Origin of the sequence: Actinopolymorpha sp. B17G11, from assembly GCF_040196095.1 — a bacterium.
In the GTDB taxonomy this organism is placed as follows: Bacteria; Actinomycetota; Actinomycetes; order Propionibacteriales; family Actinopolymorphaceae; genus Thermasporomyces.
Map to the genome: position 1 here is coordinate 1 of NZ_JBEFTW010000006.1, position 56977 is coordinate 56977.

Annotated in this window: 52 protein-coding genes (1 of these 52 cut by a window edge); 25 read left to right on the forward strand and 27 right to left on the reverse strand. The window is 69.2% G+C overall.

Annotated features, from left to right (window positions below; all coding sequences use genetic code 11):
- The 5 genes from ABN028_RS08450 to aspS all read right to left on the reverse strand — a co-directional run.
- On the reverse strand, positions 1-768 hold a 768-nt coding region (locus tag ABN028_RS08450; RefSeq protein ID WP_349696207.1), incomplete at its 3' end, for a 3-phosphoshikimate 1-carboxyvinyltransferase.
- Positions 769-848: 80 nt separating this feature from the next.
- Complete coding sequence (locus tag ABN028_RS08455) at positions 849-2258, reverse strand: MFS transporter (protein ID WP_349696208.1); 1410 nt, start codon at positions 2256-2258, stop codon at positions 849-851.
- A 93-nt stretch (positions 2259-2351) separates the two neighbouring features.
- Positions 2352-2918, reverse strand: coding sequence for an ArsR/SmtB family transcription factor (locus ABN028_RS08460; RefSeq protein ID WP_349331739.1), 567 nt, complete (start codon positions 2916-2918; stop codon positions 2352-2354).
- Between the two features lie 73 nt (positions 2919-2991).
- On the reverse strand, positions 2992-3837 hold the full coding sequence (locus tag ABN028_RS08465) for a DoxX family protein (RefSeq protein WP_349696209.1): 846 nt from the start codon (positions 3835-3837) through the stop codon (positions 2992-2994).
- Positions 3838-4108: 271 nt separating this feature from the next.
- Entirely contained in the window at positions 4109-5467 is a 1359-nt protein-coding gene (gene aspS / locus ABN028_RS08470; RefSeq protein ID WP_349696210.1) for an aspartate--tRNA(Asn) ligase, read from the reverse strand.
- Positions 5468-5897: 430 nt separating this feature from the next.
- Here aspS and ABN028_RS08475 point away from each other — a divergent pair, with 430 nt between their 5' ends.
- The 5 genes from ABN028_RS08475 (at position 5898) to rsrA (ending at position 8734) form a co-directional block, all read left to right on the forward strand.
- Positions 5898-6089, forward strand: a complete 192-nt coding sequence (locus tag ABN028_RS08475) for a hypothetical protein (protein WP_349696211.1) — start codon at positions 5898-5900, stop codon at positions 6087-6089.
- Positions 6061-6834 carry an SOS response-associated peptidase gene (locus ABN028_RS08480; RefSeq protein ID WP_349696212.1) on the forward strand — a complete coding sequence of 258 codons (774 nt, stop codon included), beginning with the start codon at positions 6061-6063 and terminating at the stop codon, positions 6832-6834. Before ABN028_RS08475 ends, ABN028_RS08480 begins: the two co-directional genes overlap by 29 nt.
- A 133-nt stretch (positions 6835-6967) precedes the next feature.
- Positions 6968-7603, forward strand: coding sequence for an alpha/beta hydrolase family protein (locus tag ABN028_RS08485; protein ID WP_349331744.1), 636 nt, complete (start codon positions 6968-6970; stop codon positions 7601-7603).
- A gap of 244 nt (positions 7604-7847) precedes the next feature.
- The gene (locus tag ABN028_RS08490) at positions 7848-8462 is read left to right on the forward strand and encodes a sigma-70 family RNA polymerase sigma factor (RefSeq protein ID WP_349694228.1); all 615 of its coding nucleotides are present in this window, start codon (positions 7848-7850) and stop codon (positions 8460-8462) included.
- Positions 8459-8734, forward strand: a complete 276-nt coding sequence (gene rsrA, locus ABN028_RS08495) for a mycothiol system anti-sigma-R factor (protein ID WP_349331746.1) — start codon at positions 8459-8461, stop codon at positions 8732-8734. Before ABN028_RS08490 ends, rsrA begins: the two co-directional genes overlap by 4 nt.
- A gap of 193 nt (positions 8735-8927) precedes the next feature.
- Here rsrA and ABN028_RS35305 read toward each other — a convergent pair whose 3' ends face one another.
- Positions 8928-9002 carry a 50S ribosomal protein bL37 gene (locus ABN028_RS35305; RefSeq protein ID WP_502877657.1) on the reverse strand — a complete coding sequence of 25 codons (75 nt, stop codon included), beginning with the start codon at positions 9000-9002 and terminating at the stop codon, positions 8928-8930.
- 928 nt (positions 9003-9930) lie between these two features.
- Here ABN028_RS35305 and ABN028_RS08500 point away from each other — a divergent pair.
- Genes ABN028_RS08500 through ABN028_RS08510 form a run of 3 tightly spaced genes read left to right on the forward strand, consistent with a single transcriptional unit; the run spans position 9931 to position 12944 of the window.
- Positions 9931-11265 carry an HD-GYP domain-containing protein gene (locus ABN028_RS08500; protein ID WP_349696213.1) on the forward strand — a complete coding sequence of 445 codons (1335 nt, stop codon included), beginning with the start codon at positions 9931-9933 and terminating at the stop codon, positions 11263-11265.
- Entirely contained in the window at positions 11262-12563 is a 1302-nt protein-coding gene (locus ABN028_RS08505) for an HD-GYP domain-containing protein (RefSeq protein ID WP_349696214.1), read from the forward strand. Before ABN028_RS08500 ends, ABN028_RS08505 begins: the two co-directional genes overlap by 4 nt.
- Before the next feature lie 24 nt (positions 12564-12587).
- A complete protein-coding gene (locus tag ABN028_RS08510; RefSeq protein ID WP_349696215.1) occupies positions 12588-12944 on the forward strand; it encodes a biotin/lipoyl-binding carrier protein in 357 nt (118 codons plus the stop codon).
- Between the two features lie 10 nt (positions 12945-12954).
- Here the strand turns inward: ABN028_RS08510 and ABN028_RS08515 are convergent, their stop codons facing one another.
- From ABN028_RS08515 to ABN028_RS08535, 5 genes are all read right to left on the reverse strand, one after another.
- A complete protein-coding gene (locus ABN028_RS08515; protein WP_349696216.1) occupies positions 12955-14052 on the reverse strand; it encodes a GNAT family N-acetyltransferase in 1098 nt (365 codons plus the stop codon).
- Between the two features lie 319 nt (positions 14053-14371).
- On the reverse strand, positions 14372-16099 hold the full coding sequence (locus ABN028_RS08520; RefSeq protein WP_349696217.1) for an acetolactate synthase: 1728 nt from the start codon (positions 16097-16099) through the stop codon (positions 14372-14374).
- A gap of 9 nt (positions 16100-16108) precedes the next feature.
- A complete protein-coding gene (gene mctP / locus ABN028_RS08525; protein WP_349331752.1) occupies positions 16109-17758 on the reverse strand; it encodes a monocarboxylate uptake permease MctP in 1650 nt (549 codons plus the stop codon).
- Positions 17758-18036 carry a DUF3311 domain-containing protein gene (locus ABN028_RS08530; RefSeq protein WP_349331753.1) on the reverse strand — a complete coding sequence of 93 codons (279 nt, stop codon included), beginning with the start codon at positions 18034-18036 and terminating at the stop codon, positions 17758-17760. Before ABN028_RS08530 ends, mctP begins: the two co-directional genes overlap by 1 nt.
- Before the next feature lie 104 nt (positions 18037-18140).
- Positions 18141-19049, reverse strand: coding sequence for a DUF2785 domain-containing protein (locus tag ABN028_RS08535; RefSeq protein ID WP_349331754.1), 909 nt, complete (start codon positions 19047-19049; stop codon positions 18141-18143).
- A gap of 161 nt (positions 19050-19210) precedes the next feature.
- On the opposite strand from ABN028_RS08535, the gene ABN028_RS08540 reads away from it, so the two are divergent.
- Positions 19211-20680, forward strand: a complete 1470-nt coding sequence (locus ABN028_RS08540) for a sensor histidine kinase (RefSeq protein WP_349331755.1) — start codon at positions 19211-19213, stop codon at positions 20678-20680.
- Between the two features lie 167 nt (positions 20681-20847).
- Here the strand turns inward: ABN028_RS08540 and ABN028_RS08545 are convergent, their stop codons facing one another.
- Entirely contained in the window at positions 20848-21099 is a 252-nt protein-coding gene (locus tag ABN028_RS08545; RefSeq protein WP_349331758.1) for a WhiB family transcriptional regulator, read from the reverse strand.
- Positions 21100-21532: 433 nt separating this feature from the next.
- Here ABN028_RS08545 and ABN028_RS08550 point away from each other — a divergent pair, with 433 nt between their 5' ends.
- Positions 21533-22018, forward strand: a complete 486-nt coding sequence (locus ABN028_RS08550; RefSeq protein ID WP_349696218.1) for a hypothetical protein — start codon at positions 21533-21535, stop codon at positions 22016-22018.
- A gap of 88 nt (positions 22019-22106) precedes the next feature.
- Here the strand turns inward: ABN028_RS08550 and ABN028_RS08555 are convergent, their stop codons facing one another.
- From ABN028_RS08555 to sodN, 3 genes are all read right to left on the reverse strand, one after another.
- A complete protein-coding gene (locus ABN028_RS08555; protein ID WP_349332015.1) occupies positions 22107-22985 on the reverse strand; it encodes an RNA polymerase sigma factor SigF in 879 nt (292 codons plus the stop codon).
- Positions 22982-23533 (reverse strand): ATP-binding protein, encoded by a 552-nt coding sequence (locus ABN028_RS08560; protein ID WP_349332016.1) that lies wholly within the window; start codon positions 23531-23533, stop codon positions 22982-22984. Before ABN028_RS08560 ends, ABN028_RS08555 begins: the two co-directional genes overlap by 4 nt.
- Positions 23534-23775: 242 nt before the next feature.
- Positions 23776-24180 (reverse strand): superoxide dismutase, Ni, encoded by a 405-nt coding sequence (gene sodN, locus ABN028_RS08565; RefSeq protein WP_349332017.1) that lies wholly within the window; start codon positions 24178-24180, stop codon positions 23776-23778.
- Positions 24181-24211: 31 nt separating this feature from the next.
- Between sodN and ABN028_RS08570 the strand changes: the two genes are divergently transcribed.
- Complete coding sequence (locus tag ABN028_RS08570; RefSeq protein ID WP_349696219.1) at positions 24212-24652, forward strand: S24 family peptidase; 441 nt, start codon at positions 24212-24214, stop codon at positions 24650-24652.
- On the opposite strand, the gene ABN028_RS08575 is transcribed toward ABN028_RS08570, so the two are convergent.
- The 3 genes from ABN028_RS08575 to ABN028_RS08585 all read right to left on the reverse strand — a co-directional run bounded on the left by ABN028_RS08575 (position 24594) and on the right by ABN028_RS08585 (position 27329).
- On the reverse strand, positions 24594-25406 hold the full coding sequence (locus ABN028_RS08575; protein ID WP_502879173.1) for an amino acid ABC transporter ATP-binding protein: 813 nt from the start codon (positions 25404-25406) through the stop codon (positions 24594-24596). The two genes, ABN028_RS08570 and ABN028_RS08575, sit on opposite strands and share 59 nt — an antisense overlap.
- 67 nt (positions 25407-25473) lie before the next feature.
- Entirely contained in the window at positions 25474-26421 is a 948-nt protein-coding gene (locus ABN028_RS08580; protein ID WP_349696220.1) for an amino acid ABC transporter permease, read from the reverse strand.
- Entirely contained in the window at positions 26418-27329 is a 912-nt protein-coding gene (locus ABN028_RS08585; RefSeq protein ID WP_349332020.1) for an ABC transporter substrate-binding protein, read from the reverse strand. The genes ABN028_RS08580 and ABN028_RS08585 overlap by 4 nt, the downstream gene beginning before the upstream one ends.
- Before the next feature lie 344 nt (positions 27330-27673).
- On the opposite strand from ABN028_RS08585, the gene ABN028_RS08590 reads away from it, so the two are divergent.
- The 5 genes from ABN028_RS08590 to ABN028_RS08610 all read left to right on the forward strand — a co-directional run bounded on the left by ABN028_RS08590 (position 27674) and on the right by ABN028_RS08610 (position 33221).
- On the forward strand, positions 27674-28972 hold the full coding sequence (locus tag ABN028_RS08590; protein WP_349332021.1) for an NAD(P)-dependent malic enzyme: 1299 nt from the start codon (positions 27674-27676) through the stop codon (positions 28970-28972).
- A 154-nt stretch (positions 28973-29126) separates the two neighbouring features.
- A complete protein-coding gene (locus ABN028_RS08595; RefSeq protein ID WP_349332022.1) occupies positions 29127-30095 on the forward strand; it encodes a zinc-binding dehydrogenase in 969 nt (322 codons plus the stop codon).
- Between the two features lie 217 nt (positions 30096-30312).
- Complete coding sequence (locus ABN028_RS08600) at positions 30313-30441, forward strand: hypothetical protein (protein WP_349332023.1); 129 nt, start codon at positions 30313-30315, stop codon at positions 30439-30441.
- Positions 30442-32430, forward strand: a complete 1989-nt coding sequence (locus ABN028_RS08605; RefSeq protein ID WP_349696221.1) for an ABC transporter ATP-binding protein — start codon at positions 30442-30444, stop codon at positions 32428-32430. It abuts the gene before it with no gap.
- Positions 32427-33221 (forward strand): serine/threonine-protein kinase, encoded by a 795-nt coding sequence (locus ABN028_RS08610; RefSeq protein ID WP_349332025.1) that lies wholly within the window; start codon positions 32427-32429, stop codon positions 33219-33221. The genes ABN028_RS08605 and ABN028_RS08610 overlap by 4 nt, the downstream gene beginning before the upstream one ends.
- Here ABN028_RS08610 and ABN028_RS08615 read toward each other — a convergent pair.
- Complete coding sequence (locus tag ABN028_RS08615) at positions 33109-34488, reverse strand: sensor histidine kinase (protein ID WP_349696222.1); 1380 nt, start codon at positions 34486-34488, stop codon at positions 33109-33111. The two genes, ABN028_RS08610 and ABN028_RS08615, sit on opposite strands and share 113 nt — an antisense overlap.
- Positions 34485-35213, reverse strand: coding sequence for a response regulator transcription factor (locus tag ABN028_RS08620; protein WP_349696223.1), 729 nt, complete (start codon positions 35211-35213; stop codon positions 34485-34487). The genes ABN028_RS08615 and ABN028_RS08620 overlap by 4 nt, the downstream gene beginning before the upstream one ends.
- Before the next feature lie 63 nt (positions 35214-35276).
- Between ABN028_RS08620 and ABN028_RS08625 the strand changes: the two genes are divergently transcribed.
- Entirely contained in the window at positions 35277-35786 is a 510-nt protein-coding gene (locus ABN028_RS08625; protein WP_349696224.1) for a hypothetical protein, read from the forward strand.
- 38 nt (positions 35787-35824) lie between these two features.
- Here ABN028_RS08625 and ABN028_RS08630 read toward each other — a convergent pair whose 3' ends face one another.
- The 5 genes from ABN028_RS08630 to ABN028_RS08650 form a co-directional block, all read right to left on the reverse strand.
- Entirely contained in the window at positions 35825-36724 is a 900-nt protein-coding gene (locus ABN028_RS08630) for a nucleotidyl transferase AbiEii/AbiGii toxin family protein (protein WP_349696225.1), read from the reverse strand.
- A gap of 2 nt (positions 36725-36726) precedes the next feature.
- Complete coding sequence (locus ABN028_RS08635) at positions 36727-37323, reverse strand: type IV toxin-antitoxin system AbiEi family antitoxin domain-containing protein (RefSeq protein WP_349696226.1); 597 nt, start codon at positions 37321-37323, stop codon at positions 36727-36729.
- A 112-nt stretch (positions 37324-37435) separates the two neighbouring features.
- The gene (locus tag ABN028_RS08640) at positions 37436-37615 is read right to left on the reverse strand and encodes a DUF6104 family protein (RefSeq protein ID WP_349332031.1); all 180 of its coding nucleotides are present in this window, start codon (positions 37613-37615) and stop codon (positions 37436-37438) included.
- Positions 37616-37651: 36 nt separating this feature from the next.
- Complete coding sequence (locus ABN028_RS08645; protein ID WP_502879172.1) at positions 37652-41449, reverse strand: multifunctional oxoglutarate decarboxylase/oxoglutarate dehydrogenase thiamine pyrophosphate-binding subunit/dihydrolipoyllysine-residue succinyltransferase subunit; 3798 nt, start codon at positions 41447-41449, stop codon at positions 37652-37654.
- Positions 41450-41632: 183 nt separating this feature from the next.
- Positions 41633-42715 carry a hypothetical protein gene (locus ABN028_RS08650; RefSeq protein ID WP_349332032.1) on the reverse strand — a complete coding sequence of 361 codons (1083 nt, stop codon included), beginning with the start codon at positions 42713-42715 and terminating at the stop codon, positions 41633-41635.
- Between the two features lie 317 nt (positions 42716-43032).
- Between ABN028_RS08650 and ABN028_RS08655 the strand changes: the two genes are divergently transcribed.
- The gene (locus ABN028_RS08655; protein WP_349696227.1) at positions 43033-44673 is read left to right on the forward strand and encodes a SagB family peptide dehydrogenase; all 1641 of its coding nucleotides are present in this window, start codon (positions 43033-43035) and stop codon (positions 44671-44673) included.
- 566 nt (positions 44674-45239) lie between these two features.
- Positions 45240-47981, forward strand: coding sequence for a winged helix-turn-helix domain-containing protein (locus ABN028_RS08660; protein WP_349696228.1), 2742 nt, complete (start codon positions 45240-45242; stop codon positions 47979-47981).
- A gap of 86 nt (positions 47982-48067) precedes the next feature.
- Here the strand turns inward: ABN028_RS08660 and ABN028_RS08665 are convergent, their stop codons facing one another.
- On the reverse strand, positions 48068-48643 hold the full coding sequence (locus ABN028_RS08665; RefSeq protein ID WP_349696229.1) for a DUF7144 family membrane protein: 576 nt from the start codon (positions 48641-48643) through the stop codon (positions 48068-48070).
- 420 nt (positions 48644-49063) lie between these two features.
- Here ABN028_RS08665 and dnaK point away from each other — a divergent pair, with 420 nt between their 5' ends.
- From dnaK to ABN028_RS08695, 6 genes are all read left to right on the forward strand, one after another.
- Positions 49064-50962: a molecular chaperone DnaK gene (gene dnaK / locus ABN028_RS08670; protein WP_349332036.1), complete on the forward strand. Its 1899-nt coding sequence runs from the start codon at positions 49064-49066 to the stop codon at positions 50960-50962.
- Positions 50963-50967: 5 nt separating this feature from the next.
- Complete coding sequence (locus ABN028_RS08675; protein WP_349332037.1) at positions 50968-51531, forward strand: nucleotide exchange factor GrpE; 564 nt, start codon at positions 50968-50970, stop codon at positions 51529-51531.
- A gap of 25 nt (positions 51532-51556) precedes the next feature.
- A complete protein-coding gene (locus ABN028_RS08680) occupies positions 51557-52597 on the forward strand; it encodes a DnaJ C-terminal domain-containing protein (protein ID WP_349696230.1) in 1041 nt (346 codons plus the stop codon).
- On the forward strand, positions 52594-52962 hold the full coding sequence (locus tag ABN028_RS08685; RefSeq protein WP_349332039.1) for a chaperone modulator CbpM: 369 nt from the start codon (positions 52594-52596) through the stop codon (positions 52960-52962). Before ABN028_RS08680 ends, ABN028_RS08685 begins: the two co-directional genes overlap by 4 nt.
- Entirely contained in the window at positions 52944-55583 is a 2640-nt protein-coding gene (gene clpB / locus ABN028_RS08690) for an ATP-dependent chaperone ClpB (protein WP_349696231.1), read from the forward strand. The genes ABN028_RS08685 and clpB overlap by 19 nt, the downstream gene beginning before the upstream one ends.
- A gap of 266 nt (positions 55584-55849) precedes the next feature.
- Positions 55850-56671, forward strand: a complete 822-nt coding sequence (locus tag ABN028_RS08695) for a class I SAM-dependent methyltransferase (protein WP_349696232.1) — start codon at positions 55850-55852, stop codon at positions 56669-56671.
- A 130-nt stretch (positions 56672-56801) separates the two neighbouring features.
- Here the strand turns inward: ABN028_RS08695 and ABN028_RS08700 are convergent, their stop codons facing one another.
- Positions 56802-56977 carry the end of a M23 family metallopeptidase gene (locus tag ABN028_RS08700; RefSeq protein WP_349696233.1) on the reverse strand. The gene runs 199 nt beyond the window's last position, so 176 of the gene's 375 nt are visible here — the last part of the coding sequence; its start codon lies off the right edge, out of view — the gene reads right to left on this strand; the stop codon is at positions 56802-56804.

The window sequence follows — 56977 nt, forward strand, 5'->3', positions numbered from 1 at the left end:
GACCAGTGCGGCCGCCAGGAACGGCGCGGCGTTGGACAGGTCGGGTTCGATCTCGACGTCGATCGCCTTGATCGGCCCGGGCGAGACGCGCCAGGTGTTGGCTTCAGTGTCGTCGACCTCGACGCCGCGTTCGCGGAGCATCGCGACGGTCATCTCGATGTGGGGCATCGACGGCACCGGCTTGCCGACGTGGTGCAGGCTCACGCCGTCGTCGTAGCGGGCCGCGGCGAGCAGCAGGGCCGACACGAACTGGCTCGAGGACGACGCGTCGATCTCCACGGCGCCGCCCGGGAGCCGGCCGCGTCCCCGCACGGTGAACGGCAGGGCGTTGCGGCCGCCGTCCTCGATCGTGCCGCCGAGCGTGCGGAGGGCCTGCAGGATCGGGCCCATCGGGCGTTCGCGGGCGTAGGGGTCGCCGTCGAAGTCGACGTCACCATCGGCGAGAACCGCCACGGGAGGTACGAACCGCATGACGTTGCCGGCCAGGCCACAGTCGACGCTCGCGGGACCATGCAGCGGGCGGGGTGTGACCGACCAGTCGTCGGCACCGGTGTCGTCCACGCCGGTTCCGAGGGCCCGCAGTGCGCCGGCCATCAGGATGCTGTCGCGGGCCCGCAGGGGACGGCGTACGACCGACGGCCCGCCCGCCAGCGCGGCGAGGACCAGGGCACGGTTGGTGATCGACTTGGACCCGGGTACGCGAAGATCCGCGTCCACCGCGGCGGCGGCCACGGGTGCGGCCCAGAGGTCAGTGGTTTGCCTACCCATCGTTCGACGAGCGTAGCCGAAGGGCCCACTCGCCCGCGCCGCGATAAGGCGCCCACCGCGCGGTCCTTTCCCGGCCGTGGTCACCTGGCGCCCTGGCCGGCTGGCGAGCGGATCTCGTCGAGCGGTCGCATGTGGCGGATGCCCTTGCTGACGCTGGCGATGATGGCCGCGACGGCGAGGACGCCGGCGAACACCACGAACGCCCACCGCCCGCCCGCCTGCGTGACGAGGACGCCTCCCGCTAATGGAGCGAGCGGGTTGAGGGCCTGCGCCAGTACGCCGAGCACGCTGTCAACCCGGCCCTGCATCGCGTCCGGGGTAATCGCAATCTGGTAGCCGAACAGCGCGGCGTTGAGCGACGGCGCCAGCAGGAGCCCGCAGGCCAGCGGGAGAGCGACCGCATAGGTGCCCGGCATCGCGGCGGCGGCCGCGACGAGGCCCACGATGATCCAGAGGAAGGCGATGATCAGTACCGGTGTTTTCACCCGCGGCTGGAGCCACGGTGCGATCAGGGCACCGAGCAGGCCGCCGACGAGGATCGCGGACTGGACCGCCCCGATCCCGGCGGCAGGGGTTCCCCGCTGTTGCAGGACGACCACGAGAACGAACATCACCCCGGTGAACGCCGCGTTCACGAGCGGGGCGGAGCAGAGCGTCGCCCGCAGGAACGGCTCCCTGACCACGAACCGCAGTCCGGTCCAGATGGCGGGCAGCAGCCGCTCGTGGTGGCCGGTTCGTTCGTCCTGGAGGGGGCGCTTGATCGTGAGGACGGAGACGAGCGAGATGACGTACGACACGGCGTCGGCCAGGAACGGTGCGAATCGCGTGACCGCGAACAGCGCTCCACCGAGCGGCGGCCCGGCGAGCTCCGCTGCGTACGTCCGCGCCTCGATCCGTGCTGAGGCGCGGGGCAACTGCACGGTCGGGACGATGTGCCGGAGCGCCGCAGTCTGGGAAGGGCCGAAGAGTACGCCGGCCGCGCTGGACACCACGCCCACGACGATGATGAGCGGCACCGATGCCCAACCGGTGAGGATCGCGACGACCAGGATTGCGGCGGCGAGTGCGCGGACCGTCTCGCACATGATCATCAGCTTCCGGCGGTTCCACCGGTCGACGAGTGCTCCGGCGGGGATGCCGAAGACCGCCTGGGCGAGGAGCGTCGCCGAGCCGACGAGTCCCGCCTGGACCGGAGACCCGGTGAGGGCGAGGACGAGAAGCGGGTAAGCCAGCGCGGCCATGTTGGTGCCGAGGTCGGAGAACGCCTGACCGATCCAGAGCCGCCGGAAGTCCCGGTTGCGATGCAACGGGACCAGCGCCGCCGAGGCCAGCGCCGCCTGGTCCGAGGGTATTGCGCCCGGCGGTTGCTCGTCCGGTGCCGGCGGATCCTGTGCCGGCGGAACCTGTGCCGGCGGAACCGGAGGCCTCGGGCTCGTGGGTGGGGGTGTCGGAGGTGGGGGTGGGGACTGCTCGGTCGCCTCGCCAGCCATGTCCACGCTCCTCGTCGTCCCGGCCCGGGTGATGTGAAGGTAATGCTTCATATCTGGCCTGACAAGACCGGCTCGCGGATCCGGATGGCCGGCTCAGTCCACGATGGGTACGACCAGGAAGCCGGCGCGGACGCGACGAGTTCCCTTGCGGCGCCGCCGCCCCTTGCGGCGAAACGGCTCGGCGGCGGCCATGAGCGCATCGATCAGCTGCTTGGTCTCGGCAGCCGTGAGGTACTCGGTTCCGGTGTTGAGAACGCCTTTCTCGCGCCACTCCGCCGGGAGATCGGGTTCGGCCGAGACGTACGACTCCAGCTCCCGCTGCTGCGTCTCCACGATCGCGGCGGTGAGCACACTGGCGGCGGCATGCTGCGCCCGGGTCGTCAGCGCGGCGAAGCTGACGCCGCGACCCGCGGCACGCCAGGGGCGTTCGCGGGCGTCGGCCGCGGACTCGTCGCGTTCGATGATGCCGAGCTTCTCCATGGCGCGCATGTGGTAGCTCATCGCGCTCGGCGTCAGGCCGGTGAGCTCGGCGAGTTCGGTCGAGGTTGCCACCCGCCCGCCGTACAACTCGTCGATCACCGTGATGCGAGCCGGGTGGGCGAGCGCACGCATCGCCCGGGGATCCTTCAGCGTGATCTGCTTGCGCGAACGTCGAGCCATGGCCCGCAGACTAGAGCGAGCGGCGCCGGCGTATCGCTTCGGCTCGACGTCCTGTCGGGGTTGGCCCTTCGGCTCACGCCTTGGCGGACGTCACGAGTCTCCTGGCCATTCCGTCCTTGCCGTGCTTTGCGTCCCTGCCGTGCGTACCGAACTTCGTCGGCTTGGCCGCCCGGCCACGCTTGCCGAGCAACCCGTCCTTGCCGAGTACACCGTTCTTGCCGAACATCCCGCGCTTGCCGTGCCGACCGGACTTGCCGCCGTGAGGAACCGTTCCGGACTTGGCGGTGTGGAGCGCCTTGGCAGCGGTCGCTCCCGCGCTCGCCACAGCGCTCTTGCCGGACTTGAACGGCATCGCGGTCTTCGCCGCCAGGTGTGCCTGATGCTCCGCGACCTTCGCCGCCAGATGAGCCTCCCGCCGCGCCGCCTTGCTCAGGCGTTTGGAGGCCTTCTTCGCGTCCCGCGCGCTGTAGCGTGCCCGCCACCACAGTCCCGGCTTGCCCTCGGTGTCGACGGCGGCCAGCAGCAGCCCGCCCATCATCGCCAGGTTCTTCAGGAAGTGGATCTGCTGGTTGGCACGCTGCGCGGGATCGTCTTCCTCCCAGTACGGATGGCCGGCCATGGTGGTCGGCACCATCGACGCGGCCAGCAGGCACGCGCCTGCCCGGCGGCCCTGCCCGGTCGCCAGGGCAAGCCCGCCGACGAGGTGGACGATCCCGTTCAGGCGTACCAACGTGCGTGGGTTCTCCGGCACCCGGCGCGCCACCTGATCGGGAGCCATCCTCTTCACGGTGGGCACGATCTGGTCGGCGAACGGCTTCGCCCTCGGTACCAGTGCGTCCGGGTTCTTGATCGCGCGGACCCCCTGGACGACGAAGATCGCGGCGAGCATCGGCCGTGCGAGCATTCTGACGAGCGTCATGTGAGCGCTCATACCCGCGTCCGGGCGTGTCACGCGCACGGTCGGCCGCGGCCCGGACATCCCCGCCGACCAGGTTCGGACGCCCGGCGACCCTGTGGGACAGATCGACCCCCCGCGCGCGCTCCGCAAATGACCACGCTGAGCACGGTCGTGGCATGTCAACCAGGCGTCGACGCATGGTTGACCACCACTGGCGTACCCAGCGTGGTCATTTGCAGACCGCAGCTCGGCGGCAGGCGCTTCTCACGGGGCCTGACTCACGGGGCCTGACTCACGGGACAAGTCGGTGCAGGTCACGCGGGAAGAGCGTCACCTGTCGGATGTTGTCCGCGCCGACCAGTCGAGCCACGAACCGCTCGAGCCCGAACGCGAACCCGCCGTGCGGCGGGATGCCGTACCGGAACGGTTCGATGTACGACGCGTACGACTCGACCGGCAGCCCGCGCTCCCGCAGCACCGCCACGTAGTCGTCGTACCGGTGCAGCCGCTGCCCGCCACTGACCAGCTCCATGCCCCGGAAGATCAGGTCGAAGGAGTTGGACCAGTACGCATCGTCGGTCGGATAGGTCTGCGGGTGGGTGTAGAACGCCCGCTTGCCGGTCGGGTAGCCGACGACGAAAACGAAGTCGCTCCCGTGCTCGCGCAGCGCCCACTCGCCGACCGCCCGTTCGTGGGCCGGTGCGAGATCCTGCTCGTCGTCGGGTGCGCCGACCAGCTTCAAGGCGTCCGCGAAGTGCAGGACCGGGATCTCTTCGGGCACCCCCGGCAGGCTGACGCCCAACCGCTCGACCGCGGGCTGTGCGTGCTCGGCGACCGCCGCCACCATGCCCGCGACCGCGGCGTGCGTGGCGGCCATGACCTCCCGGTGGTCCGCGACGAACCCGAGTTCGGCGTCCAGGGAGACGTACTCCGCCAGGTGCCGGACAGTGTCGTGCGGCTCGGCCCGGAACACCGGGCCGACCTCGAAGACCCGCTCGAACACACCGACCAGCGTCTGCTTGTAGAACTGCGGCGACTGCGCGAGGTACGCCCGCCGGCCGAAGTAGTCGAGCGCGAACACGTTCGCCCCGCTCTCGGTCGCGGCCCCGACGATCTTCGGCGTCTGGATCTCCGTGAACGACAGCCCGCGGAGCGCCTCGCGGAACCCTGAGACCGCCGCCGCGGCGATCTCGAACGGTGCCCGGAGCGTCGGGTGCCGCAACGTGACGGCCGCGTGGTCGAGCAGGGTGGGCAGGGCGGCGTTGACGGTCGGCCGCCACAACTCGACGGGGGGCGTCTCCGCCGGTTCGGAAAGGAGCGTGAGGGCCGGATCACAGACCTCGACTCCTCCGGGCGCTTGCGGGTTGGCCACGGCCTTCCCGGTCACCTCGACGACAGTCTCTTCGCCGATCTCCTCGACCTGAGCCACGGTCTGCGGGTCGCGTACGACGACCTGGGCAAGACCGGAGCGGTCACGGATGACGACGAACGTGACGGACGCGAGGCGCCGGCGGCGGTGGACCCACCCTTGGAGGCGTACGTTCTCACCGGCTCTGGACGGGAGCTCGGCGGCGAGCGTACGCGTGTCTGACCGCAGGCTCGACTGGCCCTGTGGGCTCGGCCGGCTGGACGGTTCGACGAACTGCTGCATGGTGGTCACCTCCCACGGGTGCCTGGGTGCGTCCCCTGGGGTGTGGGCGAGGGGGACTCGCGGTGCCACCACACCTTCGCCACGACACGGGTGCCGTGGCCTCGTTCGGGCCCGATGACGGGGGCCGGCCGGCGGAGCTTCCTGGGCTCCCGCGTGAGACCTTCGGTGCGTACGCGTACCGCATGCGCACGTCGTCGGCTCGGCGGTCGCCGTTTCTCTCCGCGGCTCGGGAGGGTCTTCGCGTCGGGGTCCGAGGCCGCCTTCTCAGCTACCGGTCGGCTCTCTGTGCTGCGGGCGTCCCGCGCTACTTGTCTCCGTCGTCGCCGTTTGTGCAGCACCCACCCTACGCGCCCGCAACGCCTCCCCGTCGCCCTGCAGCCCTCCGGGCCTTCCTGTGATCATGATCGTGATCCTGAAGGTTTCGCGGCGTATGGACGACTTCGCCTTCATGATCGTGGAACTCCGGGACGTCACCGCCGTCGTCGCCGGCGGACCGTCCTGGTGGGGCGACGCGAGCGGGTGGGGCGACGCCAGCGGGTGGGGCGACGCGAGCGGGTGGCGACGCGAGCGGGTGGCAAGGGAGGATGGTCGGTATGTGCGGGAGATATTCGCTGAGCCGTGATCCGGAGGACCTGGCGCGCGAGTTCGAGGTCGCGCGGGTCGATGTCCGCGAGAAGCTCCAACCTGACTACAACGTCGCACCGACCAAACAGGTCCCCGCGGTACTCGACCGGGTTCCCCGCGACGAACCCGACGCAGCCCCCGAACGCCGGCTGACGTTCGTCAAATGGGGCCTCATCCCCTCGTGGGCGAAGGACGCCAAGATCGGCAACCGCCTCATCAACGCACGCATGGAGACGGCCCACGAAAAACCCGCCTACCGCCGTGCCTTCGCGTCCCGGCGTTGCCTGCTGCCGGCCGACGGCTACTACGAGTGGTACGGCGAGAAGAAGGGCAGGAAGCAGCCGTTCTTCATCCACAGGGGCGACGACGGCGTACTCGCGATGGCAGGTCTCTACGAGATCTGGCGGGACCCGACCAAGGACGAGGACGATCCCGACCGGCTGGTGTGGACCTGCACTGTGCTCACCACGTCGGCTGAGGACAATCTCGGCCGGATCCATGACCGGATGCCGCTCCTGGTGGAGCCCGGGCAGTACTCCACCTGGCTCGACCCGCGGGTCAAGGACCCCGAGCAGCTCCGCTCGGTGCTCGTGCCCGCCGCCCCGGGACGTCTGGACGCCTATCCGGTCTCCACCGCGGTCAACAACGTCCGGAACAACGGACCCGACCTGGTGAAGCCGATCGACGCCGAGAACGCCGAGAACGCCGAGAACGCCGAGAACGGGACGGGCGAGCTGTTCTAGCGCCGTGTCACCCCGCGGGCCGGATTTTGCATACCGGCGCGTGGGCGTACAACCCCGGGCTTCCCTCGCATCCCGCACACATGTTTGGTGGCCGGCACGACAAACTCGGCTGGGATTTGGGACGATCATGCACATGATCTGGACCAAGCGGCTGGTGGAGACCGGCGAAGGGCCGGCGCGGCTGATCTACAACCGCGCTCGGCGTACGTCGGCGACGCTCGTCCTCGGTCACGGCGCTGGGGGAGGGCCCGACGCGTGGGACCTCGAAGTGCTCGCCGCCGCGCTCCCGGCGTACGACATCTCCGTGATCCGCGTCGAGCAGCCGTGGCGGCTGGCCGGCAAGCGGGTGGCGCCCAACCCTGACACCCTCGACAGGGCCTGGACGGGCGCTCTGAACGCCCTGCGCACCCGCACACCGCTGGTTGTCGGTGGACGCAGTGCCGGGGCGCGGGTGGCCTGTCGTACGGCGCACCGGCTGGGTGCCCTGGGATGCGTCGCTCTGGCGTTTCCGCTGCATCCGCCAGGCCGTCCGGAGAAGTCGCGGGTCGACGAACTCCTGGGTGCGGGGGTGCCCACTCTGGTCGTCCAGGGTGAGCGGGATGCGTTCGGTCGTCCCGAAGAGCTACCAGAGAACCTCGATGTCGCGATCATCCCCGGAGCCGACCACGAGTTCCGGATCGCGAGGTCGGCACCCATCAGCCAGGAGGAGGGCCTCACCATCATCGCGGAGTCGGTGGCGGAGTGGATCGCGCGGACGGTGGGCCCGTGACCCGCACTGCCACGAACCCTCGGTCCGTGCGCCCTGTCCACACCACGCGCGCGAACCGGATGACGTCGGGGAATCACGCCGAAGGTTCGCGTGTTGTGCGTATGCGAACCGTCCTGAGGCGCGAAGGAGACCCCCTGTGGTTGCTGCCTGCCCGGCCCGCCCGGCCTCGACAAAGGTCACCTCGGAGTGGCTTGAGTGGACGCCGGATAAAGCTGGCGACCCGGTAGAGCTATCCTCGCGGGCGATGAGAGCTGTGGCCAAGACGGAGACACCGGAGGAGCGGAGCGCCCGTTTCGAGCGGGATGCCCTGCCGTTCCTCGACCAGTTGTACAACGCCGCGCTCCGGATGACCCGAAACCCGGCAGATGCCGACGATCTGGTCCAGGAGACCTTCGCGAAGGCGTACTCCTCGTTCCACCAGTTCACCGAGGGTACGAATCTCAAGGCATGGCTCTACCGGATCCTCACCAACACCTTCATCAACAGCTACCGAAAGCGGCAGCGTGAACCCCAGCGGGCTGGGACCGAGGAGATCGAGGACTGGCAGCTCGCCCGGGCGGAGTCGCACACCTCCGCCGGGCTGAAGTCCGCCGAGGCGGAAGCGCTGGAGCACCTGCCGGACTCCGACATCAAGGAAGCGCTGCAGCAGGTGCCGGACGATTTCCGGATGGCGGTCTACCTCGCCGACGTCGAGGGGTTCTCCTACAAGGAGATTGCCGACATCATGGCGACTCCGATCGGTACGGTGATGTCACGGTTGCATCGAGGTCGGCGCCAGCTGCGGGTGCTGCTCGATGACTACGCGCGCGAGCGCGGGCTCGTCCCGACGGTCGACGGGAAGGGTGGCGAAGGGGCATGAGCTGCGGCAAGCCGCACGACGTCGACTGCGCGGAGATCCTCGAGCGGGTATTCCTGTTCATCGATCGCGAGATGGACGATGCCGACTGCGCGAAGATCCAGCACCATCTCGATGAGTGCTCACCGTGCCTGCAGAAGTACGACCTCGAAGAGCTGGTGAAGTCTCTGGTCGCCCGCTCGTGTGGATGTGACAAGCCGCCGGATGACCTGCGCACGAAGGTGGTCACGCGGATCCGCGAGATCCGGATCGAGATCGCCCAGTCTGACGCCTGACGCTCGACCGCCGTCGCTGGCAGACGACTGTGTTCGACGCGAACCCTCGGCTGACCTCGCTGGCAGAACCCCGTCCGACGCCCGACCGTGAGTGCGCACCACCAGCTGACGCGCCTCGCATGCGCCGGTGGGTTGCGCCCTTCACCTGCCGGGCGTCGCCTGGGTCCTCAGGTGTTCCGCAGGTGTGTAGTCCTCAGGCGTTGGGACGCTTGCCGTGGTTGGCTGCCTTCTTGCGACGCGCGCGGCGGCGTCTTCCGTTCTTCCCCATCACTGGATCCTCTCGGGTCGATGGCTCCTGCGCTGTCCCATGGCTCGATGTCATCGGTCGTCCGACACCACGACGCGACGGCCACTTCCGGCCGACTCGGCTGCTGTACGGACGTCCGCGATGCGCGGCATGGCACGGTCTCGTCGCCGCATGGGTACGCGGTGCGAGCCGCAGGAAATTTTCGCATGGAGGGATTTGGCCTTCACACTGGCGTCAGCGAAGGCCGAGGCGCGGTGCATGCCGGAAAAAAGCGATAACTCTACGTATACATTTCTCGGCGAACTTTGGGGTGATGCCCGGTCCGTCCGCACTTGCCTTATACGGAGAGTAACCGAAAGTCCAGGTATGCGGCCGCCCTTGGGGAGGCGGGCGTGCAGAATTAGGCATGCTACAGGGGCGCGTGTCGCATCCGCAGCAAGTTGGGACCTGTTCCTGGCTACACGCTCCGTAAGAATGCCGGTGGCGATCTGTCGGTCTTTCGATCTGATCACTTCGATCGTCTGTCACCGAACGTGGGGCCGGTGGTAGGTGCCGTGAACGTTCACGCGTGAAGCCCACTCCAGATGGTGCTTACAGATAGTGATCGTTACCGTCTGGAGTCAGCCTCGTGGGCCGGGCTTGACCTTGCCGAGTCTTGGTCGTTGACTCTTCTTCACAACGTTTCGCTGTTACGGGGACAGCAGAAACGGCGCCCTAGACCGTGGTGTGCTGTAAGCGGTACGTGTTCACTTCTCTGCCTTGAGCTTGGCCCACTCCGCATTTTCGCGATGCCGAGATGGGTCTATGCGATATATCCGTGGGAGGAGGATCCAAACATGCAGCTCTTCTCTTTCAGCAACGTGCGCGGCGGCATTGAGTGGGACTGAGGTTGCGGCATTTGTCCCGCAATCCGCGCCCGTTGGGCTGAGTTAAGGCGGGTGTTCAGCTGATGCCGAGACGTGCGACACGCATTTACGTCGGCGCGCTCGGCGTCATTGCGGCAGCCGTTTCGACACTCTCGATACTGAAGATCGACCGCCCCGTCGACGTGCTGCTCTTCGCGTTTCTCGTCTACGTCATGGAGATGCTGAAACGTCGCCTGGGCAGTGGTCTGCGGGTCTCGATGACATCGGTGGTCGCGGTCGCGACCTACCCGGTCATCGGTCCGTGGGGCGGTCCCGTTCTCCTCGTCGGACTACTACCGAATCGGTCCAAGGCCAAGCCGATCAACCGAGTTCTCAACGTTTCGCAAGGCGTCATCTGCACAGTCGTGGGCGGCCTCGTCTATCTAGGCCTGGGAGGGCCGGTCGGATCACTGTCCGCGGATGACTTTCCAAGCGTCCTGGTACCTGTGACAGCGGCGAATCTCACGTGGCACCTGGTCAACTTCGTCCTGGTGACCGGCGTGCTTCGGCTCGAGACCGGCATGCGCTTCCTAGGGGCGCTGCGGTCGGTGTTGCCGGAGGTTCTCGGCGCATTCCTGGGCTATTCCTATCTCGGTTTCCTGCTGGCCATCCTGTGGCTCGGCCAGTTGGGTGCGTTCGCCGCAGTCCTGTTGCTGCCGCCACTGCTCGTGGCCAACTGGGCCTTCGCGCAGTACGGCGAGGAGCAGGAAGCCCACCAGGCGACGCTGCAGGCTCTCGCGCAGGCGATCGAAACGAAGGACCTCTACACACGGGGCCACGGTGAACGGGTGGCGAGAGCCGCCCGCATGCTCGGCGCCGAGATGGCGTGGGACGGCGACCGGCTGGAGGCGCTGGCCGAGGCCGGACTCCTGCACGACGTCGGCAAGATCGGGGTCCCGACCCGGGTGCTCCAGAAGGACGGCCGCCTCACCGAGGACGAGTACGACGCCATCAAGCTCCACCCGCTGCATGGTGTCGAGGTCGTCGGCGACATCGCGTTCCTGGAGGACGCGCGTGCCGGCATCATGCACCACCACGAGCGGTACGACGGTGGCGGCTACCCGTCCGGGCTCGCGGGGGAGGACATCCCGGTCTTCGCGCGGATCCTGTCCATCGCGGATGCGTTCGACTGCATGACGAGTGTGCGTTCCTACCGCCCCGCGCGGCCGGTGGCGGAGGCGATCGAGGAACTTGTCCGCTGCCGCGGAAAGCAGTTCGATCCCGAACTCGTGGAACTGTTCGTCGCCGCCATCGGCCGTGACGGATGGCAGCCGGCACAGGTCGAGGAGGTGCCGGCGGACGCCAGGGCTCCGCGGTACGACCACGACGACCCGACCCGCCCGCCGGAGATCGAGCCGTCGCCGGAGGCCCGCTCGTGAGCGGCACTGCGCAGGTGAGGAACCGGTCGAACCCACTGATGGACGGTTCGGCGGCGGTCGTGGCGTTCGCCGGTGTCGTGGTGATCGTCGCGGTCGCTGGTACCGCTGCCGCCGGCGTCTCCGCGCCCAGGGTGGCGGCGACGTTCGGAGTCCTGATCGCAGTCGGGGAGATGGTGCGCCTCCGCCTGCCCGACGATCGTGTGCAGGCACCGATCGGCCTCGCGGCGGCCCTTGGCTACGCACTGCTGACCTACCTGCCAGGCGAGGGCCAGGTCACTCATTCGATCCTGCAGACCATCGCGGTCACCTCCGGCGGGATGCTCGCCGGCGCCCTTCCCCACGCGCTCGCCGGTCGGGCGTCTGAGTTGGAGGGCATCGCGCGGCGCATCCTTGTCGTCTCCGGTGTCGCGGTGGTCTTCCGGCCGTTGGCCCGCGATGACGCGTTGCACGCCTGGCTCGAGGATCATCCACATGCCCTCGTCGTCCTGACCATCCTGGCCGCGACCGTCGCATGGGGCCTCGAGGCGCTGCTCGCCGCGGGCATCCAGGCGAGTCGGCAGGTGGGACCGTTCCGCGCTCTCCTGCGTAACGAGTTGGTGGCATTCCTCGGCATCGGTGCCGCGATCGCCTCGACCGGCATCCTCATCCCCTTGGCGATGTGGGAGGTGGGTCTCTGGGCCCTGCCACTGGTGATCATCCCGCTGCTGCTCGCCCAGCTCGCGTACCGACGGTACGCCGGGATCCGCCATACGCAGGACCAGACGATCCGGGCGTTGTCCCGGGCGACCGAGGTGGGCGGCTACACCGAGACCGGACACGCGCGTCGCGTCACCGAGCTGTCACTGGCGATCGGGCGCGACCTCGGCCTGCCGGAGAACCGACTTCGGCTCCTTCAGTACGCCGCGCTCATGCACGATGTCGGCCAGTTGTCGTTGGCTGATCCGATTCCCGGGGGTGCAACGGTTCTCGTGACACCGGGTGAGCGTCGCAAGATCGCGGGCCTGGCAGCGGGGGTCGTACGCCAGGCGAGCCTGCGCGAAGAGGTCGCGGAGATCGTGGAGGCCCAGGCCGAGCCGTACCGGCGGCCCCATGTGCGTGACGACACGGAAATTCCGCGGGAGAGCCGGATCATCAAGGTGGTCAATGCGTACGACGACCTGGTGGGGACGGCCACGAGTGAGGACGCCCGGCTGGAGGCGCTCGAGAGTCTCAGGTTGGGAATGGCCTACGAGTACGACCCGAAGGTCGTGGCGGCGCTCGCGCGGGTCCTTGGCCGGGCAGGTGCGATCCCGCGCTGATCCCCGTTCGTTCCGCTTGGTCAGATGAGGGCAATCGTCGGGGTGTCGCCGTGGAGCGGTGGCGCGGTGCGCGGGCCGGGTGTAGCGCTGGCCGAACGTCTCCGTGGCGTGCCGAGGGCGCCGCGGCGTGATTGGATGGCGAGCGAGGCGATGGAAGGAGTGGTCGTGGCCGAGCAGGTCCGCGCTGACATGGTGGCGAACGTGTTCGAGATCGGCGTACGGCCGGGGGACTCCGTTCAAGCCGGGCAGGTACTCCTGGTGCTCGAGTCGATGAAGATGGAGATCCCGGTCGTCGCCGAGGAACCCGGTGTCGTCCGGGAGATCACGGTGAAGACCGGCGAGGTCGTCCAGGAGGGCGACGTGCTCGTCATCCTCGACTGATCCACCTGCGTCAGATTTCCCGGGCGAACGCCAGCAGCGAGACGCCAGGCGCGGGCGTCCAGTCGCGGCGAGGGTCACGGGCGAAGCCGAGTCGTTCGTAGAGCCGGTGGGCCGCGTGCATCGCGGTCGACGAGGAGAGCGCGATCCCGCGCTTCCCGTCCGACCGCGCCCTGCTCAGGCAGGTGCGGACCAACGCCTCTCCGATGCCGCGGCCATGAGTTTGGGGTGACACCGCGAGCATCCGGAACTCGCCCTCGTCGTCGCGGCCGATCTCACGGTAGGTCGAACCGGGCGGGCAGTAGGTCACGGTCCCGAGCAGCGCACCCGCCCGATCGACCGCGACCAGGAGTTCCGCTTCCGCCGCGCGGCGTTTGGCGTCCCCGAGCTGGTGGACGTAGGAATGGTCGGCGGGGAGCAGCCCGGCGCCGACGTAGGCCGCGACGGTGAGGTCGCCCGCCGAGGTGTGTTCGCCGGACTGGGCGACGCGGATCCGCGGCCAGGGTTCGAGTGGGCGCCGATAGGCCCTGAGCGTTCCGCCCGAGTGGGCCGGGGTGTCGTGTTCGGGCGTACGCACGAAGCCCGACGTGGTGTAGAGGCGGTGGGCGGCGGTCATGGCGTCGGTGGTGTGGAGTCCGAGCGCGGTGGCTCCGGCGAGGCGGGCGCGGGCGACACACTCGGCGATCAGCGCGGTGCCGACCCGACGACGTCGTGCGGTCGGGTCGACGCTGAGCATGCGTAGGGTCGCCTCGCCGTCGGAAAGGGCGCCGTTCCATTCGGCGCCGGGCAGGGCGAGCGTGGCCGTGCCGAGGAGCCGGCCGGTTCCTGATGGCCGCCGCCCTGCGGCCGGATCGCCGGGGTCGGTCGGTTCGCCGGGGTCGGTCGGATCGCCGCGTGCGGCGGGATCTCTGGGGTCGGTCGGATCGCCGGGGTCGGTCCGATCGACGGCGACGAGGACCTCGGTCCCAGCGTCCCGGGCGCGTGCGGCGGTGTCGTCAAGCCGGGGAAGGTAGGCAGCACCCACCAGCCCCTCGCCTCCGTAGGTGTCCCGGAGAAGCCGGGTGATGCTGTCGTACTCCTCCGGGCGGGCGTCTCGGATCAATGGGCTCACCGGTCCTTGATAACGCTTCTGACCCGGTGACCAGGGCCCGACGCGGGAAGTTTGCCGAAGCCCGTACGCTGCCCGTCGCCCAAATAGATGACGCACGCGTGATCATCGCCACCGATGCACGGTGACCTCGGCGTGCAGCGCGGGGACTGGCGTGCATCGTCGCGTGCATCCTCGGCAGCGTCAGCAACCTCGGCAGCCTCGGCAGCCTCGGCAGCCTCGGCAGCCTCGGCAGCCTCGGCAGCCTCGGCAGCCTCGGCAGCCTCGGCAGCCTCGGCAACGTCGGCAACCGCCGTGGGGCGCCGGCGGGGATGGGGAGACCTCACACGCCGAAGGTCGAACGCGGGTAGGGGACCTCCGGGTCGGTGAGGACGTTGACGAGGTACGGAACACCGGCGTCGAATGCCCGGCGCAAGGCCGGGCCGAGGTGCCTGGGCTCGCGGACCGTCTCGCCGGCGCCGCCGAGGGCGGACACGATCGCGTCGTACGGCGTCGCGGGCTGCAGGTCGGTCGCGACGTCGTAGCCGTACAGCATCCGCATCGGGTGTTTCTCCAGCCCCCAGCAGCCGTTGTTGCCGACCACCATGACGACCGGCAACCGGTGCCGGACCAGCGTGTCGACGTCGAAGAGCGACATGCCGGCGGCCCCGTCACCGAGCAGCGCCACGACCTGTGCCGCCGGGTGGACGATCCGCGCCGCCATGGCGGCACCGAGCCCGGCGCCGAGACAGCCGAAGGGACCGGGGTCGAGCCAGCGTCCCGGCCGGCCCGGTTCGACGTACCTCCCCGCGAACGACACGAAGTCACCACCGTCACCAACGATCACGGCGTCGTCGGCGAGCAGGGGCAGCAACTCGCCGTAGATGCGGGCAGGGTGGATCGGATCGGCGGTGCTGCCGAGGAGCTCGGCGTCGCGCTCCTGCGTCTTGCGTACGCCCGCCTGCAGGTCCGCGAGCCAGGACGACCAGTCCGGTCGACGGAGCACCTGACTCCACGCCGCGGCGAGACCACTCAGAACGCTGCCGAGGTTGCCGCCTGCCGCTGCCGCGAGAGGGACGTGGGATGCCACCTGCTCCGGCGCGTCGACGATGTGCACCACCTTCGCGGCAGGTGCGCCGTCACGCCCGCCGAAGGCGCCGTAGCCGAGTCGGAAGTCCAACGGCGTTCCCACGACGATCGCCAGGTCGCAGCGTCCGAACGCCACCGACCGCGCCCTGGCGACGGAGAGCCGATGGTTCGGCGGCAGGACGCCGCGCCCCATGCCGTTGGTGACGACCGGGATCCCCAGCGTGTCGACGAACTCGACGGCAGCCGCCTCGGCTCGGTCGAGCCACACGTCGCCGCCGAGGACGAGCACCGGACGTTGCGCTTGGGCGAGGAGCAGGGCGATCTCGCTGAGCGGTTCCGGATCGACGTCGCTCGCCGCCCGCGGATCGCCCGCCACGGAAGGGATCTCCGCAGTCGTCCGGGAGTAGAGCTGGTCCATCGAGATGTCGACGAACGCCGGGCCGCGATGGGCGGTGCCCGCGGTCCGGAATGCCTGGTGGACCGTGGGCACGAGGTCGGTGACGCTCGACACGGTACGGGCCAGCTTGGTCACGGGGGCAAGCAGTGGCACGTGGTCGAGTTCCTGCAGGCTGCCCGAGCCCCAGCGTTGGGTCGGTGCCCGGCCGCCGAGGAGGACCAGGGGAGAGCCGGCCTGGAACGCCTGGGTCACCGCGCTCACGGCGTTGGTCACACCGGGTCCGGCGGTGACGGCGGCCAGCCCCGGCGTGCGGGTCAACTTGCCCACTGCTTCGGCGGCGAAGACGGCAGTCGCCTCGTGCCGGACGTCGTCGAGTCGCACCGGTGCGGGGCTGGGCGGGTCCTTCCCTCCGACGGCGGCGTCGTACAGCGGGAAGACGTGTGCGCCGGACAGGGTGAACATCGCCTCCACGCCGTACGAACGCGCCACCGCGATCGCGAGGTCGCCGCCGTGTCCCTCGATCTCGGGCGGGCCCGGCGTGCCGGGTCCGGCATTCGCCTCGGTAGACAGCTCAGGGCCGGTCATCCCGGCAACCTATCGCGCGGCGTCGGCCTCCGTCGCCGTCGAGGGCAGCGGACGTACGCCCGGCTCGCCGGCGTCGGCGTGGTAGTCGCCGGCGGCGGTGGCGTCGCGTCCCTCCGCGACCTTCAACGCCCGGAAGACGAACGTGAGGACGATCGCGACCACGACGTTGAGCACCCACGCGGTGAGAGCGACGTAGCCGTTCTCGCCGAGCAGCGGAATCGGCGCCGTCGAGCCGCCGAAGTGCTGCGCGCCGGTGACCGGATTGACGATGTTGTACGCCGTCCAGGTGCCGTAGGCCATGCCCACCACCCAGCCGGCGAACAACGCCCACCGGTGGAACCACCGGGTGTAGAGCCCGAACACGATCGACGGGAACGTCTGCAGAATCCAGATCCCGCCGAGGAGCTGCAGGTTGATGGCGAAGCTCTTGTCGAGACCGAGCACGAACAGCAGCGCGCCGAACTTCACGAGTAGCGAGACCACCTTGCTCTGACGTGCCTCGTCGGCATGGCTGGCGTTGGGCCGCAGAAACGCCTTGTAGACATTGCGCGTCCACAGGTTCGCGGCGGCGATCGACATGATGGCGGCCGGCACCAGCGCTCCGATGGCGACCGCGGCGAACGCCACGCCGGCGAACCAGCTCGGGAACATCGCCTCGAACAGCATCGGCACCGAGAGTTGCGCGTTGGGCTCGCCGTTGAGGCCGACCGGGTTGATCTCCGCGGCGATCGCCATGAAACCGAGCAGGGCGAGCAGCGCCAGCAGCAGGGAGTACGCCGGCAGGATCGCGGCGTTGCGCCGTGGCACGGTGCGGTTCTTGGCCGACAGCACGGCGGTGACGGCGTGCGGGTACATGAACAACGCCATCGCCGAGCCGAGGGCGAGCGTCGCATACGGCCACGCCTGGCCGACGCCGACGAAGGAGAATCCCTCCCCGCGTCCGGCATCGGTGTCTGCCGCACCGAACTTCGCCCCTGCCGCGTCGAAGATCGACCCCCAACCGCCAAGCCTGGTGGGGATGTAGACGATGGCGATGATGATGACGAGGTAGATGAGCGTGTCCTTGACGAACGCGATCAGGGCCGGCGCACGCAGCCCGGAAGAGTACGTGTAGGCCGCGAGAACCGCGAACGCGAGGAACAGCGGGGCGTCCGCCGCGATGATGTTGCCGGACCCGCCGAGCCCCATGACCTCGAACACCGCCTGGATTCCGACGAGCTGCAAGGCGATGTAGGGCATTGTCGCGAGGATGCCGGTCAGCGCGACCGCGAGGGCGAGTGCCCGCGAGTCGAATCGTCCGCGTACGAAGTCGGCCGGCGTCACGTAGCCGTGGCGGTGCGAGACCGACCAGAGGCGCGGCAGGAAGAGAAACACCAACGGATAGACGATGATGGTGTACGGAACGGCGAAGAATCCGACAGCGCCCGACGCGAACATCAGCGCGGGTACGGCGACGAAGGTGTACGCCGTGTAGAGGTCACCACCCAGCAGGAACCACGTCACCCAGGTGCCGAACCGGCGTCCGCCAAGGCCCCATTCGTCCAAGCTGGCAAGGGTGGAACCCTTGCGCCAGCGCGCCGCCATGAAACCCATGACGGTGACGGCGAGGAAGAGCAGGACGACAACGCTGAGGGCGATGGCATCGATCCCGTCCTTCATCACGCACCGCCTCCGGTCTCGTCACCCGCGGACCGTCCGCTGACTGCCTGCCGCTTCTCGCGCTGAACGAGGAGATAGGCGGCGAGTGTGCAGAGGGCGGAGAGGAAGATCCACAACAGCTGGTACCAGTAGAAGAACGGAAATCCGCCAAGTCGTGGCTCGACACGGGCGTAGGACGAGACCCACAGGGTTGCCACGAACGGCAACAGGAGCAGGACTCCGATCAGCACCCTCGTCGGCGTGACGAATGGCAGGTTCTGGCGCGCCGGTGCGCCCATCACGACCACCTCCACGGCAGACAGCGGGTCCAAGGATGACGGATCGCCCGCGGCAATGCGACCAAAAGGCGACAAAAGGACGGCGGGCAGCGCTGAGCGGGTCCTTATGGGCGACGAGCGGAAAAGATCGAGGGCTCACTCGCCCGCAGGACGCGCAGGAGGACGAGCAGGAGGTCGGCCCGGACGTCCGGCGGCTTGCCGAACAGCTCCACGTCAGCGGGCGTCTGCGCGCCGTGAACGCCCAACGCGAGTTGCAGGTGCAGCGCCCGGAGAAATTCCGTGGTGTTGCCCGCGGCCGGTGTCGGCCACTCCGGTGCCGGGTCCGACTCGGCGCCCTCGGGCGGAACGACGCTCGCGGCCAGCCGTTCGATCCAGGGTTCGAGGACGTCGATGCCGAGCCGGTTGCGATGCAGGACGGCCATGATGGCGAACGCGAGGCGGTCGTACTCCCCATGGAAGAGGCGGTACGGAGTCGGTGTCAGCAGCCGGTCTGCGACCACGTCGAGGAGCACGGTGAGCTCGAGCTTGCCGAAATGCGGCGAGCGGGCCAGTGCGGCGATCAGGTCCGCGCCATGGGCGACGGAGTGGGCCCAGCCCTTGCCGGCGACGTAGCCGCGAAGGTCGCGCTCGCGAACGAACCACGAGGCGGCTCGGTCGCCCCACCGGAAGATCGCGTCGGAGTGGACGGCCCGCGCCACCTGGTCCCGCAGCACCGTCTCGGCGAGCAGCAGGGCCGAGAACGACCTACGCAGCACGGTGTCCGTGCCGTCCTGCCCGAGACCGGTGAAGAGCCCTTCGGAGATGCCGTCGCCGAAACCTGCCAGCAGGTCGTCGTAGACCCCGTCGCGAATCCAGGTGGCGAGGGTCGGGTAGGCGATCCCGTCGCGGACCAGGGGGTCGGGGTCGCCCAGCATCTGGACCAGCTCGGTCGTGAGGTCGTCGAGCGGGCGGTCAGCAGGCAGCTTGAAGCCGCTTGCGCGGACATGCTCCCAAAACGCTGACCGAACGCCCACGGCGGACATCCTTCCAGACGGGTCTGCGGGTCACGGTGAGTGGCCCGGCACGCACCGTCGACCGAGACCGGAACCCGTGGTGAGTGTCCCGGCCGCCCTGTCGATCAGGGTGGCGAGCCGTTCCAGCCGGTCCGGCGCAGCGGTGGAGATACGCTCTCGACGTGCCTTCCCTCGACGACGTCGTACGGCATTACACCGATCTCGACGACGCAGACCGCGAATGGTTGCACAGGCTGGTCGCCGAATGGCAGATGCTCGCCGACCTTTCCTTCGCCGACCTCGTCCTGTGGGTGCCCGACCGCGAAGGGTTGGGTTTCTGGGCATGCGCGCAGATGCGTCCGACCACCGGCCCGACGGCGCACCTGGACGATCTGGTGGGTTCGTTCGTTCCGCGGGGACGGCGAGCCCTGCTCGACTCCGCGTACGACGATGGTCGGATCTGCCGTGAGGGTGACCCGGAATGGCGGGACGAAGTGCCCGTACGGATCGAAAGCATCCCCGTTCGCCGGGTCGACCGTGTCCTCGGGGTGATCACCCGCAACACCAACCTGCTGTCCGTACGCACGCCCAGCCGGTTGGAGTTGACCTACCTCAAGACCGCGACGGACCTCGCCCAGATGATCGGCGAGGGAGGCTTCCCGTTGCCGGGGGAGCGGGTCGACCTGGGGTCGGCGCCGCGGGTCGGTGACGGGCTGGTGCGGCTCGACGCCGAGGGCATCGTGACCTTCGCCAGCCCGAACGCCCAGTCTGCGTACCGTCGGCTCGGTCTCACCGGTGACCTGCTCGGGTGCCACCTGGGCACGACGACGGCCGAGCTTGTGCCGCCGTCGCGGCGTCCGGTCGACGAGGCTTTGGGCGTGCTGATCTCCGGACGCGCACCGCGAGAGACCGAGATCGAGACCGACGCCGCGGTCGTCAGCGTGCGGGTGATCCCGTTGGTGCCGAAGGGACTGGCTGCCGGGGCGCTCGTTCTGCTGCGCGACGTCACCGACCTGCGCCGGCGCGAACGTGAGCTGCTCACCAAGGACGCGACCATCCGTGAGATCCACCACCGGGTGAAGAACAACCTGCAGACGGTCGCAGCCCTCCTGCGACTACAGGCGCGGCGCCTCGGCTCGACCGGCGGTCGTGAGGCGTTGGAGGAGGCGGTCCGCCGAGTCGGGACCATCGCGATCGTGCACGAGACGTTGTCGACGGCGTTCGAGGAGCGGGTCGACTTCGACGAGGTGGTCGACCGGGTGCTCGCGATGGTCGCGGAGGTGTCGATCCCGGAGACCCGCGTGGTACCGCGTCGGGTGGGGACGATCGGGATGCTCGACTCCGAGCGGGCCGCGCCCCTGGCGATGGTGATCACCGAGGTGGCTCAGAACGCCGTCCAGCACGGTGTCGGTCGTACGGGCGGCAAGGTCGAGCTCAGCGCCGAGCGCAAGGGCGGCCGGCTGCGGGTCGTCATCGAGGACGACGGGTCCGGACTCCCGCCCGACTTCGACCCGGAGGTCTCCGGCCGGCTCGGTCTGCAGATCGTTCGCACGCTGGTCGAGAGTGAGCTCGGAGGGGAGTTGGACATCGGTGCCCGCAAGGAAGGTTCGGGAACCCGGGTGGTCCTCGATGTCCCCGATGATGGCGGCTGACAAGCCTTTGACGAACGAGCCCCAGCCAGGCGGCGAGGGCCTTTGACGAACGAGCCCCCGCCAGGCGGCGAGGGCCTTTGACGAACGAGCCCCCGCCAGGCGGCGAGGGCTTTCGGCGAACAAGGCCCCCGCCCGGATGGCGAGGGCCTCTATCGACAGCGTGGCGATCAGATGATGCGGGCTCGGGAACGTGCGGCGCGACGCTTCAGCGCCCGTCGCTCTTCCTCACTCATACCGCCCCAAACGCCGGCGTCCTGTCCAGTCTCGAGGGCCCACTGCAGGCAGAGATCGACGACATTACAACGACGGCAGACCGCCTTGGCCTCCTCGATCTGCAGGAGCGCAGGACCCGTGTTCCCGATCGGGAAGAACAGCTCGGGGTCCTCGTCCCGGCAGGCGGCCCGGTGGCGCCAGTCCATCAAGGTTTCACTCCTTGCGTCGTGCGTGTCGGCCTCCACCGACTACGCATGGTGGGTTTCCGGTTCGTTCTGCTGTGTGAACACTTTCACGATCACTTGCGCGAAGACACGACACGCCAGTCTCCCAGCGGCGCCCACACGGAGTGTGATCGCTTGCCTTGGCCCCCAGCGCATGCACGTTTCAGGTGTGCCGCGCCTCTCTGCAGGCTCGATAGTTTCAACTCCTTCAGCGATACACAAGACCCTTTCTGTGGTAAGCCCTGGAAAAGTCGATGTCAGGTACGTCACAGAGCATCGGGAAAGCTTACGCATCGTGACTAGCGTGCAGAGGGGACTTACCCGATACGAGTCGAATTGACCCATCTACTCTCCGTATCCGTCGCCCGAGGTGGCGGAGATCCGCTTCGTTCGGGTCGGTGGATAGCCTTCAGTCATGGCAAACCGACGCCCGATCGCCGCCGGCCGGGCGAAGCCGTCGACCAGGGCGGATGCGGCGGAGAAAGCGGACAAGGCCGAACGTGCGGGCCCGCAGGGGCGTGGCGACGGGCGACGCGTACCTGCGACACTGCGGGCCGCTGCCGCGCTCTCCGCCGTCGAGGCGGTCGCCGCGGTCGGTTTCGGGACGTGGCTCGCTCTCGAGTCGCTGGTCCAGGCACCGCGCGGGCTGGCCATCGCGGTCGGTACCGGGGTCTTCGTCGTCGCCGTCGGCGTCGGGTTGGGCGTCCTCGGCTGGGGGCTCTTCCGCGCCCGACACTGGAGCCGCGGCCTGACGGTCGTGCTCCAGCTGCTCATGCTGCCGATCGGCTACGAACTCACCTCGGCACCCACCACACTCGTGGGGATCGGGATGCTCGTCGCCGCGCTCGCCACACTTGCGCTGGTGTTGGCGCCGGTGTCCACGGCGGCGCTCCGCGACTGAAGCGCGGCAGGTGAGAGCGCCTAGGGGGTGTCTCCAGATGGCGCCGCGTGGGCCGCTCGCTTGACCGGCGCCATCTGGGAGGCGGGCGCTAGTCCTGGAGCAGGCGTTCGCGGAGCTGGGCGAGGGTACGCGAGAGCAGGCGTGAGACGTGCATCTGGGAGATGCCGACCTCGGAGGCGATCTGCGACTGCGTCATGCCCTTGAAGAAGCGCAGCAAGAGGATCCGCTTTTCCCGGTCGGGCAACTGGGTGAGCAGGGGACGTAGCGCCTCGCGGTACTCCACGCCTTCGAGGGCCTCGTCCTCCGAACCCAGCGAGTCGACGACCGCAGGCGCGTCGTCCTGCCCCTGGTCGGGTGCGTCGAGGGAGAGGGTGCTGTACGCGTTGGCGGACTCCAGGCCCTCGAGCACTTCTTCCTCGCGTACGCCCAATTTGCCGGACAGCTCACCGACGGTCGGTGCGCGGCCGAGCTCCTGGGTGAGGTCGCCGGTGACGGTGGCGAGGGAGAGCCGAAGCTCCTGGAGCCTCCGGGGCACCCGGATGGCCCAACCACGGTCCCGGAAGTGTCGCTTGAGCTCGCCGACGATGGTGGGCGTGGCGTACGTCGAGAACTCGACGCCGCGTTCGGAGTCGAACCGGTCCACCGACTTGATCAGCCCGATCGTGCCGACCTGGACCAGATCGTCGAGAGGCTCGCCTCGGTTGCGAAACCTGCGGGCGAGGTGCTCGACGAGCGGAAGGTGCATCTCGACGAGGCGGTCGCGGATCTTCGCCCGTCGCGGATTGTCAGGAGTCAGGTCGCCCAACAGCGCGAACAGTTCGCGGGTCAGCGTCCTAGTGTCGACGACCGTGTCCAGACCCGGCAGGTCGTCAGTCGCTGGCGCCAGGTCGTGTGGTGCCTGGTGTCCGCGAGCGGCTGCTGCGTCAGCCGGGTCGGGACGGACACCTGTTGCGGGTTGCTCAATCACTTGTCTACCGCACCTGATTCGAATGGTGGGAGCTTGGTCGCGCCAGAACCACGCTGGTCGCGTGCGCGGGCGTGTCGTGCGTCGTTGAGGTCGCGGACATCTCCGGACGACATCGCCCGCTCGGGGCGCGCGGCTTCACCACGCTTGGTCAGGGTGATGGTGGCCCGCTGCTCATCGGGGTCGATCAGAGTCTCGACCTCTCCCGCCAGGGCGGTGAGGACCGTCCAGGCGAAGGAACTGCGGGTCGGCACTCGCGGGTCGCGCGAGTGGACGGAGACGGCGACCACCAGTTGGTTGCCGGCAAGCTCGAACCGGCAGGACAACTGTGAGTCGGGTACAGCCTGGGCGAGGAGGAGGGAACTCGCCTCGTCGACCGCGATCCGTAGGTCCTCGATCTCGTCCAGCGTGAAGTCGAGGCGGGCGGCGAGTGCCGCTGCGGTCGTGCGGAGTACCGAGACGTAAGCGGTCCGGGCCGGGACGCTGAGCTCGACGATGTCCGTCTCGTGGGCGGGTGCCCCCGGCGCGGCACTGTCGGGTACGTCGGTCACTGGTGGTCCTCCACCGTTGGTTTGGTCCGGCACGACAGCCCCACCGTACGCCGGGAGGCCATCGCTCGGCGGGCGATTGCGAACGGAGAGTGTAAGGAAGATTGCATTGCGTTGGAAACTCGCGTCGATCGCGAAATGCGTACGGGCCGCATCCCTGGAGACTCGCCGCGCGAGAACCAGGGTGCGACCCGCATCGTCACATCGTGCCGGCGTTCCCGAAGACTCGGGGAGCCGGCACGAGGTCAGGCCTTCTTCGTCTCCCAGAAGATCTCGGCGATCTGGTCGATCTTGGCGAGCAGTTGGTCAGCGACCTTGACGTCGTTGCTGGCCTTCGTGCCCCCACCGCCGCCAGCGAGTTTGGTCGCCTGGTTGAACAGCTCGTTGAGCTGCGGGTACTTCTCGAAGTGCGGCGGCTTGAAGTAGTCGGTCCACAGCACCCACAGGTGGTGCTTCACGAGGTCCGACCGCTCCTCCTTGATGATCAACGCACGCGTCCTGAAGTCGGCGTCGTCACTGTCGTTGTACTTCTCGATGATCGCCTTGACCGACTGGGCCTCGATGCGGGCCTGCGCGGGGTCGTAGACTCCGCAGGGCAGGTCGCAGTGCGCCGAGACTTCCACTGCCGGCGCGATCAGGCGCGAAAGCATCCCTCTCCAACCTTTCCAAACCATGTTCAGCATGACGTTGCAGCGGTTCTTTGTGACCTTCTTGCGACACTACTCCTGTGCCCAAACGCCGCTGAGGGGGACCTTTGTGTCGAAGTACGGCATCGCGATCGTGCGGGGGCGGTCGATGCTGCCCACGTTGCGTGACGGTGACCGGCTGCTGGTGGCGTACGCACGGACGCCGCGGCCCGGGTCCCTCGTCCTGGTCGTGCTGCCGGGCGGGCGGCCGCTGTCGGTGAAGCGACTCGTCCGACGGGAGCCGGACGGTGGCTGGTGGGTCGAGCGCGACAACCCGCGGGAGGGCATCGACTCGTGGCACGTCGGTGCCATCCCCGAAGGCGACCTGGTGGCCGTCGTCGTCGCCAGACTGCGGGTCGTCACGGCGTTCGTGCGGCTCAGGGACCGGCTGGCGGCTGCCCTTCCGCCTCGCGGTCGCGGTCGTCGGCGTTCGTGACACCGCCGACGCGCTGGAGGAAGGTGCGGGTGCGGGGGTGGGTGGGATGGGTCAGGACCTCCTGGGGCGCGCCGGTCTCGATGACCACGCCGTCGTCCATGAAGACAAGCTGGTCGCCGACCTCCCGAGCGAACGCCATCTCGTGGGTCACGACCAGCATCGTCATGCCGTCAAGAGCCAGTTGACGCATGACGTCGAGGACCTCGCCGACCAGCTCCGGATCGAGCGCGGACGTCGGCTCGTCGAACAGCATCAGCTTCGGGCGCATCGCGAGCGCTCGCGCGATGGCCACCCGTTGCTGTTGCCCGCCGGAGAGCTGGGCGGGGTACTTGTCGACGTGCGGAAGCAGGCCCACCCGGTCGAGCAGCTTGTGTGCCGCCTCGTGCACGACCGCGCGCGGCTCCTTGCGTACCCGTAGCGGTGCCTCCATGACGTTCTCCAGCGCCGTCATGTGCGGGAACAGGTTGAACTGCTGGAAGACCATGCCGATGTCCTGGCGCTGCTCCGCCACCTCCGCGGCCTTGCGTTCGTACAGCTTGCCGCCGCGCTGCCGGTAGCCCACCAGCTCGCCACCGACCCAGAGCTGGCCGGCGTCGATCTTCTCCAGGTGGTTGACGCACCGGAGCAAGGTCGACTTGCCAGAGCCCGACGGCCCGATGACGCAGCAGACCTGCCCCGGGGCGACCTCGAGGTCGACGCCCTTCAGCACCTCGTGGCGGCCGAACCGCTTGCGGACCCGTTCGGCCTTCACCATCGCCGCCATCGCCTCGGTCGGCACAGTGTCTGTCGGCCCGGTGTCAGTCGGTTCTGGCGTCATCGCCTCAGGCACCTCCCGCGCCACCGCGCGCCAGCCGCAACCGGCCGGCCGCGACCCGTGAGCCGCGGGCGAAGTGGCGTTCGATGAAGTACTGCACGACCATCAGGATGCTGGTGAGCGCGAGATACCACAGGCACGCGCCGATGAGCATCGGGAACACCTGGAACGTCCGGCTGCCGATGCCCTGCAGCTGGAACCACAGTTCGTACGCCGGAACGTAGGCGACGAGGGCGGTGTCCTTGAGCATGGCGATCGTCTCGTTGCCCGTCGGCGGGATGATCACCCGCATCGCCTGCGGCAGGATGATCCGGCGCAGGGTGAGCGGCCGGCGCATGCCGAGCGACTCGGCGGCGTCAACCTGGCCTTGCGGGATCGACTGCATGCCCGCGCGCACGATCTCGGCCATGTACGCACCCTCGGACAGGGCGAGGCCGAGCGTCGCCGCGACGAAGCCGGTGACCACGGTGCGGGCGTCGAATCCGAAGAACCGCAGGCTCAGGTCGATCCCGAACAGATCCGCGATCCACCAGTCGAACGGCACGCCGATCTCGAACCGTGCGTAGAGGATGCCGAGGTTGCCGAAGAGCACCAGCAGCACCACGCGCGGGACGGCTCGGAAGAACCACACGTAGACCCACGACACACCCGACAGGATCGGGTTGGTCGAGAGCCGCATGATCGCGAGGACGACGCCGATCACGATCCCGATCACCATCGCGACGACGGTGAGGACGACCGTGTTCCGGGCACCTTCGAGGACCGGCGGCGCGAGCGCGTTGGCGGCCATGAAGTCCCACTGGAACGCGTCGTTCGTGAGCAGCATGTGCACGAACATCGCGGTCAGTACGACGATGCACCCGGTGACCACCCAGCGCCAGGAATGCCGGACGGGCACCGCCCTGATGAGCTCGGCCTCGGAGGTGGCCACCGGGGCTGTGGATCGCCCGCTCATGGCGTCGAGGGGTTGACCTGCACCTGTTCGGCCGTGACGGCGCCCTTGTCGTTGCCCCACTTGCCGAGGATGTCGGCGTAGGTGCCGTCCTCGATGATCGCCTGCGTGGCCCTCTGGATCGCCTCGGCGAACTCCGCCTCGTCCTTGTTGACAGCGATGCCGTAAGGCGCGTTGCCGTAGGGCTCACCCAGCAACTCCAGCTTGCCGCCGGTCTGCTCGACCGCGTAGACGGCGATCGGCAGGTCAGCAGTCATCGCGTCTTCCTTGCCGGACACGACGTTGGTGGTCACCGTGTCCTGGCCTGGGTACTGGTTGATCGTGATCGCGGGCTCGCCGGCCGCCTCGCACTTCTTCGAGCGCTCCTGCAGGTCAGGCACCTCGATGGTGTCCTTCTGGACGCCGATCGTCAGGCCGCAGGCGTTGTCGATGTCGACCTTCTTGGGGTTGCCCTTGGTGGTGACCCACTGGATGGGGGAGTTGAAGTAGGCGATCATCTGCGTCTGTTCCATGCGTTCGGCATTGATCGTGAACGACGAGACGCCCGCTTCGTACTTGCCCGACTGGATGGCGGGGATGATGTCGCCGAACGCCGAGGGCACCCACTCGACCTCGAGGTCGAGCTTGCCGGCGATCGCGTCGAAGAGTTCGACGTCCATGCCGATCACGGTCTTGCCGTCGGCGTCCAGGAACTCGTTCGGCGCGTAGCTCGCGTCGGTGCCGACCCGGATCTTGCCGTCGGAGGCGATCGAGTCGGGGACGAGAGCGGCGAGCTCGGACTCCGGCGTCGTCTTGGCCTCAGGCGACTCGGTGGCGGACGGATCATCGCCGCCGCAGCCGGCGAGGGTGGTGCCGATCGCGAGGAGGGCGCCGCCGGCGGCAAGAATGCGGCGGATGTGCTGCCTTGTCATGACACGTCCTTTGCTCTCGTAACGGCGCGACGCCGCCTGGGACGGGGTGGTGACCAGAAGCGTCGCATCTGAATTGTTCAGCTTTGTTAAGCAGCGCCCGTGGGCGTTCGTTACGCACGGCATTGACTCGGCAACGGCGGGTGGGCTCTTGGTTGCTGCCGCCCCGGAGCCGACACATGGTATGACAGACTTTCCCCATACGGGTGACCCCCGTTTGGCATTGCGATCGACCCGGACCTGATCGCCCGCGGCCGTGTTGTTCCATCCGTCCAAGGTGCCGGCCGGGCCCTCTTCGTGGTTGCTCCGTTTTCCGGCGCCCTCGCCTTCTAGGACAGGGTTCCCGCATGTCTTCTGACGCTTTGACCGATCCGTCCGCCACTGCTCCGGTCCCGCAGGTTCCGGAGGTTCCGCTGGTTCCGGGGGTTCCGCCGGTTCCGGGGGGACCCGGGGTTCCGGGCACGTTGGGTGTCACCCCACCGGTGCCGTTCGACGACACCGACCCGGCGTTCTCGTTCCACCGTGGCGGCAAGCTCGAAGTCGCGTCGACGGTTCCCGTCCGCGGGCGCGATGACCTGTCCCTTGCGTACACCCCGGGGGTGGCGCGGGTGTGCACGGCGATCGCGGAGCGGCCCGAGCTCGTCCACGACTACACCTGGAAGTCCCGTACCGTCGCGGTCGTCACCGACGGCACCGCCGTGCTCGGCCTGGGTGACATCGGCCCGGAGGCGTCTTTGCCGGTGATGGAGGGCAAGGCGCTGCTGTTCAAGAAGTTCGGCGGCGTCGACGCGGTGCCGATCTGCCTGGCGTGCACCGACGTCGGTGAGCTGGTGGAGACGGTCGTACGACTGGCACCGGCGTTCGGCGGCATCAACCTCGAGGACATCTCGGCCCCGCGGTGCTTCGAGGTGGAGCGGCGACTTCGCGACCGGCTGGACATCCCGGTGTTCCACGACGACCAGCACGGTACGGCGATCGTGGTGCTGGCGGCGCTGACCAACGCGATGGAGCTGACCGGGCGCAAGCCGATCGACACGAGGGTCGTGATCTCCGGTGCGGGTGCTGCCGGCGTCGCGGTCGCGGCGATCCTGCTGGCGTCGGGGTATGAGGACATCGTGGTGACCGACCGGGGCGGCGCCCTGCACGAGGGGCGGACCGATCTCAACCCGGTGAAGCGGAGCCTTGCCGCGACGACGAATCCGCATCGTCGTACCGGCGCGCTGGCCGACGTGATGCGGCGTTCAGACGTGTTCATCGGGGTGTCCGGAGGGTCGGTCGCCGAAGAGACGGTCGCGTCGATGGCCGAGGACTCGGTAGTGCTCGCGCTCGCGAACCCCGACCCCGAGGTGCATCCCGACGTGGCGGCGCGGCATGCGGCGGTGGTCGCCACCGGGCGCTCGGACTTCCCGAACCAGATCAACAACGTGCTGGCGTTCCCGGGTGTGTTCCGGGGCGCGCTCGACGTCCGGGCGCGGCAGATCAGCGAGGGGATGAAGCTGGCGGCCGCTGCGGCGTTGGCCGAGCTCGTGGGCGATGAACTCGCGCCGTCGCGGATCATCCCGTCCCCGTTCGACGCCCGGGTGGTGCCTGCCGTGGCGGCCGCCGTCGCCGACGCCGCTCGCCGCGAAGGCCTCGCCCAGCGCTGACGCCGCCGGTGGCTTGCAAATGACCACGCTGGGCATGCGAGTGGCACCCGGACCAGGCATGTACGCATGGACGGCCACCACAGGCATGCCCAACGTGGTCATTTGCCGGGCTCGCCGTCCCCAGCTGCGCCCCGGTGATGGGTAGGGTCAGGGTGTGTTTGCCGCTTATGCCGTACGCATCGAACCGAACGATCCGGTAGCCGGCCTGGAGGTCGGTGAGCGACCCGAGCCCGAGCCCGGCGACGGTTGGACCACAGTCACGGTCCGGGCGGCCGCGCTCAACCACCACGACCTGTGGTCGCTGCGAGGGATCGGTCTGGCGGAGAAGCAGCTGCCGATGGTCCTCGGCACCGACGCCGCCGGCGTCGACGAGGACGGCAACGAGGTCGTCGTCCACGGCGTGATCAGCTCTCCGGAGTGGCGTGGCGACGAGACGCTGGACCCGCGCCGGTCGCTGCTGTCGGAGCGTCATCCTGGAACCCTCGCCGAGCGGGTCGCTGTGCCGCGCGCCAACCTGGTCCCCAAGCCCGCGTCGCTGAGCTTCGATGAGGCGGCCTGCCTGCCGACGTCGTGGCTCACGGCCTACCGCATGCTCTTCGTCCAGTCCGGTCTCCGCCCCGGCGGCACGGTGCTGGTCCAGGGTGCGGGCGGCGGCGTCTCCACCGCGCTGGTCACCCTGGCCAAGGCGACCGGCCTCCGGGTGTGGGTGACGAGCCGCGACGAGGCCAAGCGGGCGCGGGCGGTCGACCAGCTTGGTGCTGACGCGGCGTTCGAGCCCGGCGCCCGGCTACCCGAACGTGTCGACGCGGTGATGGAGACCGTGGGCGAGGCGACGTGGAGCCACTCGCTGAAGTCACTCCGGCCCGGCGGAACGCTGGTCGTGTCTGGAGCGACGAGTGGCCCGAATCCGCCGGCCGACCTCAACCGGGTCTTCTTCCTCCAGCTGCGGGTCGTGGGCTCGACGATGGGGACGCGGGACGAGCTCGCCGGACTGCTGCGCCTGTGCCACGAGACCGGCGTACGCCCACTGGTCGACCAGGTGCTGCCGCTGTCCGATGCGCGCAAGGGACTGTCGGCGATGGCCGCAGGCGAGGTCTTCGGCAAGGTCGTCCTGACGCCGTGAGGGCGCTGCCTCGCGTGGGATGAGGGGCACCCTCACGCGAACCTATGCGGTGAGGGGCACCCTCACGCGAACGCCGCGGCGCACTAACCGGTGATCAGCCGCTGGATAACGCCAGGCTAATGATCGCCCTCGCCCGTTGTCCTTCGCGGTCACGCGCACGAGTCTCGATGCAGGCCCTCGAAACGCGAGGGAACAACCTGCGAGAGAGGCGATTTCGATGCGTCTGTTCACCGACCTGGGGGCCGCGCTCAGCGGCCGCGGCGCCAAGTCCCAGACCCGTACGCGTACCGGCCGTTCCGGAAAGTCGAAGCGGTCCAAGCAGAGCCGTACGACGGGGACGAGCTGAATGGTCCAGGAATCTCGGAGCCGGCGGGAGCGATTCCGCCGGCTCCACCTGCGCCTGGCGCGCCTCGTCACGGTGCCCGAGGCTTCGGGCGGGATCGTCGCCGCCGCGCCGGTCCTCAGGGTGCGGGAGATCTTCACCCGCTTCTGGCCGTACGCACAACCTGACCGGAAGGTTCTCGCCACCAGCCTGCTCTTCGTTGCGCTCACCCCGCTGACCGCGGCCGCGTCGATCTGGGTCTTCAAGGACATCATCGACACGGTGCTCGTCGGCCGGCAACTGGACGCCCTGTGGGTGCTGGGTGGGGCATTGCTCGGCGTCACGCTCGTCGCCGGAGTCGTGTCGTACGCCTCGAGCGCGGTGTCGGCCTGGCTGGCCGAACGCTTCCTGCTGCGCCTGCGCGACGCCGTGTTCGCGCACGTGCTGCGCCTGCCGCCGGCGTTCTTCGAGCGTTACCGCGCGGGCGATGTAGTGTCCCGGCTCACCAACGACGTCAGCGCCATCGAACGTCTCGTGGTCAGTGGCGTCACGCGGTCGGTCTCCTACGCCGTCCGCATCCTCGTCTTCGCCGGGCTCGCGCTCTACCTGCGGTGGGAGTTGGCGCTGCTGGCGTTCGTCATCGTCCCGCTGTTCTGGTGGGTCGCCCGGCACTTCTCGCATCAGATCAGGACGGCGTCGCGGGAGAAGCGGCGTCGTACCGGGGGAGTCAGCGCGGTCGCGGAGGAGACCCTCGCGAACATCCCGCTGGTGCAGGCGTACGGGCAGGAACGCGCCGAGGCGGGCCGGCTGCATGGGGAAGGTCGCGCCCGGATGGCCGCCGGCCTGGCGGCGAACCGGATGTCCGCGCTCTACTCACCGGCCATCGACGTCATCGAGGCGGTGGGCGGCCTGCTGGTGTTCGCGGTCGGCGCCTGGGAGCACGCGCAGGGGCGCCTGACCATCGGCGGACTGCTGGCGTTCGTCGCCTACCTCGCCCAGCTCTACCAGCCGATCCGCAGCGCGTCGCGGCTCGCCACGACCGTCTACGGTGCGTCGGCGAGCGCGGAACGCCTGGTGGAGTTGCTGGATCACCCACTCGACGTCGTGTCGTCGCCGCGCGCCCAGCCGCTCGTGCATGGTCCGCACGGCGTGCACCTGGAGGGCGTGACGTTCCGCTACCCGGGTGCCGAGCGTGCCGCGCTCGACGGGGTCGACCTGCGGATCGCACCGGGCGAGACGGTCGCCGTGATGGGGCCCAACGGTGCTGGCAAGTCCACGTTGACACGGCTGCTGCTGCGCTGGGCCGACCCCGAGTCGGGGGTGGTACGCATCGACGGGACCGACATCCGCGACCTCGACCTGGAGTCCCTGCGCTCCCAGGTGGCCGTGGTCCTGCAGGAGACGATGCTGTTCGACCGGACCGTCGCCGAGAACATCTCCTACGGCGCGCCCGCCGCCGGACCGCCGGAGGTGTCCCGGGCGGCGGTCGCCGCCCATGCCGACGGATTCGTCCGCGAGCTGCCGGAGGGCTACCTCACGCGGGTGGGCCAGCGCGGCCGGCGACTCTCGGGCGGCCAGCGGCAACGGCTCGCGATCGCGCGCGCGCTCATCCGGCCCGCGCCTGTGCTGATCCTCGACGAACCCACGGCCAGTCTCGACGCGCCAGCTGCCCGCGCCGTCATCGAACCGTTGCGCCGCCTGATGGCCGGGCGTACCACGCTGCTCATCACCCACGACCGGTCGCTCGCCGCACTCGCGGACCGCACGGTGGTCCTCGACCGGGGACGCATCGTCGCCGAGCACCGCCCGCAGGCCGGGCCCACCTCGCCGCAGCCGCCCGCCTCGCCGCAGCCGCCCGCCTCACCGCAGCCGCTCGCCTCACCGCAGCCGCCCGCCTCACCGCAGCCGCCCGCCTCACCGCAGCCGCCCGCCTCACCGCAGCCGCCCGCCTCACCGCAGCCGCCCACCTCGCCGCAGCCGCCAGCGGCAGCGCGACCGGCCCCGGTCCGATGAGTCGTCCGCTGCCACCGGACTACCAGCCGGTCCAACTGCTGAGTCGCAACCACGACTACGACGTACGCCTGGTCCACAGCGCCGAGCGCGACTGCCTCTGCGTCGCGAAATCGGTCCGCGGATACCGGCTGCGCGACCAGGCAGTCGTCGACCGGCTGCTCACCGAGGGGCGGCTCCTCCAGCGATTCACCCATCCCCACCTGGTCCGGGCCTACGACGTGCGGGAGGCACCGCGTCCGACCGTGATCCTGGAGGTGCTGCCCGGGCACACTCTCAGCCGGCTGGTCATCGACCGGCGTGCCGGTCTGGCCGTCCCCGACCTCGCCCGGCTGGGGAGCCAGCTGTGTGCGGCCCTTGCGTACCTCCATCGCCACGGCACGCTGCATCTCGACCTCAAGCCGTCCAACCTGGTGGTGGCGGCCGGGCTGCTCAAGGTGTTCGACCTCGGCCTCGCGCAGTCGCCCGGGCCGAGTCCCGCCGGGCAGGGCACCCCTGAGTACCTCGCGCCGGAGCAGGCACGTGGGGCCGACGTGAGTCCGGCGACCGACGTGTGGGGGATGGGCGGGGTGCTCTACCGTGCCGCGACCCGGAGACGGCCGTTCCCCGACGCGGGCGGTGACCACTTCCCGCAGCTGCACCGGAAGGTCGACCCGATCGGACGCCGGCTGCCTCGACGCCTCACCGACCTGGTGACGGCGTGCCTGGATCCGCTACCCGGTGGTCGACCGAGTGTGGCGGAGGTGGCGGCGGGCCTGCGCGCCCTGCTCCCGGTGGACCCAGCTCGACGGTGACCTCGAGGCCGCCCAGGGGCGAGACTCCGAGCACGATGTGCCCTCCCGAGGCTTCTGCCGTACGCCGGACGATGTCCAACCCGAGACCGGTCGACCCGCCACCGCTCGCACCCCGGTCAAGGACCACGGCGCCAGGCGGGATGCCCGGTCCGGCATCGCTGACGGTCAGGACGACGCCGCCCGCGGGCGTCCCGCACAGTCGTACCGCGAAGGCCGTGCCTTCTGGAGTGTGCGCGAACACGTTCCCCAGCAGGGCGTCGACGAGTGCGGCAAGGTCCCCGGCCGACAGACCCACCGGCAGGAGCGTCGTGGGCACGTCCGTGGCGACCTCGCGGCTCTCCTCCTCGGCCAGGACCTGCCAGAACCCGATCCTGTCGTACACCACCGATACCGCGTCACACATCGGCCCGCCGGATGCCACACCCCGGTCTGTGACCCCGCGTCGCGCCTCGATGATCGCCTGGTCGACGGCGCGTTCCAGGGCGTCGACCGCGCTGGTCAGCCGGGCGGCTTCGTCAGTGGTCAGCGCCTCGGCCTCGATCCGCAGCACGGTCAGAGGCGTACGGATCCGATGGGACAGGTCCGCGACCGACTCGCGTTCGCGCGTGAGGAGCTCCCGGATCCGGCCAGCCAGTGCGTTGAGAGTCGTACCGACTTCGCTCAGCTCCGGGACGCTCGCTGGTCGTGCGCGGGCGTCGAGATCGCCGTCGCCGAGCCGGCGGGCCACCGCGTCGAGATCGTGCAGCGAACGTACGGTCGACCGCGCGAGCCGGTCCGCGACCACCAGGCCGAGCACGAGCAGGCCGGCGCCGAGTAGCCCCAGGATCAGCCACGCGCGCGTGACGCCCACCCGCATCTGTGCGTCCGAGACGTACGACCGCACGACGGCCGTTCCGTCCGGCAGCCCGAGCGCGGCGATGAGCACCTCACGCCCGCCGGGCGCGACCGCGGTGATGCTGCGTCCCTGCTGCGCGAGGTCGACGGCCGGGGACCGTCGTACGTCGTCGCCGAGAACCGTCCCGTCAGGGAGGAACACCGTGACGGGGACTCTGCTCACGTCGTCGGCGCTGCGCAGCTCCAGTGTCGAGGCCAGCGTCGACCGGTCCAAGGTCGCGACCAGCGGGACGACCGACTCGGCCTCCCGGGTCGCCTCGCCCACAGCCCGGTCTGCCGCGACCTGCTGCAGGAGCAGCCCGAGGGGAATGAGGAACGCCGCGAGTACCAGACTCGTGGTAGCCCCGACCAGGAGGGCGAGCCGGCGTCTCATCCGTACGCCGGCCCACTCGGTTCCGCCGGCTCAGGGCTCGCCGCCGGTTCCGGTGGAGCGAGCTTGACGCCGACACCGCGCACGGTGTGCAGGTAGCGCGGCTCGGCCGCCGTCTCGCCGAGCTTGCGCCGCAGCCACGACAGGTGGACGTCCACCGTCTTGTCCGCACCGCCGTACGGTTGCCGCCACACCTCGACCATCAGGTCACGCTTGGAGACCACGGCACCGGCGTTCTCGGCGAGGAACAACAGCAGCTCGAACTCCTTCGGCTTCAGGTCGAGTACCGTCCCCGCGAGCCTCGCGACCCGGGCACGTGCGTCGACCGTCAGCTCACCAACCGTGAGCGGACCGGCCGCGGCAGCCTCGGTCGTACGCCGCAGAACCGCCCGGATCCTGGCATCCAGCTGTCCTGCGCTGAACGGCTTCACGAGGTAGTCGTCGGCGCCCGCGTCGAGCAGCCGGACGATCTCCTGCTCGTCGTCACGGGCCGTCGCGACGATGACCGGGATGTCCGACACGCCCCGGAGCATGCCGAGTACGTCGCGGCCGTCGATGTCGGGAAGGCCGAGGTCGAGGACGACGAGATCGGGTTGGTCGCGCAGGACGGCGGACAGCGCCACCCCGCCGTACGGCACCGAGGCGACGACATGACCGGTCGCCGTCAGGGCGCGGGTGAGGGAGATCCGGATCGCCGGATCGTCCTCGACGAGCAGCAGGGACACCACTCCCACACCGTACTGAGGGCGTCCTTAACGCGGTGTTAAGCCGACATGGGGCACGCTGGGGCCATGCCTCGTCGACGTGTCCTCCTCGGCGTCCTCGGCTGGCTCGCCGTGGCCACGGTCGCGGTGACGGTCGGGGTCCTCGCGATCTCCCTCCTTGGCCGAGGGCTCACCGACGGGACGAGCCAACCCTTGAGCAGCGACGCCGTCGCCCGGGCGCTCGCGAAGGCGAGTGCCGAAGCGACGCCGGAACCCACCGCTGTCCGGCCCGACCCGAGCACCTCGGCGACCCCGACGGGTGAGCCGCCGACCACCCCACCGGTGGGGGAGGAAGGATCGACTCCGGCGGTGACGAGCTTCCCCTCCCGAGGTGGCACAGTCCTTGCCAGGTGCGACGGCGACCAGGCGTACCTCACCTCCTGGAGCCCACATCCGGACTTCGAGACCGAGGAGGCGGAGCGTGGACCGGACAGCACCGCGTCGGTGGAGTTCGAGGGCGACGACGTGAAGGTGAAAGTCGTCGTGACCTGCGTCAACGGCCGCCCGAAGGCCGAGACGGAGATCAAACCCGACTGAGGGCCGGCCAGCACTGGACGTTGTGACTGCTCGTGCGGCTACTGCCAGGCGCGCCGATCAGCTCGCCAGGTCCCGCCGGCCGCCGTCAGGTCCAGGATCGGGTCGGCATAGAGCGCGACGTCGCGCACGAGGCGGTCGAAACTCGATGGCAGAGGATCGCCGTCGACTCCGAGTTGCCGGCGGAACGCGGCGTACGCAGGGCGACGGATCTCGATCAGGCCGCCGATCGCCTCGCCGAGCCGCCGAAGGGGAGTGCCGCGGTAGTGTGCCGTCTTCTCGACCGCGGCTCTTGCTTCGGAGTAGTCGAGGTCGTGCCTGCCCGTCAATGTCCACATGTCCACGTAGTCCCTGACCCGGGTGTTCCCCTCGCCGAGGCTGACGGCCGTGCAGAGCTTCTCCGCCAGGACGGTCACCAGCGGGTATCCGAGGATGCAGATCGGTGGGCCGTCGCGGAGCACGGGGTAGGCAAGCTCGACTGGTGCGGGAGTGACCGGATCACCGACGTTGACGTCGAGTTTCAACTTGACCCGCGCCTGCGCGACGTGAGCGTCCATCGTGATGCGAACGCCACCGTAGAGGCCGTCGTCGCGGATGGCGGAGGTACGCACGGTCGTGGTCAGGAAGTCGACGCCGTCGTCCTCGGCAAGGCGCAGCTGACACACTTCCACGACCCGTGCGGCCACGGTTGCCTGATCCGCAGAGATGCGCCGGGCGAGCAGGTCTGCATCCTGCGTAGGACGGCGCGCGTCAAGGACGGCGAGCAGCAGTCCCCCCTTGAGGACGAACTCGTCGCGGTGTTCAGATGCGGCGATGCGGGCGAGAAACCGCTCGAGGACGTAGAACGTCAGCAGCTCCTGGGTCGGGCGGCGTTCCCGGCGGGCGCGGTTCTGCAGGTCCAGATAGGCGCGTCCTGCAGCGGTCCCTCGCGTCACCGGCATGGTCAGCTCGCCGTCAGGACGTCGAGGGCGGCCCGCAACGGCCCGGCCACATGCAGGGCACGCGCGAACTCGACGAGCTCGCCCACGCGGGCATCGCGTCCTGCGAGGTAGCGTCGCAACGCAATGAGTGCCGTCGCCTCGCCGAGGCGCGCTCTCAGCCGGAACACGTCCACCACGGTCCTTGGTGCGGAATAGACGCGGACGTGTTCACCTTCGGCCGCCTCCACCAACTCCACGCCCAGCTCGAACGTGTCGACGTCGAAGCGCGACACCTCGGTCGGCGGGTGATCGATGTGCGGCGGGCGCGAGGTGCGTGGCACGGCGATGTGGACGGCCGCGGGGATGTCGTCGGTCAGGTCGTGGAGCGCCAGCGCAGAGGTCAGGCACACCACTGCCTGCGGTACCCGCCGCGCGACCGCGAGCAGGTCGGGATACAGCGGCACGGGCGCGTCGGCCCTGCGAAAGACCCCTCGCGACAACTCGTTCAGGTCTCCCTGGTCGCGAAGGCGGTAGAGATCACGAGGGTGTACGCCGGCCTGCAGCGCCTCACCAGTGGTGAAGGTCGCAGGTAGGCCGGACAGTTCTTCCGCATCGAGCATGGATAAAAGTGTAGCCATCAACGGCGATTGTGGCTACGTTTCTATCCACGGCGGATCCAGCGTGAAGGGCAGGAACCTGGCCAAACCGTACGTATCGGAGTCCCGCAGGTTCTCAGTCGTCGTCCTCGTCGTCGAGGCGGGCGAGCCAGGTCGCCAGGCGTTCGACCGGCGTCTCGAACTCGGGGTTGAGGTCGACGAACTCCCGCAGCCGGTCGGCCAGCCAGGCGAGACTGACCTCCTCCTCGCCACGCCGGTCGGACAGCTCCTCGATACCACGATCGGTGAAGTACACGATGCAGACCTTCGCAGGGGAGACGCGAGCCCAGGCTCAGCTGTAGGCGTCGGAGAGCAGGGTGGCCTGCTCGATGCCGTGGACCGACGTGGACCCCACCGCCGGCGCTGCCGACGAAGGTCGCGCGACGAGCTCGATGCCTCGCCCGTCGATCTGCGGCACCAGGTTGAGCGCGATGTGCGGCCACGGACCCTGGTTGGCCGGCTCGTCCTGCACCCAGCGAATCTCCGCGTGCGGGTACTTCGCGAGCTCGGCCTTGATCGCGTCGACGGGGAGCGGGCTGAGCTGCTCCAGCCGGACGATCGCGGTTCGATCACCCTGCCGGCGCTTGCGTTCGGCCAGCAGTTCCCACGACACCTTCCCCGAGCAGAGCAGGACCTGCCTGACGCCGGCAGGGTCAACCACGTCGTCGGCGATGACCGGACGGAACCGCCCGCTCGTGAACTCCGCCGGCTGGCTCGTCGCCGCCTTGCTTCGCAGCATCCACTTCGGTGTGAAGACGACGAGTGGACGGTGCACGGCGCCCAGGGCGTGCCAACGCAACAGGTGGAAGTAGTTGGACGGCAGCGACGGCTGCGCGATCGTCATCGAGTCGCCCGCACCCATCTGCAGGAAGCGTTCGATCCGGGCCGAGGAGTGGTCGGGTCCCTGGCCTTCGTATCCGTGGGGGAGCAGGAGGACGACTCCGGACTGCTGACCCCACTTGGCCTCGCCCGACGAGATGAACTCGTCGATGATCGTCTGGGCGCCGTTGGCGAAGTCCCCGAACTGCGCCTCCCAGCAGACCAGCGCGTCGGGCCGCGCCACCGAGTAGCCGTACTCGAAGCCCATCGCCGCGAACTCGCTCAGCAGGGAGTCGTAGACGTAGAACGTCCCCTGCTGCTCGTCGAGGTTGGCGAGCGGAGTCCACTCGTCGCCGTTGTGCCGGTCGATGATGGTGGCGAACCGCTGTACGAAGGTGCCGCGCCGGCTGTCCTGCCCGGCGAGCCGCACCGGCCGGCCGGCCATGAGCAGCGAACCGAACGCCACCATCTCCGCCGTCGCCCAGTCGATGGGGCCCTCCGTGATGGCGGCGGCGCGCCGCTGCAGTTGCGGGAGCACCTTCTGGTGCACCGTGAAACCCTCGGGCACAGATACGTGGGCGTCGGAGATCCGCTTGAGCACCTCCAGCGGCACGGCGGTCTCGAGCTCCGCCGCCGGCTTCTCGGGGTACTCCGGAGCGGTGACGTAGTCGTCCTCGGCTGGAGCGCTCTTCGCGGCACGAACCTCGGCGAACACCCGCTCCAGGCGTTCCTGGTAATCCTGCAGCGCCTGCTCGGCCTCCTCGACCGAGATGTCGCCGCGGCCGATGAGTGCCTCGGTGTAGAGCTTGCGGACCGAGCGCTTCTGCTCGATCAGGTCGTACATCCGCGGCTGGGTGAACGACGGGTCGTCGCCCTCGTTGTGACCACGGCGGCGGTAGCAGATCACGTCGAGCACGACGTCCTTGTGGAACGTCTGGCGGTAGTCGAACGCCAGCCGCGCCACCCGGATGCAGGCCTCGGGGTCGTCACCGTTGACGTGGAAGATCGGCGCCTGGATCATCCGTGCGACGTCGGTGCAGTACGTCGACGACCGCGACGCCGTGGGCGCGGTCGTGAACCCGACCTGGTTGTTGACGATCACGTGGATCGTGCCGCCGGTGCGGTAGCCGCGCAGTTGCGAGAGGTTGAGCGTCTCGGCAACCACGCCCTGGCCGGCGAACGCCGCGTCGCCGTGGATGAGCACCGGCAGCACCGGGAAGTCGAGCCCGCGGTTGAGGATGTCCTGCTTGGCCCGCGCGATGCCCTCCAGCACCGGGTCGACCGCCTCCAGGTGGGACGGGTTCGCCGCGACGGACACCTTGATCCGGGCGCCGCTGTCGGCGGTGAACTCACCCTCGGCACCCAGGTGGTACTTCACGTCGCCGGAACCCTGGATCGTCCGCGGGTCGATGTTGCCCTCGAACTCCCGGAAGATGTGTGCCGGGCTCTTGCCGGCGATGTTGGCAAGCACGTTGAGCCGGCCGCGGTGGGCCATGCCGATGGTCACCTCGTCGAGGTCGGCCATCGCGGCCTGCTCGCAGATCTCGTCGAGCAGTGCGATCGCGGACTCGCCACCCTCCAGGCTGAACCGCCGTTGCCCGACGTACTTCGTCTGCAGGAACGTCTCGAACGCCTCGGCCTGGTTGAGCTTGGCGAGGATGCGCAGCTGCTCGGTGCGGGGGAGCTTGTCCTGCGGACGTTCGACGCGGTCCTGGATCCAGCGGCGTTCCTCCGGCTCCTGGATGTGCATGTACTCGATGCCGACCGTGCGGGAGTACGCATCGCGCAGCAGGCCGAGGATGTGCCGCAGCATCATGAAACGCTTGCCGCTGCCGAAGCTCCCGGTGGCGAACTCCCGGTCGAGGTCCCACAGCGTGAGCCCGTGCGTCACGACGTCGAGGTCGGCGTGCCGGCGGACCTTGTAGTCGAGCGGGTCGGTGTCGGCGATCAGGTGGCCGCGCACGCGGTAGGCGTGGATCAGCTCCAGCACCCTGGCCTGCCGGCCGATCTCGTCGTCGTGCGAGGTGGGGATGTCGGAGACCCAGCGGACCGGTTCGTACGGGATCCGCAGGGCGGCGAAGATGTCCTCGTAGAAGTCGTCCTCGCCGAGGAGCAGGTGGTGCACTCGGCGCAGGAAGTCACCCGACTGTGCGCCCTGGATGACCCGGTGGTCGTAGGTCGAGGTCAGTGTCATGGTCTTGCTGACGGCGAGCCGGTTGAGCGTCTCCTCGGCCGCGCCCTGGTATTCGGCCGGGTACTCCATCGCGCCGACCCCGACGATGGCGCTCTGGCCGGCCATCAGCCGCGGTACCGGGTGGGTGGTGCCGACCGTGCCGACGTTCGTGAGGCTGATGGTGGTGCCCTGGAAGTCCTCGACGGTCAGCTTGTTGGTCCGGGCGCGGCGTACGACGTCCTCGTACGCACCCCAGAACGAGGCGAAGTCGAGGGTCTCGGCGGCCTTGATGTTGGGCACGAGCAGCTGCCGGGTGCCGTCCGGCTTCTGGATGTCGATCGCGAGGCCGAGTGAGAGGTGCGGGGGCTTGACCATGGCCGGCTTGCCGTCGGCCTCGGTGTAGCTGTAGTTCATCTCCGGCATCGACCGGACGGCCTTGGCGATGGCGTAGCCGATGATGTGGGTGAAGCTGACCTTGCCGCCGCGCGAGCGGGCCAGGTGGTTGTTGATGACGATGCGGTTGTCGATCAGCAGCTTCACCGGGACCTGCCGCACGCTGGTGGCGGTGGGGACGGTGAGGCTCTGGTCCATGTTCTTGGCGGTGCGCGCCGCGGCACCACGCAGGGGCACCAGCTCCGGCTTCTCGGCGGCGGCGGCCGGCTGGGCGCCCTCCTTGGCCGGAGGCGCCGCCTGGCCACCCGTCGGGACCGTGGACGGGGCGGTCGGCGCCTTGGGTTCGCCGGTGCGCGCCGTCGCCCGTGCGGGGCCGCCGGGGCTGGCGGAGGGCCTGGCCGGTCGCGTGGTGGTCGACGGCCCCGGGTCGGAGCCGGAGGGATGGACCTTGGGGCGCGGGGCCGGCCCGAGCGAGGTGGCCGCGGAACGCTTCTCGCCGGGCGGGGCGGTGCCCTCGTCCCGGTCGCGACCGTTGGACTCGGGGTGGTAGTCACGGAAGAACGCCAGCCACGCCTTGTCCACCGAGTCGGGATCTTTGAGGTAGCGCTGGTACATCTCGTCGACGAGCCACTCATTTGTCCCAAACTGGGACAGCGGGTCGTTGTGCGAGGACTGGGACGCCACGGCGTTAATCGCCTCTTCCACTCACCATCATGGTTCGAACCGTCTTTGGGCTTCCGGGGCCAAGCGTAGTCGTCGGTTTCAACTCCATACGTGACGGACACGTCACAACGGCGATGTGGCGCCGTGCGGGCATGGTGATACCACGCAGCGTCGCTGTCGGGCTGTCTCGCAGGAGCATCGTCGAGGGTCTGGAGGCTCCGACCCCTACAGGTCGGGGAGCTGTGACGCGGACAGGACGTACTGGAAGAGGTTCCGGTAACGCCGCATGACCGTACGCAGCTCGTCGGTGCTCATGCTGTCGTTGTGCCGCCACTCCCGCTCGATGCGGTCGCGGTGGTCGGTGAACGTCGAGGTGACGAACTGCATCGCGTCCCCGATGAGCAGGCCGGCCTCGCGAACCGCGTCACGCGGGTCGTCGAGGATCTGCGCCTGGGTGACGAGCCAGCGGTGCTGGAGTTCCTCCACGTGCCGCTTGCGAGCGGCCTCGAGCTGCTCGGCCTCGCTGGGCCGTGACAACTCCTCGCCGGTGTCCTCGAGCGGGTCACTGTCGTCCTCGTCGCGGCTGTCCTGGATGTCGGAGTGCTTCGGCTCGCCGAGGGACTGGTTTCCGGCCTGACTCGCGTCGGGTTGCCAGGTGATCCCACTCGGCGTGGACGGGACGGACTGGAGTCGCGGGGTGTCCGAGGGCGTGGCGTCGTCGGAGCGGGTCGAGGTGGTCACGGGACCTTCCCAGGAGTCGCGCGGCGTGGTGGCCGCGGACGTCGGAACTGGTGGGCGAGAGGTGGATTCGTGCGGCTTGGGCTCGAACGGGCTGCGGTCGGGCTCGAATCGACTGCGGTCCGCCTCGAACTGGCTACGGTCGGGTCCGAGCGGGCTGTCGGTCTTGCCCCGATCGGGGTCGAACCGGCCCCGATCCGGATCGAACGTCCGCCCGGCGTCGACTCGCCCCTGCTCGAACGGCGGGGTGTCGACGAACTGCGGGGGTTCGAACTGGCCACGGTCGCGGGGCTCGAAGCCCGGGCCTGGGCCTGGACCGGGTCCGGGCATGCCGTTGGCGCGCTCGGGTGGTGCACTCTTCAGATCGTCGGACGGCGGTGGACGCAGGCCGGGCGGGGCGAAGGCCTCGAAGCCCTCGGGGACGTGGGGATCCCGCGGTGCCGGAGGGCCGGGTTCGAGGGTGCGCTCGAACCGGTGGGCGTCGTTGGCCACGTTGTCGTCACCTTCTGTTTCGGGGGGTGAGGTGAGCCGCTCCAGCCACGACTTCCGGCCCTTCTGGACGTCTCGCATCGACGTTCCTCCAGATTTGCTAATCGACACAGCCCCTGCTAATCGACACAGCCCCAGCCGATGAGTCCGCGGATCTTGGCACGATGAGTCGGGGCGAGCCTGTAGCACGTGAGTGTTCCTGTCAAGCCCGGTTATCACGCATTGTTATCTGCGCTCTGCAAAGCGTCATCGCGTGTATGTGCTCAGTGGCTGTCCGCAATTATGCCGCCTCATTCCTCTTCTACTTTCCGTGGTGTCCTGTCCGGATTTCGGGTGACAGGTTGTGATGGATCCGTTGCGTTCCGGAGCCACCCGAGTGGCCGGCGAGAATGGTTCAGATGAGCGGGAACGAGGACATCGCGAAGGCATGGGCGTTTCACGACGCCACGAAGTACTCGGTCCGGGAGGAGGCTGAGGGTCCGGCCTTCGCGATGGGGACGCCGCCCCAGCTCGAGAACGCGATCTGGGAGGAGGACCGTTCGCTCGAGCCCTATCCGTACAAGATCTACAGCTCACTCGCGCCGATCCCGCTCCCTCGGGAGTTTCCGCGTTCGGACGTGCCGGCACTCGATGCGCTCGCCCGCGTCGGCACGGAGACGCAGGCGGGCACAGACCAGCCCGACCTCGCGACGCTGGCCCGGATCGCGCTCTTCTCCTGCGGCGTCCTCGACCGGCGGACGACACTGCGGGGCGGGCGGATCATCGACTACCGCGCCGCGGGCGGCACGGGGGCGCGCTACCACCTCGAGGCGTACTTCGTCTGCGGTGACCTTCCCGACCTCCCCGCCGGGCTGTACCACTACGCCGCGCACGACCACAGCCTGCGGCGGTTGCGGTCCGGCGACTTCCGAGGCGTCCTCGTCGACGCGACCGGGGGCGAACCGGCACTGGCGTCCGCTCCTGTCGTCCTCGCCCTGACGAGTACGTTCTGGCGGAATGCGTGGCGCTACAAGGCTCGTGCGTACCGCCATGCCTACTGGGACGCGGGGACGACACTGTCGCACGTGCGTGGCCTGGCCGCGTCCTGCGGACTTCCGGCCACGCTGGTGCTGGGTTACGTCGACCGGGAGGTCAACGACCTGCTCGGCGTTGACGGCGTACGCGAGGCGACGGTGGCCATGTGCGCGATCGGGCGGGATGGGCGCCGCCCTCCCGCCGGGCATCCGGAGATGGCGCCGCTCGACCTCCCCACCAAGGCGATCTCTGGCCGGGAGGTGGAGTTCCCGCTCATCCCGCGGACCCATGCGGCGTCCCGTCTGGACTCGGCCGCCGAGGTGGAACGGTGGCGCGCCGCGGCTCTTCGTCGTACGCCTGCGGAACCGCGGGGTCGCCTGGTGCCACTCGAGCCCCTGTCGCCCGGCCAGCTCGCGGGTGCGCCCGTGGAGGATGTCATCGCTCGCCGGCGGTCGACCCGGCATTTCGACGTCGAGGCGGAGCTGCCGTTCGAAGCGTTCTCGACCCTGCTCGACCGCTCGACGCGCGGGATCGCGGCCGACTGCCTCGCCCCCGGAGCGCCTGCCCTGCACGACTGCTACCTCATCGTCCGCGGCGTCGAAGGGCTCGCGCCCGGTGTCTACGTCCACCATCCGGGCCGCGGCGACCATGGGGCGGGTGCCGTCGAGCTGCTGCGGCAAGGCGACTTCCGGCAGGAGGCGCGGCGACTGGCCGTCGGGCAGTGGTACACGGCCGACGCCCACGTCAACGCCTACTACCTGACCGATCTGCACGACGTTCTGGGGGCGTACGGAAACCGGGGTTACCGGTTGAGCCAGCTCGAGAGCGCCCTGCGCGCCGGCATCGTCCACCTGGGTACGCATGCGTTGGGGGCACTGGAGCACGGGGGCGAGGTGGTGCGGCTCGGCGCCGTGGGCTCGACGTCGTGCGACGACGAGGTGGTGGAGTTCTTCTCCCCACACGCCGCCGGGATGAGCTACATGTTCGTGACGGTGTTCGGCCGGCGGCGGCCGAGCCGGCGGTGAGTCGGGTCGGACCAAAGGAGTCGACCACGACCACGACAAGCACGTGGTCGCTCGCGCAGGGACGACGTTCGCACGGTATGTCTGGTCCGTTGCGGATGTCTGGTGCGTTCAGGTCAAAATGCCGATAGCGCTCCCGCCCGAATATGTGCTGGGTTGGTTGAGCTGGGTTGGTTGGTCAACGCACATTCGCGATGCGGCCGATGTCGCGTTCAGGGTGGAGGCGGCCGGGTATCTCCTAGCCAGCCAGGCGGCAGGGCGTCATGGTCTCGCGTTTCTCCGGCGGGCAGGTGCCGATTTCGAACAACCAGAAAAGCCCGCGGAGGACGCCGGGCGGGGCGCATAGTCGAAAGGTAGCTGGGCTGGGATGGCGAATCGACAAAGATCACTCGCGACGGGTGAACTTTGCCTGATGGGGCTTCGACAGGCGGGGAAGGAGGGGCATGGCTCGCGAGCCAGGATTGAGCAAAGCGGTGAGTTCGCCGACAGATCGGTTGATCCCGCGCGCACGTGTTCCCCTTGACCAGGGACGCCCGCGAAGCGTTCTCGACGCCAAGGTGTCGGCGCCGGTGCCCGCGGTTCCAGTCCTGCCGAGGCCCCGGCTCTTTCACGCCCTGACCGACGCGACCGAGCGCCGGGTGACCGTCCTCAACGCCTCTGCCGGTGCCGGAAAGACGATGCTCCTGGCCTCGTGGTCGGCATGGTCGACCGGGCAACGTGTCGCCTGGGTCTCGTGCGACCGGAACGACAACGAGCCGAAGGTGTTCTGGGCCTGCGTCGTGGAGGCACTTCGCCGAGTGTGTGGGCGCGGCTCCGAAAGCCTCGGGCAGCTGGCCGGGCACGATGACCTCGCGGACCCACAGTTCGCCGAACGGTTGCTCGACACCCTTGCCCCGCTTGACGATCCGGTCGTACTCGTCCTGGACCAGGCGCACGAGATCACCGACTGGAGACTGCTTGCCGGCCTGGAGATCCTGCTCCGCCACGCACCGCCGACGCTTCGACTGGTCCTTTCTGGCCGTGGGTTTCCCGCACTGTCCTTGGCCCGGTTGCGGGTGGCCGGTGAACTTGCCGACATCGGTCCGGCGGAGCTGGCGTGTACGCCGGCCGAGACGCGGGACCTCTTCGCCCTGTTCGGTCTCGACCTGGCGCCTCCTCAGATCGCCGGCCTGCTCGAACGCACCGGAGGATGGATGGCCGGCCTGCGGCTCGCGACCCTGTGGTGGCAGGCCCAGCCGCCGCAGCGGCGGGACCCGGCCGGCTTCACCGGTGACGAGCCGCTCGTCGCCGACTACCTCTCCGATGAGGTCGTTGGCTCGCGGTCGTCGCAGCTGCGGCGGTTTCTCCTGCGTACGTGCGTGGTCGACAGGGTCACCGGTGAGCTCGCCGACGTTCTCACCGGCGGGAGCGACGGGCAGAAGACGCTCGACGTGCTCGAACGCGAGAACGCGCTCGTCGTACCCGTCGGTCGGCAACGCACGTGGTACCACTACAGCCCGCTGCTGCGTGAGTTCCTCACCGACCGGATCGGTCGGGAGATGCCGGACGAGATCGCCGGCCTGCACCGGTTGGCCGCCGGATGGCTCTCCCGCCGAGGGTTCCTCGTCGACGCCGCACGCAACGCCGCGGCCGCGGGGGACTGGCGGTTGGCCGGCACGCTCCTGGCCGGCGACGGGGACCGCGCCTCCGCCAACGGCGAAGGTGCCGCGCTCGAACCGTTGCTCGCCGGCATCCCCGCCGACGAGATCGCGGCGAACCCCGAGCTGGCGGCCGTCTGTGCGACCGCCCGGTTGAACGCCGGCGACCCCGACGGTGCCGAGGCGTTCCTGTCAGTTTCGTCGGGTCCAGTCGTGTCGGGTCCTGACGGGTCGGGTCCTGACCGGTCGGGTCCTGACGGGTCGGGCATGGCGGACGGTGGTACGACCACGCACGACCTGTCATCGTCCACGGCTCCGGCCGAAGCCGTGGACGGCCTCGCTCGCGAGGTCAAGGTCACCGAGCTCCGGCTGCATCAGGGCTGCCTGCGCGGGCGCGTCGACGCTACTGTCATGACCCGTGCGCACCAGCTTCTCGACGACATGGGCGGTGCCGGACTGCGGTCACACCACCGGAACGGCCTTGCGGGGCTGGCGTACTGGCTCGGCATCGCGGAACTGTGGAACGGTCACCTGAGCGCGGCGCGCACGTCCCTGGCTCGGGCGGTGCCGCTTCTTGCCGAGAACGGCTTCGGGCGGTGGGAACGCCGCGCGCATGCCTGGCTCGCGTTGCTCGACGCCGTTGACGGCCGGCTCGAACGCGCCGAGCGCGCGATCCGGGGTGAACGAAGTGAGCCGCCGAGTGACCCGGTGCGCCTGCTGTACGACATGGCCCAGGTCGTGATCGACGTCGAGCGGGACCGGCTCGACCAGGCGTGGAACCTGCTCGCCACCATCGCCGTGCCGCCGGGGGAAGACGCCGCGGACGCGGCCGGAGACGCCGGTTCGGCCGACCCGCCGCTGTGGGAACTGTACGGCCTGCTCCGGGCCCGGATCCTCATCCACCAAGGAGATCTGGGCGCGGCCAGGGCCGAGATCGCCACGGCGAAGGACGACGCGGTCCGGCTGCGTACCCAGGTGAAGCGTTACGCCACTCTGCTCGAGATCGACATCGCTTTACAGGAAGGCAATCCGGTGCAGGGTCGGGCCATTCTGTCGGCCGCGACGGACCCGCGGCGGGTTGGCGGATCGGATTCCACGCCGGCAGCGGTCCGGGTGGCCGACGGGCGCCTGCATCTCGCCAGTGGAGATCCCGCGGCGGCGCTCGACGCCGTCACGCCATGCCTGTCGGGTACGTCCGCAGAGACCCGCCTCGTCGACACCGTCGCCGCGCTTCTGGTTGCCGCGACGGCGCAGCGGCGGTTGGGTACCCAGGCATCGGCGACCGGCTACCTCGAACAAGCCCTGGCCCTCGGCCGTGACGACGGCCTCGTCCGGGTCTTCCTCGACGCGGGCCGCGGTGTACGGGCGCTGCTGACCGTCGTGATTCCGCCGGAGGGTCCGCACGCGAGCTTCCGCAGTGCCCTGCTGCACCGCTTCGACGTCCAGCCCACGGCCACCTGGAAGTCGCCGGACCAGACCGTTCGGTTGACGGCGAGCGAACGCGCTGTCCTGCACTACCTGCCGTCCCATCTCACCAACGAGGAGATCGCCCAGGATCTCTGCCTGTCGGTGAACACCGTGAAGTCGCATCTTCGGACGCTCTACCGCAAGCTCGGCGTCGGCAGCCGGCGCGAGGCGATCGCGCGGGCACTGCAGCTCGAACTCCTCAGGTAGGTAGTCACGACCCGTGGCGAGGACGCCGGAAGGTCACCCCGAGCGGGGTGACCTTCCGACGGTTCCTCTGTGAGCGGTTGCGTCCCTCAGGCGCGAGCCGTCTCCGTGTCCCGACCGTGAACGGCGAGAGCGTAGATGGCGATCAGGTCGACCGCGATCATGACGATCGACCAGATCGGGAACGCGGCCAGCGTGAGGAAGTTCGCGATCAGTGCGAGGCTGACCAGCGCGAGCCCGACATACCTTCCCCATGCCTGGCCCCCGAAGACCGCGAGGCCGGTGCCGATGAGGAGTGCGGCGAGAGCGATGTGGATCCATGCCCAGGCCGTGTAGTTGAAGGCCACAGCGAGTCCCGTGCTCCCGACGATGTAGTACCCAGTATTGACCAGGGCGGTGAGGCCCCAGATCAGCTGGAACACACCGAGGACGGCCAGGACGGTACCGGCATAGGTCAACCAACCAGATTCGGCGCCCATGCCCATCGGAGCCCGGCGCCCCTCCTCAGAACGACGTGCCTCCGGAACGGTGGGCCGTGCCTCCGTACCGCGTTGCTGCGCCTCAGCTCCACGCTGCTGCGCTTCGGTGCCACGCTGCTGGGCCGCATCCTGCGCTTCTTGCTGCGCCGAGCGGCCTGTATCGCGGCGTCCACCCATGTCTGTCATGGCCCAACCCCCTGAATGGTCTGCGCCCCCTACGTCATTCCGAAGGCGTCCACACACCACGGTCCGCGTAACGCACGACAAGGGCGTCACCCATTCCGGGTGAAGTCAGGTCCCTCGGTACCGCGTCCGAAAGCGTCACGAAGCCGGGCGATGCGTACCGGGACGAGAAGGCGGCCCGGACCGCGGCTGCCACGCGGTCGACCGTCCGGTCGACGTGACGAACGTCCCCAGGATGGCCGGGACCTCGGCGGGGGCGCGCCACCCCATCGGGGTGAAGGCGACGGACACCAGTTTTCGCACGGCCTTTCGACCCGCTGCATGCCTTCCTTGTTCAGGTTGCCGCCGGTGTTGACGCCGCGTGACACTGATTTTGCCGGCCACAAACGGAATTCGAACCGATAGACGAGAGTGGGCCAGGCGATGGCGACAGCGGTGGGAATTGATCTAGGGACGACGAACTCGGTCATTGCGGCGATGGAGGGTGGAAAACCGTCCGTCATCCCCAATGCGGAAGGTTCGCGGACAACGCCTTCAGTCGTGGCATTCACCGACCAGGGCGAACGGCTGGTCGGACAGCTGGCCCGTCGGCAGGCCATTCTGAATCCCAAGGGGACGATCTACTCGGCGAAACGCTTCATCGGCCGCCGCTATTCGGAGATTTCGAGCGAGCAGCACTCGGTGTCCTTCGACGTGGTCGAGGGACCCGACGGCACAGCGCGTTTCGAGGTTCGCGGAAAGCAGTATTCGCCTGAGGAGATTTCTGCCCTGATTCTTCGCAAACTCGCCGATGACGCCGGGAAGTATCTGGGCGAGCGGGTCACCGAGGCGGTTGTCACCGTTCCTGCGTACTTCAACGACGCACAACGCCAGGCGACCAAGGACGCCGGACGAATCGCGGGCCTCGAGGTGCTTCGGATCATCAACGAGCCGACGGCGGCGGCCCTCGCGTACGGCCTGGACAGGTTGCAGCACGAGACGGTGCTGGTCTTCGATCTCGGTGGTGGCACCTTCGATGTCAGCCTGCTCGACGTCGGCGACGGCGTGGTGGAGGTGCGGGCGACCTCTGGTGACACGCACCTTGGCGGTGACGACTTCGACCGGCGGATCGTCGACCATCTGGCCGAGGAGTTCCAGCGCAGCGACGGGATCGACCTGCGCGTGGATCCGCAGGCGTTGCAACGGTTGTTCGAGGCGGCAGAGAAAGCGAAGGTCGAACTGTCGTCGGTGACGCAGACCACGATCAGTCTGCCGTTCGTCACCGCGGACGCCTCGGGTCCCAAGCATCTTCAGGCGACGTTGATGCGCTCGACGTTCGAGGAGATCACCGCTGATCTGGTGGAGCGCTGCACCGAGCCGGTACGCCAGGCGATGGCAGACGCCAAGGTCACCGCCGATGACATCGACGAGGTGATCCTGGTCGGTGGCGCGACCCGGATGCCGGCGATCCAGAGCCTCGTCCGGCGGATGACCGGCGGCAAGGATCCCAACATGACGGTCAATCCGGACGAGGTGGTCGCCCTGGGTGCCGCCACACAGGCGGCCGTGCTCAAGGGCGAGATGAAGGACGTGCTGTTGCTCGACGTCACGCCGCTCTCGCTGGGGCTCGAGACGCTCGGCGGCGTGATGACGAAGGTCATCGAGCGCAACACGACGATCCCGGCCCGGCGCACGGAGACGTTCAGCACCGCTGAGGACAACCAGTCGGCGGTCGACATCGTTGTCCTGCAGGGCGAACGCGAGCGGGCGGCCGACAACCGCGTGCTCGGGAGGTTCCGGCTGGAGAACATCCGACCCGCACCGCGTGGCGAACCGCAGGTCGAGGTGACGTTCGATATCGACGCGAACGGGATCCTCCATGTCACCGCGCGGGACCGCGACACCGGTGCGGAGCAGAAGATCACGATCAGCGACACGTCGAACCTCGACCGGGCCGAAGTGGAACGCATGGTGGCCGACGCCGAACGCTTCCGTGCCGACGACACACGGTTGCGTGAGACGGTCGACGCACGCAACGAGCTCGATTCTGTGGCCTACAGCGTCGAACGCGTCCTGAACGAGGTCGGTGACGCCGCTCCCGAGCACGAGAGGGCTCGTGCCCAGATGCTGGTCGGTGATGCGCGGCAGGCCGTCAAGGACGACACCGTGTCGCTGGACCGCCTGCGCGGTCTGACGAGCGACCTGCAGCAGGTCTACCACAGCATCAGCGCGGTCCGGACCCAGCCAGGTGGGGAAGGAACGCCCGGCGGTCCGGGCGGTGGCCCGGGCGGTCAGGGCGGATCCGACGAGGACGTCATCGACGCCGAGTTCACGACGGACTGAGTGCCATGTCAGACGACAACGCCGCGACGCCCGCATCCACTCCCGCGTCCCCTTCAGCATCCGCGTCCGGATCGGCCGAGGGGGTCGGGCCTGATGCCGGCGCCGCCGAACTGCACGAGCGCATCGCGGAACTGCACGAGCGCATCGCCGACCTGGAGGACAAGTGGCACCGGGCGGCGGCCGAGGTCGAGAACACCCGCAAACGGGTGGCCCGCGAGATCGCCTTCGGGCGAGCAGAGGAACGCACCCGACTCGCCGCGCAGTGGCTTCCCGTGCTGGACGACCTCGACCGAGCGCTTCAGCACGCCGACGCTGACTCGGACTCCATCATCGCCGGCGTCGGGGCCGTCCGTCAGCATGCGCTCAAGGTCCTTGCCGGGTTGGGGTTCCCCCGCCAGGACGTCGAGAAGGGCGCGCGGTTCGACCCCGAACGTCACGAGGCCGTCGCCACCGTCGCCACCGACGACCTGCCCGACGGCGCCGTCGTCGATGTCGTACGACCGGGTTACGGCGAACCTGAGCGCCAGCTGCGTCCGAGCGCGGTCGTCGTGGCCGCGAAGTCCGAGTAGTAGTCCGAGCAGGTGACGGGGGACGATGGCGGACCGGGACTTCTACGAGATTCTCGGAGTACCCAGGACGGCGAGCCTGGAGGAGATCCAGCGCGCCTATCGCAAGCTCGCCCGTGCGCACCACCCGGACATCAACAAGGACCCGGCGGCGGAGGAGCGCTTCAAGGACATCTCGGAGGCCTATGACGTCCTGTCCGATCCTGACACCCGGAGGCGTTACGACGCCTTCGGACCCGACTTCCGCCAGGTGCCGGAGGGCATCGACCCGGAAACCTGGTCCAGGGCCCGTGCGGCCGGACGGGCGCGGGCGGGCGCGGGTGCGGGGGCCGGCGCCCGGCGCGGCGGCCGACGTCGCGGCATGGGCCCGGAGGTCGGCGGCGACTTCGGCGGTGGCGTCGGTGGCGTCGGTGGCGGTGTCGGTGAGGACATCGACCTGGAGGAGTTGTTCGGCGGTCTCTTCACCGGTGCGGCCGGGCGCGGGTGGGGCCCGGTTCCTGGCGCGGACCAGGAGGCCGAACTCGAGGTGAGCGTGGCCGAGGCTTATCACGGCGGTCGGCGTTCGATCTCCCTGGCCGGGCCGCACGGGACCAGGACGTTCGAGGTGTCGATCCCGGCAGGCGTCACGGATGGCCAACGGATCCGGTTGGCGGGCCAGGGCGGCCGCGGCAGTGCGGGCGCGGACGCCGGCGACCTGTATCTCGTCGTCCGCGTGGCACCTGACCGGCGCTACCGGGTGGACGGGCGTGACCTGTACGTCGACCTGCCGCTGGCGCCATGGGAGGCGGCCCTGGGTGCGACAGTCACCCTCGACACACCCGGTGGTGCCGCGAAGGTGACGGTCCCACCGGGAACGGCGGGTGGACGCAAGCTCCGGTTGCGCGGCCGTGGTCTACCCCACCCGCATGGCCGCCCGGGAGACCTGTTCGCCGAAGCCCGGGTCGTGGTGCCGGAGCGGCTCAGTGCCGAGGAGCGCCGGCTGTGGGAGGAACTGGCGGAGGTGTCGCCCTTCGACGCGCGCGAAGGAGCCCGGTCGCGGGACGGTGCCGGCCGGAGGAGGACGTCATGACGTTCGCTGTCGTTCGCGTACAGAGCCGCCGGGTTTCCGACCTGATGGACCTCGAGACGTTCGCCCGGCGGGCCGGAGTCCATCCCTGCCTCGTCCGCCGGCTGGTCCGGCTCGGACTCCTCGAACCCACGCGGGACACCCGCGGCCAGCTCGTCTTCGCACCGAACCAACTCGTCGCGCTCGCCCGGATCGAGCGGCTCCGCGCGGGCGCCTGCCTCAACTATGCCGCGATCGGCCTGGTGGTCGACCTGCTCGACCGCATCGCCGAGCTCGAAGCGACCCTACGGCGGTCGCACCAGGAGATGTCTGCCCGACCGAGCGAACCCAGACCGACCGGAGGCCGACCATGGACCCGAACCGGCTGACCCAGAAGTCGTCGGAAGCCCTGCACGACGCCCAGACCGCGGCCGTACGCCTGGGCCACACCGAGGTCGACGGCGAACACCTGCTGGCAGCCTTGCTGGACCAGGCGGACGGCCTGGTGCCGCGTCTGCTCGCCCAGACCGGCGCCGACTCCGACCAGCTCAGGGCCGAACTCGAGGCTGAGCTTGCCCGGCGTCCCCGAACGTCGGGACCGGGCGTGTCTCCTGGCCAGGTCTTCCTCACCCAGCGGTTGAGCCGGCTACTCGACGCGGCGGACCGGGAGGCGCGCCGGCTGGGGGACGAGTACGTGTCGGTGGAGCACCTCGTGATCGCTCTGCTCGACGAGGGTACGGAGACGGCGGCCGGGCGGCTCCTGCGCGGCCAGGGCCTCACCCGGGACCGCTTCCTGCACGCCCTGGCGACGATCCGCGGAAGCCAGCGGGTGACCTCGGCCAGCCCGGAAGGTGCGTACGAAGCGCTGAAGAAGTACGGCCGCGACCTCGTCGCCGACGCCGCCGCGGCTCGGCTCGACCCGGTGATCGGGCGCGACACCGAGATCCGTCGGGTCGTCCAGATCCTGTCCCGCAAGACCAAGAACAACCCTGTGCTGGTAGGGGATCCGGGCGTGGGCAAGACCGCGATCGTCGAAGGGCTGGCACAACGGATCAACCACGGCGACGTTCCGGAGGGCCTGCGTGGCAAGACGATCTTCGCCCTCGACATGGGTGCGCTGGTGGCCGGCGCGAAGTACCGCGGAGAGTTCGAGGAGCGGCTGAAGGCGGTGCTCGGTGAGGTCAGGGCAGCCGAGGGCCGGATCCTGCTGTTCATCGACGAGCTGCACACGGTCGTGGGCGCCGGTGCCGCCGAAGGCGCGATGGACGCCGGCAACATGTTGAAGCCGATGCTCGCCCGCGGTGAGCTGCACATGATCGGCGCCACGACGATGGACGAGTACCGCAAGCGGATCGAGAAGGACGCCGCGCTGGAGCGTCGCTTCCAACCGGTGCTGGTCGACGAGCCGTCGGTGGAGGACACCATCTCGATCCTGCGCGGGCTGCGCGAACGACTCGAGGTCTTCCACGGCGTCAAGATCCAGGACAACGCGGTCGTCGCCGCGGCGGTGCTGAGCCACCGCTACATCTCCGACCGGTTCCTGCCGGACAAGGCGATCGACCTCGTAGACGAGGCCTGCGCGATGCTGCGTACGGAGATCGACTCGATGCCGGCCGAACTCGACGAACTCACCCGTCGGGTGACCAGGCTGGAGATCGAGGAGGCGGCACTGGCGAAGGAGAGCGACGCGGCCAGTCAGGAGCGCCTGGAGGAGCTGCGACGGGAGCTCGTGGATCTGCACGCCGAGGCCGACGCGATGCGCACTCAGTGGGAGGCCGAACGCCATACCCTGCATCGCGTCCAGGCGTTGCGCGAGGAGATCGAGCAGGTGCGTGTCGAGGCGGACCAGGCCGAGCGTGACTACGACCTGAACCGGGCGGCGGAGCTCCGGCACGGAAAGCTTCCCGAACTCCAGCGCAGGCTCGGGGCCGAGGAGGCACAACTTTCCGCCCGGCAGAACGGGCACCGGTTGCTGCGCGAGGTCGTCACCGAGGACGAGATCGCGACCATCGTGGCACGGTGGACCGGCATCCCGGTGAGCCGGTTGCAGGAAGGCGAGCGGGAGAAGCTCCTACGGCTGGACGAGATCCTGCACGAGCGAGTGGTCGGCCAGAACGAAGCGGTCGACCTGGTGGCCGATGCGGTGATCCGGGCGCGTTCGGGCATCAAGGACCCGCGGCGGCCGATCGGTTCGTTCATCTTCCTCGGCCCGACGGGCGTCGGAAAGACCGAGTTGGCGAAGACGCTGGCGGCGGCGTTGTTCGACACCGAGGACAACATGGTCCGGATCGACATGAGTGAATACCAGGAACGCCACACCGTCAGCCGGCTGGTGGGCGCGCCCCCTGGCTACGTGGGGTACGAAGAGGGCGGCCAGCTGACTGAGGCGGTCCGGCGCAAGCCGTACTCCGTCGTGCTCTTCGACGAGATCGAGAAGGCGCACGCCGATGTCTTCAACCTTCTGTTGCAGGTGTTGGACGACGGGCGGCTCACCGACGCGCAGGGCCGCACGGTCGACTTCCGCAACACGGTGGTCATCATGACGTCGAACGTCGGCTCGGAGTTCCTCAGCGAAGGAGCTGCGGCCGGCGGCGAGATCAGGCCGGACGCCCGCGACCGGGTGATGGGGGCGCTGCGGGCACACTTCCGCCCGGAGTTCCTCAACCGGGTCGACGAGATCGTGCTCTTCAAGCCGCTGTCGCAGGAGGAGATCGAGCAGATCGTCGACCTGATGTTCGACCAGCTGCGCGATCGGCTGGCTGACCGCCGGATCACGCTCGACGTCACCGCGGAGGCTCAGCGGCTGATCGCGGTGCGCGGCTATGACCCGGTCTACGGTGCGCGTCCGCTGCGGCGGTTCATCGCGCGCGAGGTCGAGACCCGCATCGGCCGGGCGCTGCTCACCGGCGACATCGCCGACGGCGCCTTGATCCGGGTGGGCGTGGCAGCCGACGACCTGGCGGTGAGTTACGAGAACCCGCCGCCCGACACCCACGCCGCAGCGGCCTGACGCGGCGCGTGGCGGCAGCCGTCCGTCGCCCACGGGTGAAGGCTGGTCGCGGGGGATGCAATCGCGCTGCAATGGCCTGGGCCAACCTCGCGCCAAGACAATGACCACGCTAGGTATGCCTGTGGACTTTGCCGAGGCGTCCATGCCTGTTCCGGGTACCACAGGCATGCTCAGCGTGGTCATTGCCACCGCGCCCAGCCGGAGGACTCGGGCTGGTCCTTCCACGGGACAGGCCTAGGGTCGAGAATGCGAAACGGAGAGTGGACATGGCCGACGGACAGCAGGCGTGGCAGCTGGCGGGACGCGGGCCGGAGGCGTACGAACGCTATTTGGTACCCGCCTTCTTCGCCCCCTGCGCTGAGCGCCTCCTCGACGCGGCCGAGGTCGCCCCTGGCGAACGCGTACTCGACGCGGCCTGTGGCACCGGCGCCGTGGCCCGTGGTGCGGCTGCCCGGGTCGGATCGCTCGGCGGCGTGACCGGGGTCGACCTCAACTCCGGAATGGTCGAGGTCGCCCGATCCGCCACTGCCGGCGTCACGCAACCCGCCATCGACTGGCACACCGGTGACATGACGGCGTTGCCGTTCCCCGACGAGACTTTCGACGTCGTCTGTTGCCAGCAGGGCTTCCAGTTCGTCGGGGACCAGCCCGGCGCGCTGCGTGAGATGCGGCGGGTCCTGGTGCCTGACGGTCGGGTCGCGGTCGCGGTCTGGCGACCTATCGAGCACAACCCCGCCTTCGTCGCCCTGGTGAACGAACTGGAACGCCACTCCGGCGCCGCCGCTGCGGCCACGATGCGCTCACCCTTCGGCGGTCCCGGTCCCGACCGGCTGCGGTGGCTCCTCACCGACGCGGGACTGCGCGACGCGTGGATCGGCATCACCATTCTCACGGTGCGCTTCGGTTCGGCCGAGGAGTTCCTGACCCAGGAGTCGGTGAGCTCGCCGCTGGCTGAGCCGCTGAGTGCGCTGGACGCGGGCGGTTGGCAGGCGTTGCTCGAAGGCCTGGACGCGGCACTCCAGCCGTACGCCGACGATGATGGCCTCACCTTTCCCATGCAGAGTTGGCTCGCGACCGCTCGCCGCTGACGGCGTACATTCTGGAAAGAGTTTGTCGAGCGGGCGAATTCCCGTACGAAGGCACACCGGCCGCGGGATCAGCGCGTTACCGAGCTGGTCGAGGGAATCGCACGGTGTGCGTTGGGGTCGGCGGATCGTGTCAGGGCCTGAGCCCTTTCGTGGCCAGCCATCGCGATGGATCGATTGCTGAATCGAGCTTGCCGCCATGGGGTCGTACCTCGAGGTGGAGATGTGGGCCCGTCACATTGCCGGTGGTCCCGACATAGCCGATCACGGCGCCGGCCGCGACCTTGCCAGCCTTTCGTTCGAAGCCGG

Bases quoted from the DNA above. Each gene is read 5' to 3' on its own strand.
- ABN028_RS08590 (WP_349332021.1), top strand. From the start codon at position 27,674: ATGTCTTCTGACGCTTTGACCGATCCGTCCGCCACTGCTCCGGTCCCG.
- ABN028_RS08550 (WP_349696218.1), top strand. From the start codon at position 21,533: ATGGCAAACCGACGCCCGATCGCCGCCGGCCGGGCGAAGCCGTCGACC.
- ABN028_RS08475 (WP_349696211.1), top strand. From the start codon at position 5,898: ATGGACGACTTCGCCTTCATGATCGTGGAACTCCGGGACGTCACCGCC.
- clpB (WP_349696231.1), top strand. From the start codon at position 52,944: ATGGACCCGAACCGGCTGACCCAGAAGTCGTCGGAAGCCCTGCACGAC.
- mctP (WP_349331752.1), bottom strand. From the start codon at position 17,758: ATGAAGGACGGGATCGATGCCATCGCCCTCAGCGTTGTCGTCCTGCTC.
- ABN028_RS08635 (WP_349696226.1), bottom strand. From the start codon at position 37,323: ATGCTCGATGCGGAAGAACTGTCCGGCCTACCTGCGACCTTCACCACT.
- ABN028_RS08500 (WP_349696213.1), top strand. From the start codon at position 9,931: ATGCCGAGACGTGCGACACGCATTTACGTCGGCGCGCTCGGCGTCATT.
- ABN028_RS08490 (WP_349694228.1), top strand. From the start codon at position 7,848: ATGAGAGCTGTGGCCAAGACGGAGACACCGGAGGAGCGGAGCGCCCGT.
- ABN028_RS08615 (WP_349696222.1), bottom strand. From the start codon at position 34,488: ATGAGACGCCGGCTCGCCCTCCTGGTCGGGGCTACCACGAGTCTGGTA.
- ABN028_RS08460 (WP_349331739.1), bottom strand. From the start codon at position 2,918: ATGGCTCGACGTTCGCGCAAGCAGATCACGCTGAAGGATCCCCGGGCG.
- ABN028_RS08520 (WP_349696217.1), bottom strand. From the start codon at position 16,099: ATGACCGGCCCTGAGCTGTCTACCGAGGCGAATGCCGGACCCGGCACG.
- dnaK (WP_349332036.1), top strand. From the start codon at position 49,064: ATGGCGACAGCGGTGGGAATTGATCTAGGGACGACGAACTCGGTCATT.
- ABN028_RS08675 (WP_349332037.1), top strand. From the start codon at position 50,968: ATGTCAGACGACAACGCCGCGACGCCCGCATCCACTCCCGCGTCCCCT.
- ABN028_RS08455 (WP_349696208.1), bottom strand. From the start codon at position 2,258: ATGGCTGGCGAGGCGACCGAGCAGTCCCCACCCCCACCTCCGACACCC.
- ABN028_RS08600 (WP_349332023.1), top strand. From the start codon at position 30,313: ATGCGTCTGTTCACCGACCTGGGGGCCGCGCTCAGCGGCCGCGGCGCC.
- ABN028_RS08650 (WP_349332032.1), bottom strand. From the start codon at position 42,715: ATGCGAGACGTCCAGAAGGGCCGGAAGTCGTGGCTGGAGCGGCTCACC.
- ABN028_RS08510 (WP_349696215.1), top strand. From the start codon at position 12,588: ATGAGGGCAATCGTCGGGGTGTCGCCGTGGAGCGGTGGCGCGGTGCGC.
- ABN028_RS08630 (WP_349696225.1), bottom strand. From the start codon at position 36,724: ATGCCGGTGACGCGAGGGACCGCTGCAGGACGCGCCTATCTGGACCTG.
- ABN028_RS08480 (WP_349696212.1), top strand. From the start codon at position 6,061: ATGTGCGGGAGATATTCGCTGAGCCGTGATCCGGAGGACCTGGCGCGC.
- ABN028_RS08545 (WP_349331758.1), bottom strand. From the start codon at position 21,099: ATGGACTGGCGCCACCGGGCCGCCTGCCGGGACGAGGACCCCGAGCTG.
- ABN028_RS08530 (WP_349331753.1), bottom strand. From the start codon at position 18,036: ATGGGCGCACCGGCGCGCCAGAACCTGCCATTCGTCACGCCGACGAGG.
- ABN028_RS08605 (WP_349696221.1), top strand. From the start codon at position 30,442: ATGGTCCAGGAATCTCGGAGCCGGCGGGAGCGATTCCGCCGGCTCCAC.
- aspS (WP_349696210.1), bottom strand. From the start codon at position 5,467: ATGCAGCAGTTCGTCGAACCGTCCAGCCGGCCGAGCCCACAGGGCCAG.
- ABN028_RS08665 (WP_349696229.1), bottom strand. From the start codon at position 48,643: ATGACAGACATGGGTGGACGCCGCGATACAGGCCGCTCGGCGCAGCAA.
- ABN028_RS08580 (WP_349696220.1), bottom strand. From the start codon at position 26,421: ATGAGCGGGCGATCCACAGCCCCGGTGGCCACCTCCGAGGCCGAGCTC.
- rsrA (WP_349331746.1), top strand. From the start codon at position 8,459: ATGAGCTGCGGCAAGCCGCACGACGTCGACTGCGCGGAGATCCTCGAG.
- ABN028_RS08695 (WP_349696232.1), top strand. From the start codon at position 55,850: ATGGCCGACGGACAGCAGGCGTGGCAGCTGGCGGGACGCGGGCCGGAG.
- ABN028_RS08585 (WP_349332020.1), bottom strand. From the start codon at position 27,329: ATGACAAGGCAGCACATCCGCCGCATTCTTGCCGCCGGCGGCGCCCTC.
- ABN028_RS08680 (WP_349696230.1), top strand. From the start codon at position 51,557: ATGGCGGACCGGGACTTCTACGAGATTCTCGGAGTACCCAGGACGGCG.
- ABN028_RS08655 (WP_349696227.1), top strand. From the start codon at position 43,033: ATGAGCGGGAACGAGGACATCGCGAAGGCATGGGCGTTTCACGACGCC.
- ABN028_RS08625 (WP_349696224.1), top strand. From the start codon at position 35,277: ATGCCTCGTCGACGTGTCCTCCTCGGCGTCCTCGGCTGGCTCGCCGTG.
- ABN028_RS08610 (WP_349332025.1), top strand. From the start codon at position 32,427: ATGAGTCGTCCGCTGCCACCGGACTACCAGCCGGTCCAACTGCTGAGT.
- ABN028_RS08465 (WP_349696209.1), bottom strand. From the start codon at position 3,837: ATGACGCTCGTCAGAATGCTCGCACGGCCGATGCTCGCCGCGATCTTC.
- ABN028_RS08570 (WP_349696219.1), top strand. From the start codon at position 24,212: ATGACGTTGCAGCGGTTCTTTGTGACCTTCTTGCGACACTACTCCTGT.
- ABN028_RS08485 (WP_349331744.1), top strand. From the start codon at position 6,968: ATGATCTGGACCAAGCGGCTGGTGGAGACCGGCGAAGGGCCGGCGCGG.
- ABN028_RS08575 (WP_502879173.1), bottom strand. From the start codon at position 25,406: ATGGTGAAGGCCGAACGGGTCCGCAAGCGGTTCGGCCGCCACGAGGTG.
- ABN028_RS08685 (WP_349332039.1), top strand. From the start codon at position 52,594: ATGACGTTCGCTGTCGTTCGCGTACAGAGCCGCCGGGTTTCCGACCTG.
- sodN (WP_349332017.1), bottom strand. From the start codon at position 24,180: ATGCTTTCGCGCCTGATCGCGCCGGCAGTGGAAGTCTCGGCGCACTGC.